General features: G+C 68.4%; 46 protein-coding genes and 4 pseudogenes (1 of these 50 running past the window's edge). 23 read left to right on the forward strand and 27 right to left on the reverse strand.

The window, feature by feature from the left end; all coding sequences use genetic code 11:
• The first annotated feature begins 271 nt into the window (after positions 1–271).
• Entirely contained in the window at positions 272–793 is a 522-nt protein-coding gene (locus ACFQ6X_RS16045; RefSeq protein WP_383181838.1) for a hypothetical protein, read from the forward strand.
• Positions 794–1,008: 215 nt separating this feature from the next.
• Here ACFQ6X_RS16045 and ACFQ6X_RS16050 read toward each other — a convergent pair whose 3' ends face one another.
• A complete protein-coding gene (locus ACFQ6X_RS16050) occupies positions 1,009–1,404 on the reverse strand; it encodes a VOC family protein (RefSeq protein ID WP_383181840.1) in 396 nt (131 codons plus the stop codon).
• Between the two features lie 421 nt (positions 1,405–1,825).
• On the opposite strand from ACFQ6X_RS16050, the pseudogene ACFQ6X_RS16055 reads away from it, so the two are divergent.
• Both ACFQ6X_RS16055 and ACFQ6X_RS16060 read left to right on the forward strand, forming a co-directional pair.
• Positions 1,826–2,496, forward strand: a pseudogene (locus ACFQ6X_RS16055) (IS5 family transposase); the annotation flags it as partial.
• 210 nt (positions 2,497–2,706) lie between these two features.
• A pseudogene (locus tag ACFQ6X_RS16060) lies at positions 2,707–2,968 on the forward strand (DNA helicase); the annotation flags it as partial.
• A 246-nt stretch (positions 2,969–3,214) separates the two neighbouring features.
• Here ACFQ6X_RS16060 and ACFQ6X_RS16065 read toward each other — a convergent pair.
• The 5 genes from ACFQ6X_RS16065 to ACFQ6X_RS16085 form a co-directional block, all read right to left on the reverse strand.
• Entirely contained in the window at positions 3,215–3,619 is a 405-nt protein-coding gene (locus tag ACFQ6X_RS16065; protein WP_383181842.1) for an FhaA domain-containing protein, read from the reverse strand.
• A 23-nt stretch (positions 3,620–3,642) separates the two neighbouring features.
• The gene (locus ACFQ6X_RS16070; protein WP_351169038.1) at positions 3,643–3,789 is read right to left on the reverse strand and encodes a hypothetical protein; all 147 of its coding nucleotides are present in this window, start codon (positions 3,787–3,789) and stop codon (positions 3,643–3,645) included.
• Positions 3,790–3,903: 114 nt separating this feature from the next.
• The gene (locus tag ACFQ6X_RS16075; protein WP_383181844.1) at positions 3,904–4,104 is read right to left on the reverse strand and encodes a hypothetical protein; all 201 of its coding nucleotides are present in this window, start codon (positions 4,102–4,104) and stop codon (positions 3,904–3,906) included.
• A gap of 54 nt (positions 4,105–4,158) precedes the next feature.
• Positions 4,159–5,040 carry an SDR family oxidoreductase gene (locus tag ACFQ6X_RS16080; RefSeq protein ID WP_383181846.1) on the reverse strand — a complete coding sequence of 294 codons (882 nt, stop codon included), beginning with the start codon at positions 5,038–5,040 and terminating at the stop codon, positions 4,159–4,161.
• A gap of 282 nt (positions 5,041–5,322) precedes the next feature.
• Positions 5,323–6,030, reverse strand: coding sequence for a carbon-nitrogen hydrolase family protein (locus ACFQ6X_RS16085; RefSeq protein ID WP_383181848.1), 708 nt, complete (start codon positions 6,028–6,030; stop codon positions 5,323–5,325).
• Positions 6,031–6,493: 463 nt separating this feature from the next.
• On the opposite strand from ACFQ6X_RS16085, the gene ACFQ6X_RS16090 reads away from it, so the two are divergent.
• Positions 6,494–7,138, forward strand: a complete 645-nt coding sequence (locus tag ACFQ6X_RS16090) for a dihydrofolate reductase family protein (RefSeq protein ID WP_383181850.1) — start codon at positions 6,494–6,496, stop codon at positions 7,136–7,138.
• A gap of 426 nt (positions 7,139–7,564) precedes the next feature.
• Here ACFQ6X_RS16090 and ACFQ6X_RS16095 read toward each other — a convergent pair whose 3' ends face one another.
• Positions 7,565–8,173: a TetR/AcrR family transcriptional regulator gene (locus ACFQ6X_RS16095; RefSeq protein ID WP_383181852.1), complete on the reverse strand. Its 609-nt coding sequence runs from the start codon at positions 8,171–8,173 to the stop codon at positions 7,565–7,567.
• 94 nt (positions 8,174–8,267) lie between these two features.
• On the opposite strand from ACFQ6X_RS16095, the gene ACFQ6X_RS16100 reads away from it, so the two are divergent.
• Entirely contained in the window at positions 8,268–9,014 is a 747-nt protein-coding gene (locus ACFQ6X_RS16100) for an SDR family oxidoreductase (RefSeq protein WP_383181854.1), read from the forward strand.
• 95 nt (positions 9,015–9,109) lie between these two features.
• Entirely contained in the window at positions 9,110–10,633 is a 1,524-nt protein-coding gene (locus tag ACFQ6X_RS16105) for a hypothetical protein (RefSeq protein ID WP_383181856.1), read from the forward strand.
• Positions 10,634–10,768: 135 nt separating this feature from the next.
• Here ACFQ6X_RS16105 and ACFQ6X_RS16110 read toward each other — a convergent pair whose 3' ends face one another.
• From ACFQ6X_RS16110 to ACFQ6X_RS16125, 4 genes are all read right to left on the reverse strand, one after another.
• The gene (locus ACFQ6X_RS16110) at positions 10,769–11,203 is read right to left on the reverse strand and encodes a hypothetical protein (protein ID WP_383181858.1); all 435 of its coding nucleotides are present in this window, start codon (positions 11,201–11,203) and stop codon (positions 10,769–10,771) included.
• A gap of 108 nt (positions 11,204–11,311) precedes the next feature.
• Positions 11,312–13,036: an acyl-CoA dehydrogenase gene (locus ACFQ6X_RS16115; RefSeq protein WP_383181860.1), complete on the reverse strand. Its 1,725-nt coding sequence runs from the start codon at positions 13,034–13,036 to the stop codon at positions 11,312–11,314.
• A 35-nt stretch (positions 13,037–13,071) separates the two neighbouring features.
• Entirely contained in the window at positions 13,072–13,623 is a 552-nt protein-coding gene (locus ACFQ6X_RS16120; RefSeq protein ID WP_383181862.1) for a PadR family transcriptional regulator, read from the reverse strand.
• Positions 13,624–13,751: 128 nt separating this feature from the next.
• Complete coding sequence (locus ACFQ6X_RS16125) at positions 13,752–14,201, reverse strand: MarR family winged helix-turn-helix transcriptional regulator (RefSeq protein WP_383181864.1); 450 nt, start codon at positions 14,199–14,201, stop codon at positions 13,752–13,754.
• A gap of 79 nt (positions 14,202–14,280) precedes the next feature.
• Between ACFQ6X_RS16125 and ACFQ6X_RS16130 the strand changes: the two genes are divergently transcribed.
• The 4 genes from ACFQ6X_RS16130 (at position 14,281) to ACFQ6X_RS16145 (ending at position 22,837) form a co-directional block, all read left to right on the forward strand.
• Positions 14,281–15,126, forward strand: coding sequence for an NmrA/HSCARG family protein (locus ACFQ6X_RS16130; RefSeq protein ID WP_383181866.1), 846 nt, complete (start codon positions 14,281–14,283; stop codon positions 15,124–15,126).
• Positions 15,127–15,367: 241 nt separating this feature from the next.
• On the forward strand, positions 15,368–16,588 hold the full coding sequence (locus ACFQ6X_RS16135; protein ID WP_383181868.1) for a metallophosphoesterase: 1,221 nt from the start codon (positions 15,368–15,370) through the stop codon (positions 16,586–16,588).
• An 802-nt stretch (positions 16,589–17,390) separates the two neighbouring features.
• Positions 17,391–21,821: a hypothetical protein gene (locus tag ACFQ6X_RS16140; RefSeq protein ID WP_383182089.1), complete on the forward strand. Its 4,431-nt coding sequence runs from the start codon at positions 17,391–17,393 to the stop codon at positions 21,819–21,821.
• A 167-nt stretch (positions 21,822–21,988) separates the two neighbouring features.
• Positions 21,989–22,837 carry a hypothetical protein gene (locus tag ACFQ6X_RS16145; RefSeq protein WP_383181870.1) on the forward strand — a complete coding sequence of 283 codons (849 nt, stop codon included), beginning with the start codon at positions 21,989–21,991 and terminating at the stop codon, positions 22,835–22,837.
• 387 nt (positions 22,838–23,224) lie between these two features.
• Here the strand turns inward: ACFQ6X_RS16145 and ACFQ6X_RS16150 are convergent, their stop codons facing one another.
• The gene (locus ACFQ6X_RS16150; RefSeq protein WP_383181872.1) at positions 23,225–23,680 is read right to left on the reverse strand and encodes a group II truncated hemoglobin; all 456 of its coding nucleotides are present in this window, start codon (positions 23,678–23,680) and stop codon (positions 23,225–23,227) included.
• 728 nt (positions 23,681–24,408) lie between these two features.
• On the opposite strand from ACFQ6X_RS16150, the gene ACFQ6X_RS16155 reads away from it, so the two are divergent.
• Positions 24,409–24,924, forward strand: a complete 516-nt coding sequence (locus ACFQ6X_RS16155) for a DinB family protein (protein ID WP_383181874.1) — start codon at positions 24,409–24,411, stop codon at positions 24,922–24,924.
• A 278-nt stretch (positions 24,925–25,202) separates the two neighbouring features.
• Here ACFQ6X_RS16155 and ACFQ6X_RS16160 read toward each other — a convergent pair whose 3' ends face one another.
• Entirely contained in the window at positions 25,203–25,835 is a 633-nt protein-coding gene (locus ACFQ6X_RS16160) for a hypothetical protein (RefSeq protein WP_383181876.1), read from the reverse strand.
• Positions 25,836–26,021: 186 nt separating this feature from the next.
• Between ACFQ6X_RS16160 and ACFQ6X_RS16165 the strand changes: the two genes are divergently transcribed.
• Entirely contained in the window at positions 26,022–26,624 is a 603-nt protein-coding gene (locus ACFQ6X_RS16165; protein ID WP_383181878.1) for a DUF485 domain-containing protein, read from the forward strand.
• A complete protein-coding gene (locus ACFQ6X_RS16170) occupies positions 26,621–28,240 on the forward strand; it encodes a cation acetate symporter (protein ID WP_383181880.1) in 1,620 nt (539 codons plus the stop codon). The genes ACFQ6X_RS16165 and ACFQ6X_RS16170 overlap by 4 nt, the downstream gene beginning before the upstream one ends.
• Before the next feature lie 148 nt (positions 28,241–28,388).
• Here ACFQ6X_RS16170 and ACFQ6X_RS16175 read toward each other — a convergent pair.
• Positions 28,389–28,635, reverse strand: a pseudogene (locus ACFQ6X_RS16175) (amino acid transporter); the annotation flags it as partial.
• Positions 28,636–28,916: 281 nt separating this feature from the next.
• Here ACFQ6X_RS16175 and ACFQ6X_RS16180 point away from each other — a divergent pair.
• Positions 28,917–30,161, forward strand: a complete 1,245-nt coding sequence (locus tag ACFQ6X_RS16180; RefSeq protein WP_383181882.1) for a PP2C family protein-serine/threonine phosphatase — start codon at positions 28,917–28,919, stop codon at positions 30,159–30,161.
• A gap of 119 nt (positions 30,162–30,280) precedes the next feature.
• Here ACFQ6X_RS16180 and ACFQ6X_RS16185 read toward each other — a convergent pair whose 3' ends face one another.
• Positions 30,281–31,891, reverse strand: a complete 1,611-nt coding sequence (locus ACFQ6X_RS16185) for an ATP-binding protein (RefSeq protein ID WP_383181884.1) — start codon at positions 31,889–31,891, stop codon at positions 30,281–30,283.
• Positions 31,892–31,996: 105 nt separating this feature from the next.
• On the opposite strand from ACFQ6X_RS16185, the gene ACFQ6X_RS16190 reads away from it, so the two are divergent.
• Positions 31,997–32,815: a response regulator gene (locus ACFQ6X_RS16190; RefSeq protein ID WP_383181886.1), complete on the forward strand. Its 819-nt coding sequence runs from the start codon at positions 31,997–31,999 to the stop codon at positions 32,813–32,815.
• Positions 32,816–32,876: 61 nt separating this feature from the next.
• Here the strand turns inward: ACFQ6X_RS16190 and ACFQ6X_RS16195 are convergent, their stop codons facing one another.
• The 3 genes and pseudogenes from ACFQ6X_RS16195 to ACFQ6X_RS16205 form a co-directional block, all read right to left on the reverse strand.
• Positions 32,877–33,773, reverse strand: a complete 897-nt coding sequence (locus ACFQ6X_RS16195) for an aminoglycoside phosphotransferase family protein (protein ID WP_383181888.1) — start codon at positions 33,771–33,773, stop codon at positions 32,877–32,879.
• Positions 33,774–33,962: 189 nt separating this feature from the next.
• A pseudogene (locus ACFQ6X_RS16200) lies at positions 33,963–34,105 on the reverse strand (IS5/IS1182 family transposase); the annotation flags it as partial.
• Between the two features lie 95 nt (positions 34,106–34,200).
• Positions 34,201–34,704, reverse strand: a complete 504-nt coding sequence (locus tag ACFQ6X_RS16205; RefSeq protein ID WP_383181890.1) for a hypothetical protein — start codon at positions 34,702–34,704, stop codon at positions 34,201–34,203.
• 371 nt (positions 34,705–35,075) lie between these two features.
• Here ACFQ6X_RS16205 and ACFQ6X_RS16210 point away from each other — a divergent pair, with 371 nt between their 5' ends.
• Both ACFQ6X_RS16210 and ACFQ6X_RS16215 read left to right on the forward strand, forming a co-directional pair.
• Positions 35,076–37,199: a tetratricopeptide repeat protein gene (locus ACFQ6X_RS16210; RefSeq protein ID WP_383181892.1), complete on the forward strand. Its 2,124-nt coding sequence runs from the start codon at positions 35,076–35,078 to the stop codon at positions 37,197–37,199.
• Positions 37,200–37,254: 55 nt separating this feature from the next.
• A complete protein-coding gene (locus ACFQ6X_RS16215; protein WP_383181894.1) occupies positions 37,255–38,559 on the forward strand; it encodes a hypothetical protein in 1,305 nt (434 codons plus the stop codon).
• A 189-nt stretch (positions 38,560–38,748) separates the two neighbouring features.
• On the opposite strand, the gene ACFQ6X_RS16220 is transcribed toward ACFQ6X_RS16215, so the two are convergent.
• On the reverse strand, positions 38,749–39,060 hold the full coding sequence (locus tag ACFQ6X_RS16220; protein WP_383181896.1) for a hypothetical protein: 312 nt from the start codon (positions 39,058–39,060) through the stop codon (positions 38,749–38,751).
• Between the two features lie 368 nt (positions 39,061–39,428).
• On the opposite strand from ACFQ6X_RS16220, the gene ACFQ6X_RS16225 reads away from it, so the two are divergent.
• Together ACFQ6X_RS16225 and ACFQ6X_RS16230 are read left to right on the forward strand one after the other, a co-directional pair.
• On the forward strand, positions 39,429–40,346 hold the full coding sequence (locus tag ACFQ6X_RS16225) for an NADP-dependent oxidoreductase (protein ID WP_383181898.1): 918 nt from the start codon (positions 39,429–39,431) through the stop codon (positions 40,344–40,346).
• Positions 40,347–40,553: 207 nt separating this feature from the next.
• The gene (locus ACFQ6X_RS16230; protein ID WP_383181900.1) at positions 40,554–41,186 is read left to right on the forward strand and encodes a DUF2461 family protein; all 633 of its coding nucleotides are present in this window, start codon (positions 40,554–40,556) and stop codon (positions 41,184–41,186) included.
• 193 nt (positions 41,187–41,379) lie between these two features.
• Here ACFQ6X_RS16230 and ACFQ6X_RS16235 read toward each other — a convergent pair whose 3' ends face one another.
• Positions 41,380–41,871, reverse strand: coding sequence for an SRPBCC family protein (locus ACFQ6X_RS16235; protein WP_383181902.1), 492 nt, complete (start codon positions 41,869–41,871; stop codon positions 41,380–41,382).
• A gap of 529 nt (positions 41,872–42,400) precedes the next feature.
• Here ACFQ6X_RS16235 and ACFQ6X_RS16240 point away from each other — a divergent pair.
• Positions 42,401–43,771 (forward strand): DEAD/DEAH box helicase, encoded by a 1,371-nt coding sequence (locus ACFQ6X_RS16240; protein ID WP_383181904.1) that lies wholly within the window; start codon positions 42,401–42,403, stop codon positions 43,769–43,771.
• 985 nt (positions 43,772–44,756) lie between these two features.
• On the opposite strand, the gene ACFQ6X_RS16245 is transcribed toward ACFQ6X_RS16240, so the two are convergent.
• Together ACFQ6X_RS16245 and ACFQ6X_RS16250 are read right to left on the reverse strand one after the other, a co-directional pair.
• Entirely contained in the window at positions 44,757–45,401 is a 645-nt protein-coding gene (locus ACFQ6X_RS16245; protein ID WP_383181906.1) for a TetR/AcrR family transcriptional regulator, read from the reverse strand.
• A gap of 355 nt (positions 45,402–45,756) precedes the next feature.
• On the reverse strand, positions 45,757–46,650 hold the full coding sequence (locus ACFQ6X_RS16250) for an alpha/beta hydrolase (RefSeq protein ID WP_383181908.1): 894 nt from the start codon (positions 46,648–46,650) through the stop codon (positions 45,757–45,759).
• 114 nt (positions 46,651–46,764) lie between these two features.
• Here ACFQ6X_RS16250 and ACFQ6X_RS16255 point away from each other — a divergent pair, with 114 nt between their 5' ends.
• On the forward strand, positions 46,765–47,199 hold the full coding sequence (locus tag ACFQ6X_RS16255) for a hypothetical protein (RefSeq protein ID WP_383181910.1): 435 nt from the start codon (positions 46,765–46,767) through the stop codon (positions 47,197–47,199).
• 685 nt (positions 47,200–47,884) lie between these two features.
• Here the strand turns inward: ACFQ6X_RS16255 and ACFQ6X_RS16260 are convergent.
• Positions 47,885–49,171 carry an exo-beta-N-acetylmuramidase NamZ domain-containing protein gene (locus tag ACFQ6X_RS16260; protein WP_383181912.1) on the reverse strand — a complete coding sequence of 429 codons (1,287 nt, stop codon included), beginning with the start codon at positions 49,169–49,171 and terminating at the stop codon, positions 47,885–47,887.
• Between the two features lie 58 nt (positions 49,172–49,229).
• Entirely contained in the window at positions 49,230–51,059 is a 1,830-nt protein-coding gene (locus ACFQ6X_RS16265) for a glycoside hydrolase family 3 protein (RefSeq protein ID WP_383181914.1), read from the reverse strand.
• A gap of 291 nt (positions 51,060–51,350) precedes the next feature.
• Between ACFQ6X_RS16265 and ACFQ6X_RS16270 the strand changes: the two genes are divergently transcribed.
• Positions 51,351–52,928, forward strand: coding sequence for a peptidoglycan-binding protein (locus ACFQ6X_RS16270; protein WP_383181916.1), 1,578 nt, complete (start codon positions 51,351–51,353; stop codon positions 52,926–52,928).
• Between the two features lie 243 nt (positions 52,929–53,171).
• Here ACFQ6X_RS16270 and ACFQ6X_RS16275 read toward each other — a convergent pair whose 3' ends face one another.
• Positions 53,172–53,522: a hypothetical protein gene (locus ACFQ6X_RS16275; protein ID WP_383181918.1), complete on the reverse strand. Its 351-nt coding sequence runs from the start codon at positions 53,520–53,522 to the stop codon at positions 53,172–53,174.
• Between the two features lie 84 nt (positions 53,523–53,606).
• The gene (locus tag ACFQ6X_RS16280; protein ID WP_383181920.1) at positions 53,607–54,638 is read right to left on the reverse strand and encodes a GlxA family transcriptional regulator; all 1,032 of its coding nucleotides are present in this window, start codon (positions 54,636–54,638) and stop codon (positions 53,607–53,609) included.
• Between the two features lie 153 nt (positions 54,639–54,791).
• On the opposite strand from ACFQ6X_RS16280, the gene ACFQ6X_RS16285 reads away from it, so the two are divergent.
• The gene (locus ACFQ6X_RS16285; protein ID WP_383181922.1) at positions 54,792–55,622 is read left to right on the forward strand and encodes a dienelactone hydrolase family protein; all 831 of its coding nucleotides are present in this window, start codon (positions 54,792–54,794) and stop codon (positions 55,620–55,622) included.
• Positions 55,623–55,759: 137 nt separating this feature from the next.
• On the opposite strand, the gene ACFQ6X_RS16290 is transcribed toward ACFQ6X_RS16285, so the two are convergent.
• Positions 55,760–57,671, reverse strand: partial view of a S8 family serine peptidase gene (locus tag ACFQ6X_RS16290; protein ID WP_383181924.1) — the 3' portion only. The gene runs 1,754 nt beyond the window's last position; the window shows 1,912 of its 3,666 coding nt (coding positions 1,755–3,666); its start codon lies off the right edge, out of view — the gene reads right to left on this strand; it ends in the stop codon at positions 55,760–55,762.

The raw sequence follows: 57,671 nt of genomic DNA on the forward strand, positions 1-57,671 counted from the left end.
CGATCTTCGACCTCGTCGACTACGGCGTCGTCGGCGACCTCTTCAACGTCGTCCCCCAGCTCACCGACGAGGTCAAGACCCGCAAGGGCTGACCCACCGGAAGCAGTACGGCCTGAGGGCCCGTGGTGATGGTCACCACGGGCCCTCGCCACGTGCGCGTAAGGAAGCCCGAGGGACCTGTCGTTCGCGGTCCGGGGCCTCGGTCCAGTACTGGCGACGCAGCCGCGGTCCGCCGAGCGTGACGTGGGCGCGTCTGCCTAGGCTGTCAGGCGTGCAGAACGAGCTCACCCACGAAGGCAGCACCTTCATCAACTTTCGAAACTACGAGTTCCAGGATTCGAGGTCGCCCGCCTTCAGGTGGGTCGATATCAAGTGTCTGCGGTTCCCAAGGGAGTCTGTCGGCGATACGGAACTGCTTGCCGCACTCATCGGGCATGACCAGTTTCGGGACGACTACGCCGGCGGTGGAGTACTGCTGGAGGGACTGCGGCACGGCCCGTACTGGGTGAGAGCGGTAAGCCCCGACGTGTACGAAGCCGTCGGCCGGGAGATGAGTGACCGGATTTTGTGGGAGTGGGCGAACCAGTTCGAAGACGTTCCCGCCGAGCTTGGGACGGATCTGCAGCGGGAGGTGTTCGACCGCCTGGCTGCGGCCGAGCAGATCTACTACCTGAGCGAGCTGGGCGATGAGGCTCACCACGACTGGGGTGGTGTGCACAGTGACTTCCACGAGTTTGTGCTCATCGACCGCTCGGGAGGTCAGATCACACTCCTCGTCGCGGCCGACGACTGATTCATCAGTCAGAGCGGTGAGACGGTCCCCTGCCGCGCCGTCGGCAGTTGACCTCCACCCCGCGAGCGGCCGAGCGACTCGGCGGGGTGGTGCTCGGCGGGGTGGTGGCGCCGCCCCGCGCACCAGGGTCGGCGGCGGCCAACCCCAACGGCACGGTAGTCCAAGCCCGTTTCCCGGTTCGGATCGCCGCCTTAGGCGTGGCGATGCGCTGGCGGTCAGGAGGTTCGGTTGTCTCCGCTGGGTGCATGGCTCAGGTCCACGACACAGAAGATGTTGCCGTCCGGATCAGCCAGGACGACGAAGTCGGGATCGGCCGGGTAGAGGCCCCAGTCGACCACGCCGGCGCCCAGAGCAGTCAGCCGCCGGACCTCCGCTCGTTGCTCCTCAGTCGTGTCCGTGAAGAGGTCCAGGTGGAGACGGGGGCGTGGCTCAGGCGGGGACGTGCTGAGTTGCAGACCGAGGGCACGACCCGAGCCGTCGGCGTGGTTGAGGGTCCTCCACGTCTCGCTCTTCGCCTCCTGTGATTCAACCAGGTTCAAAGCGGCGGACCAGAAGGCCACAGCGCGAGGCATGTCCGTGACACCGATGACAGGGATTCCGAGTCGCAGCATGAGAACGAGCCTAGTACTCCAGTCGTAGATCGCGATCATGAATGTGCGGTCCGCTCGTCGGTAACCTGCGTGTGTGGTTGAGACCTGGGATGAAGTGCAGTTGATCGCGGACGGCTTCGAGCGTGTGCTCGTCGAGCTGGAGTGGTACGACGGACCCCGCCTCGGGCTCACTGCCATCGACGGGGAGCCCACTACTTCGACGGCTACGGCCGATACGTCTCGGAGAGGCCATCGCCCGCGAGCTGGCGGCGGGGTGATCAGGCTCGTTCGGGCGGAATCTGGGCGGCGGCGGAGAACAGTCACAGCCGCAAGCGGCGGGGCTCCCAGAGGCGGGGTTTGCCGGTCAGGGCGAGCATCGGAATCCAGGCCAGCAGGTCAAGGGCGAGCTGGACGATCTCCAGCCAGATCTGGTTCCGTGGGGATCGTTGAGCGGTTGGTACCGGACGAGTTGTGGGAGTTGTTCCAGCGGGTGGTGCCGGAGGCGCCGTCGCGGCCTCAGGGCGGTGGTCGACGGCGACACGGAGACCGGAAGGTGCTAGCCGCAATCGTGTCCGTGGCCACGTCGTGTTGTACCTGGCAGTAGGTGCCGTCAGCTTCCTTTGGCCCTCGGGAGCAACCGCCCACCGTCGTTTCTCGGAGTGGTCAAAGGCCCGGGTGTGGGCAAAGCTGCACCGTCTGGTCCTCGACGAGCTGCGGCAAGTACGGCTCGAAGATCCATCTGATCACCGAACGAACCGGTCTGCTCATATCCGTCGGAATCTCCGGGGCAAACCTGCACGACAGCCAGGCCCTGATCCCGCTCGTGAAGGGCATCCCGCCGACCCGCTCGCGCCGCGGACGGATACGGCCCAAGCCGGGAAGCTCCATGCCGACAAGGGCTACGACTACTCCCACCTGCGGCGCTGGTTACGCGCGCGAGGGATTGCACACCGCATCGCACGCAAGGGAGTCGAGTCCTCGCAGCGGCTGGGCCGCCACCACTGGACAGTCGAACGCACCATGGCCTGGCTCGCCGGGTGCCGACGCCTCCACCGACGCTACGAACGCAGAGCCGATCACTTCCTCGCCTTCCACAGCATCGCCTGCACCCTCACTACCGCAGACTCGCCAAATGAGATGGCTTCTAACAGAGCCGCCGCCCGGCCAGGCACAGGGGCGAACAGGACACTCCAGGTCGCCGCACGGCTTTGCAGCGCCCCGGAACACCTTCTCCCCGTGCCGCCTCGCCACATGTACTGGCTGCGGATACCCGCGAGCTCGCCCCCTATCCCCGCACATTCACGGAGCCTCCGGGTGCTGAAGCTGAACCCCACCGACGAACAGACCGCCGCCGCCGACGCCTTCCACGCCGGTTACCACCTTGCCTCCAAGCAGGCGCCGGAACCGGCTAGACCAGCACACTCGCCTACGTCGCCCAACACACCCAACGACGCGGCCAATACCTCACCTAGAACAAGGCCATCGCCCAGGACGCAGCCACCCGCTTCCCCCCAACGGTCCTCTGCAAAGCCGCTCACGCCCTGGCCGTCGCGCCACCGGCCGCCACTACGCCCGCCGCCTGAACCGTGACCCGGGCGAGTCCGACCGCTTGCGAGCCCCGACCGCGATCCCCATGCTGGGGCTCACCTCCTGTGTCGTGCTCGCCACGCAAATCGAACCCCAGGTGTGGCTCCGTGGACTCTCGCTGATCGCAGTCGGTGTGGTGCTCTCGGCGGTTGCCACCACAAGACCGAACAAAGCGATCGGCACGGCGCCGAGGAGGCGGCCGGCGCGGGCGTTACCGAACCGAAGTAGACCGTCCACCGCACTATCAGTCGTCCGGAAAGGCGTCCGCGCGTACGTGAGGCATAGGGCTGCTGCTCACCCGGTAGGGATCGCCCGACGGGCGATAGGCGGGGCTGACGCGCAGGGTGAGCGGCCCCACCCACTCGTAACCCATGCGCTCGCCATGGCGAGCCAGGTCATCGGTGAGAGCCTCTCCCACGTTGCCACCGCTCCGCCGCACCAACTCCTCGTGCACCCGGGCGTCCAGTTCCACCTCGTAAGCGTTCGGCGCGACCACTCTGCTCTCGCTGCACACGATGGCCCGGGAATCGCACTCACGTCGCAACGCTTCGAGCAGTTCGACGGGCTCATGGCGGCGAGCCCGAGAGACCAGAGCACCTTCCCAGCGCTCCAGGGCTCGTTCCCAGCGTGTCAGTCCTCCCTTGGCCATCGGCCTGCCCTCCCGGTCCCCCCTCACCGGCGCCCGCGCAGCCGACCTAGGAGGCCGCGGGCCTGGGAGCGCTTGCGCGGGTCGGCGGCGACTCGTCGGGCCAACACGGTGGCCCGTCGTCCCTGCGGGCTGCGGGTGAACTGCTTGATGCGCATGACCAATCCGGACATGATGCCCTCTCTTTCGCATTGTGTACCGTTCGCTTACCCGGTGCCACCGCGGCGATGTCCGGGGTAGCGCCGCGAAATCGGATGTCCGAAAGGCAGGGTCCGGATCACAACCGGTCACAGCCGCCACCACTTGCACTTCGCGGCGATGCCGGCCGCTTCCGGTCGGGAGCGGCTGGGGAGCATGCGCGGTGCCACACGCCGATAGTGCTCGGCCAGATCGGCCTTGGTGACGCCGTCATGCGGAAACAGTTCCTTCTCAGCCCGCTTCACGTCGATCGTGCGTCGGCCGACCCGAAGCTCAACCGTGGGGCTCACGCCACCGCCTCCTTCTCGCCGGTGCTCTTGCTGCCTCCCCGCTCCCCCGCTGGATCATGGGAGCGGTGTGCCTCCGGTGGCGTTCATGATCTCCGCGGTGATGAAGCTCGCGTGCTCCGAAGCGAGGAACACATAGGCAGGGGCCATCTCCGCGGGCTGGGCCGGCCGGCCCATCGGCGCCTGCTTGCCGAACTCCTTGGTGTCCGGCAACGTGGCCGGGATCAGCGGTGTCCACACCGGTCCCGGAGCAACGGCGTTGACGCGGATACCCTTGTCGACCAGCATCTGCGCCAGCCCCTGGGTGAACGTGACGATGGCGCCTTTGGTCATCGCGTAGTCGAGCAGGTGAGGGCTCGGCTTGTAGGCCTGCACCGACGTGGTGTTGATGATGGAGCCGCCTGGCGGGATGTGCGGCACAGCCAACTTGCACAGCCAGAACATGCCGTACAGGTTCGTACGCACGACCCGGTCGAACTGCTCAGTCGAGATGTCCTCGATGCCCTGGGGCTGGGACATCTGGTAGGCCGCGTTGTTGACCAGAACATCAATCCGGCCGAACTCTGTCACGGCCCGCTCGACGAGGCGACGGCACTGCTCCTCTTCACGAATGTCGCATGGAACCGCGAGGCCTCGACGGCCCGACTTCTCGACGAGGTGGATGGTCTCTCGTGCGTCCTCCGCCTCCGAGGGCAGGTGGGTGAACAGGACGTCCGCCCCCTCACGGGCGTAGGCCAGAGCGACAGCCCGACCGATACCGGAGTCGCCGCCGGTCACGACCGCCGCTCGGTCCCTCAGCAGCCCGGTCCCTCGGTAGGACTCCTCACCGTGGTCGGGCGGAGGGTCCATCGGGCCGCTCCAGCCAGGCGGCTCCTGATCCTGCTGAGGGAACTCCGGCTGCGGATGCTTGGTCGTGGGGTCCTGAGGGCTGTCACTCATGGGTGCAAATCCTTCCTCCGGCTCACTCATTCCAGCTTGCTCCGCACTCCTCCGAGCCGCGAACGCCTGACGACCCTGCCGAGGCTGCGAGCGTGCACGCGGATCATCAGAGCACCGGGTATCCCGTGGACCGCCGTCCCACGCATGCAGGGCGATGGCAATCGCGATGCTGCTTTGGGCGAGCGACTCCGCCCGTGGAGGGGCACACGACTACCGACCGGCACGGGAGAGGCTTGCGGCGGGACCGCAACCGGTCCGGCGGCATGTGCCAGCCCTGGATTGCTATCCGACCTCTGCCGTGACCACCATCGGGATGTCCGCGTCGGCCTGCGCGAGGAGGTCGCCGCCTGCAGCCCACACCGCGGATCGGCCACAGCCGGTCCACGCACCGGCAGGGCCGACGTGGTTGGCCACGACGACGTGCAGACCGAAGTCCTTGGCAATCCCCGGATACACGGCCGCGAGCTCTTCCACTCCGCCGCCCGTGCCGTACAGCGAGCTGGCCAGGTGCACCTGGCACCCCTCGGCGGCACCACGGGAGACCAGCGCGGAGAAGTGGTTGTCGAAGCACGTGGCAAGGGCGAAACGCAGCCCTCCGAACTCGAATCGGCCGTCGTGCTGTCCTGCTACGAATACGTCCTGCTCGTGCTCGAACAGGTGCTGCTTGCGATACGTGGTGATCAGTTCGCCGTCGGGCCCGAAGACCAGCGTCTCGATGGCAGGCCGCTCCCCACCGGTGACTGCAGCGCAGTTGACGACCGTGGCGACTCCGCTCGCCCGGACCGCGTCCAGGCGCGGGTCGTCCGCCCGCACCCAGAGATCTCGGCGGGCACGCAGTGCTTCGAGTTCGTACCCCGTCAGCGCCAACTCAGGGAACACCACCAGTTCGGCACCCAGTGCACGCGCCTCGCCGGCGAGGGAGGCGATCAGCCTCACATTGGCCGAAATGTCAGCAGGAGCACAGGTGAACTGAGCTGTCGCGATCTTCATGGAACTGAGCATGCCAGCCCGCGGACGGACGATCGCCGGGGGCGCTGCCGGAGGCGTCACGACCGAAGAGTCAGGCAGCCGCGTCGACCTCCCACCTCAACCCCGAGGTCACCCGCGACGGGACCATGACCATCCGCGCGTGCCGATTGAACGCCACGAAGTTCCGCGGCCTGTAGTCCGGCTCGTGCCGGACACCGTTTGCAGCCACGCACGGACCAGTCTGAACACCACGGCCGAGCGAGCCGAACTCGCACAACTCCGCGACTGGCACCGCCCGCACGCGGGCCCGGCCGGCCGGGCGAGTTCGGTAGTGCTCGATGCCGCCCCGATTGGTCAGCTGAACCCATCACGGCAAGTCGACCTCGTGGACATTCCGCCGGTCCGGGCTGCGTCGCGGCGATGAGCCTCCAGGCATCCGCACATCTATACCTTTAGGGAGAAAACGACTCATCGGGAGGAAACCATGGGCCTCATCCACATCGAGATGTTCGCGACCCTCGACCTCGTCGGGCAGGCGCCCGGCGGCCCCGACGAGGACCCGGTGGGGTTTCCGTTCGGTGGCTGGCAGGCGCCTTTGCTGGACGAGGTCGCCGGGGCGCAGGTCGGCGCCGCGTACGAGGGCACGGACGCCCTCCTGCTCGGCCGGCGGACGTACGACATCTTCGCCGGCTACTGGCCTCACCAGGAGGGCGGCAAGGACAACGAGATCGCCACCCTCTTCAACAGCGTCCCGAAGTACGTGGCCTCTCGCGGCAGGCCCGACCTCTCGTGGGCCGGATCCACGCAGCTCGGCCCGGACCTCGCCGGCTCGGTGCACGAGATCCGTGACCGGCACGAGCACGTGAAGGTCGTCGGCAGCCTGAACCTGGTGCAGACCCTCCTGCGCGAGAAGCTCTTCGACCGTCTCGACCTCTGGCTGCATCCGATCGTGCTGGGGGTCGGGAAGAAGGTGTTCGACGAGGGCGCGGTGCCCACCAACGTCACGCTCCTCGCACCCCCTGCAGCCGGCCCGAAGGGCACCGTGTACCTCCGCTACGGACTCGCCGACGGCACTCCCGCAACGGGGGACATGAGCGCACCCAATCGCGGTGCCGGTAACGACGCTTGAGCACCCGGTCTCGCGCATTGCCGTCAGCGGCCAGTGCTCCCCATCTGCCGATGAAGGCCCGGACCAGGAGTGGTGGCGGGCGATCGACGACCATCGCTACTGCGGCCTGCGCGCCGCGTGCATGGAGCACAGATCCCGCCGGCGCCGGGGCGTTCTTGGACGGGTACATCTTGCGTTCGCGCTCCTGGATGCCCACAGGTCAGTGTCCTACCAGGCCCGCCGCGCCAAAATCCCCCCGGTCAGCGCTCCCGTTTCCCGACCTACCGGATCGAAACGGTGCTCGGATCAGCCGCGTGATCGGCAGAACAGGTCCTGGTTAACGACTGAGGCAGCCAAGTGGCCGCAAGGGCTCCGGGGTTGCCATACGCAGGCCGGGTGTCCGGCACCCGGCTGTGGAGGTGTTCCGCCTCCGATGTCTGGCGGCTCTCAGCAGAGTGGCCAGTTGCGTAGCGCGGCGTCAGCCATCGCCTGGAGTTCTCCACGGCTGACGCCGCTCGCTGCTTGCACTGCGATGCCGAAGGCCAGGGTGGTGACGTAGCGGGCCAGGAGCCCCGGATCTGCCTGCGGAGGGAGGTCGCCGTCGTCGACGGCTTGCTGGAACCGCTGCCGTAGGCGGGAGCAGCCGTTGTTCCGCCAGGCGGCGAGGAGGTCACGGACTGCCCGTCCGGAGTCGCCGACGGCCAGGGCGCTCTGGACTCCCATGCAGCCGTGAGGGCGGGCCGGGCCTGTGGTGGTCCGGATGGTGCCGGTCAGAATCGCGGTGGCGGTGGCCAGGGCGGTCGGCTCTTCCAGGGCGCGGTCCAGGTACGCGCTGGGGCCTTCGGTGTAGCGCTCCAGTGCTTTGCGGAAGAGCTCCTCCTTGTTGCCGAAGGCCGCGTACATGCTGGTGGTGGAGATGCCCATTGCCTCCGTGAGGGTGGCCAGGCTGGCGCCCTCGTAGCCGTGCTCCCAGAAGACCAGCATGGCGCGCTCAAGCGCCTCGTCGGTGTCGAATCCCCGCGGTCGGCCGACGGAGCGGCTCTGTTTGGTGCCCACCCCCACAGGCTACCGCCTTCCGTATCGAGCGATGCAGAAGTGCTATGTTCAATTTCTGCATCGATCGATGCAGAATGTTGGGGAGGCTATTGCCGTGGGACTGTTGGAAGGAAAGACCGCTCTCGTCACCGGGGGCAGCAGTGGTATCGGCCTGGCCAGCGCTGTGCGGCTGGCGGCCGAGGGGGCGCATGTGTTCATCACCGGCCGGCGCAAGACAGAACTCGACGCGGCCGTCGGAACGATCGGCTCGGCGACCGCTGTGATCGGCGACATCGCGGACCTGGCCGATCTGGACCGGGTCTACGAGGCGGTCCGGGACCGTGGACAGGGTCTGGACGTCCTGTTCGCGAACGCCTCCGTCGCCGCGTTCGCGCCGCTGGAGCAGATCACGGAGGAGCACTTCGACGCCCTCTTCGGGATCAACGTCCGGGGCACACTGTTCACCGTCCAGAAGGCACTGCCTCTGCTCAACGACGGCGCCTCGGTGATCCTGAACGGTTCCACCAACGTGGACGTCGGCGCGGAGACGTTCGGCGTGTACGCGGCGTCCAAGGCCGCCACCCGGTCCTTCGCCCGGACCTGGGCCAATGAACTCAAGGGCCGAGGCATCCGGGTCAACGCCGTCACGCCCGGCCCGACCGACACCCCCGGCCTGTCAGGACTCGCCCCCGACGCGGAGCAGGCTGCCGGCCTGCGGCAGCACTTGGCGGCGCAAGTCCCGCTGGGCCGGCTCGCGCGCCCGGAGGAGATTGCCGCAGCCGTGGCTTTCCTCGCCTCCGAGCAGAGCAGCTTCATCACCGGTTCGAGCCTGTACGTCGACGGCGGCCTGAACCAGATCTGAGCTCGAAGACGGTTGCGGCGCCCGGCCGGGCCGAGCTGGTTCCAGTTCAACGGCCGGGCGGCTCGCTTCGGGAGGAGAGGTGGCAGGATGACACGGTGTTCGACTCCCTGCGTGAACTATGGCTGCGCGGCATCGCCTTCAATCCGGCGGCTCCCTCCGACGTACTGGTACGCCTGCTGGATCGAGCGGCCGGTGAGACCGGCCCGTTGATGTGCGGCGGTCGTGACCTGCCCGACGCCGTCCTCGACGCCGCACTGCGCAACCCGGCCGAAGTCATCCGCCGCGCGCTCGCCCGCAACCAGTACGTCGACCCGGCGCGACTCGCCCCCTTGGCGACGGACCCGTCGGGACTGGTCCGCGCCTCCCTCGCCGGCGGCCCCCGCCACTACCTCCGATTCGTCCGACCGCTGCCGGACGACATCCTCGTGACCCTCTTGACCGCGCAGGACGGCGGCGAGGACGGCAAGGTCACCGAGAGGGAGATCGTCGGGGAGCTCGAATCGTCCCGGCAGATCCCGCTGTCCTTCTTCCGCCGCATGGCCGACCACGAGCACCCCGAACTCCGGATACGGGCCACCTGGAGGTGGGAGTCACTCCTCCTGGCGCAGCGGGCAGGGCTGCTCGACGATCCGGACCCCGCGGTCCGTGAAGCTGCGCAGGACAGGAACTGGGTGCTGGACCCGGAACGGGTGGAGGCCAGACTGCCGTCCTTCGGTTCGCGCAACAGATTCGCGTTCGACACCTGCGCCCTTTCCCCCGCGCTCGTCGAGCAGTGCTTCGCGGACGGCACGGTGCACCCCCTGGCCCGGAACCAGCACACCCCGGCCTACGCCGTCGCCCGGCTCGCCCGCCACCACGCGGCCGAGGTCCGCGTGCTGGCCGCCACCCGGCCCGACCTGGGGCCCGACCTGGCCGCCGAGTTGACGACGGACCCGGACGACGACGTACGGAGGCACGCACGCCTCCACCCCTTCTCCCGCACCTGGACCGAGTACGAGACGATCCACAGGATCATCGACCACGGCCCTGACTGCACCTGCCCGATCACCGAGCCGTTCACCGGGTCGAACCTTGAGCCGGCCGTCGGGCCGTCGCCCGACTGGTTCGCCGCCTGTGCGGTGTCCGAGGAACCCATACTCCGCCGGATTGCGGCGAGTTGGCCGGGCCTGTCGGCGGAACTCGTCAAAACGCTCGCGCAGGACGACGACGAGGAAGTGAGGATCCGGCTGGCCTGCCACCACCCGCTGGCTCCCCCGCACGTCCTCCTGGACGTCTTCGTCACCCGGCCGGACCACCGCCCGCACCTGCTCACCCTGCCCGCCTTCCCCCGTACCGGCCGGGCTCACCTCATCGGCCATGCGGATCCCGAGGTACGGGCCCTGGCCGCAGAAGACCCCGCCTTGCCCGACCCCCCGGTGGAGGACCTCGACGACGCGGTGCGCCAGGCAGCGGCCGCCAACCCGAGCCTGGCACCGGGCGCCCTGGAGGCCCTCCTCACCGACCCCCGCACCGCCGAGGGCGCTGCGGCCAATCCGGCCCTCCCCGTTCAGCGCATGCACGCACTCCTCGACCGCTGCCTGAACGGCACCGCCACCCCGTCGGGGGCCGTCCAGCGCTGACAGACGGCGTCCACGGCCGGTCGGGTCGTGAACATCCGCTGCGACTCCGCTGGTGGCCCCCATGCGTTCGCGGCCTGGCTCGCAGCGCGGGAGTGACTGTCGTACGCGGTCGGGATCCGGCTCCGCACGCGCCCCCTACCCGAACCAGCAGTAGACATCTTGCCCCTGACGTCGGGCGCTCCCGACGAGAGCGGCCAGATCGCCCAGGATCACTTCGGCGATCTCCGTGTCGATGACCTCGCCGTCCTCCGCCCGCTGCAAGGACCACGCGACTGCGGCATCCTTCAATGCTGACAGCTCGGCTTCGGCTAGTGCGGCGGACAGGCGAGGCGAGAACGCGAAGACGACGCACCCGTCATCGTCCTGGCCGGCGACGATACGCGGCTCACCAGCTTCGACGAGCTCCTCGAAGCTGCCGCCCGCAAGCAGGCACTCCCACTCGACCACAGCTTCCTCGGGATCGAAGTTGCCGAAGGAGAGCGACTCGAATGTGCGTCGCGGCCCGGTCTGCAGAGCCAGAGCCGCTGACGCGTCATCCGGGGCTGCGAAGAACTCGATGATGATGCTCACCCCGGCATCATGCCGGACCGCCCACGACCGTGATCGGCCGGACGAAGCGAAAGCGCTGGTCACTGCCCTCGACGAGCGGCTGTGACCAGCACTTTCGCAATACATGCCTTACGAGGCCTGCATCTCGTAGGCGCCGGACAGCGCCTCGACCTGGGACCAGACACGGGCGCAGCGCTCCGTATCGGCCACCGGACGCCGGATGGCGGCCAGGGCCCAGGCGGCCTGCGCGTCGGTGGTGGCGGCCTTGCCGTGCAGCTCGGTGGCGTAGGCGGAGAAGTCGCGGATCAGCACGTCGAAGATCTCGTCCAGCACATCGGCGTCCAAGCCGGTCAGCTCAGCCTGCTCCAGCACCAGTTGGCCGTAGACAACCAGGGCGAAGAGGTGGCCGATGACGAGCGAGAAGTCGAGGTCCTGCTGTTGGGCCCGGTCGGGAGCGTGCTGGGACAGCAGTTCGCACAGTGCGTCTGCCTGCTCCCGGAAGCGGGCCACGTTGGGCCGGTCGGCGTGCGCGTCATAGGCGGTGCGCCAGTCGTGGAAGCGGATGGCGCCCAGGCCGCGCGCCGGGCCCTGCTGGAAGAGGAAGGTGTCGTCCGCCGCGTCGAGACGGGTGGGCACGGGCGCGTACTCGGCGGGATCGAACAGGTAGTTGGGCATGAACTTCTGGATCAGGGCGAGGTTGACGTGGACCGTGCCCTCCAGCTTCGGCAGGCCGCGGATGTCCCGGGCCGCCTTGTCGAAGTACGTGTCCTTCTCGAACCCCTTGGCGGCGATCACGTCCCACATCAGGTCGATGACCTTCTCGCCCTCTGTGGTGACCTTCATCTTGGTCATCGGGTTGAAGAGAAGGTAGCGGCGGTCGTCGGGGCCGGCGGAGCGGAAGTAGTCGACAGCCCGGGCACTGAAGAGCTTCATGGCGACCAGACGGATGTACGCGTCCGTGAACTCCCGCCGCACGTGCGGGAAGGCCGTGACCGGCTTGCCGTACAGGATGCGGTTGTCGGCGTGGGTGACCGCCTCGTACATGGCGTGTTCGCAGATGCCGATGGAGGCGGCGCACAGGTTGAACTTGCCGATGTTGATGGTGTTGAGGGCGGCGTCGAAAGCGGCCTTCCCGGTGTGCATCACGTCCTCGGCACTCACCGGGTAGTCCTCGAGGCGGAACTCGCTGACGAACATCTGCGAGTTCACCACGTTCTTCACCAGGTGGTAGGCGGGGTGGCGACTGTCCGCGGCGAAGAAAACGTAGCCGTCGGGGCCCTCGATGTCGGAGCGGCGGCCGAAGACGGAGACGAGGCCGGCGACGTTGCCGTTGCCGATGTAGTACTTGGAACCGTTGGCGAGGAAGCCGCCGTTGCCGTCCGGGGTGAGGACGAGGTCCGTCTGGTAGATGTCGGCGCCGTGGCCCTTCTCGGACAGACCGAAGGCCATGACATGCCCTTCGGAGAGCAGCTGTGCCGCACGGGCGTGCGCCTGGGGGTTCGCGCTCTGCCACACCGGGCCGAGGCCGAGGATGGTGACCTGCCAGGTGTACCAGTAGTTCAGGCCGTAGAAGCCGAGGATCTCGTTGAGGGCGGCGTTGCGCGCGGTGTCCCAGCGCTTGTTGCCGTCGTCGGCCGCGCTGGCGGACGGGGTGAGGAAGGCGGCGAAAAGGCCCTCCTTGGCGGCGAACTCCAGGAAGTCCGCGTACCAGGTGCGGTCGATGTAGTCGCTGAGGAGCGCCTTCTTGCCACGGGCCTCGAACCAGTCGATCGTGGCCCTCAACAGGCGGCGGGTCTCAGGGTCGAAATGCGCAGGATCGTACGTGCGCGGGTTGAAGAGCAGTTCGCTGGGCATGGAAGGGTCCTTTCTGGGGCCTACTGGGTGCAAGGTCAGCCGATGATCCGGCGGAGGGTCGCGAGGACGTCGTCGAGCCAGGCGAGGTACATGCGCTCGTACTCGATACCGCCGCGCAGCACGACGTGCTGCAGCGACTGGCCCGCGTCCTGCGTCTCGAGGTCGGGGAAGTCACGGCGCTCCCCTGCCAGGTAGCGCTCCAGCATGGCGGCGTGGATCTCCCGGTGCCGCTCCACCTCGGCGAGCAGTCCGGCCCTGCCCTGCGGATCGTCGAAGGCGGCGCCCCGGATCTTCACGGCCAGCTCCTGCCGAACCGATTCGGACTCGACAGGCGTTCTCAGCCAGGCGGTGAGCACGGTCCGTCCAGGGCCGGCCACCGAGTACACCTTCTTGTCCGGTCGGCCTTGCTGAGCAACCTCCTCGACGGCGACCCAGCCGTCGGACTCCATGCGCTTGAGCACACGGTAGATCTGCTGGTGGCTGGCGCTCCAGAATCGACCGATGGTTCGGTCGAAGCGGTTCGCCAACTCGTAGCCGGAACCGGGCTGCTCCAGCAGGGACACCAGGATCGCGTGTTCAAGGGCCATGCGGTGAGTCTGCTACGCAACTAGTTGCATAACAACGGGTCGCGGCCACGTGCGACACACCTCACTCCGGGGCGACGGCGCCCAACCGTGACGGGTCGACCCGCCCGGCGGCTTCGTGTGGGCGGCGGTCATTCCTTGTTGCGCAGGTGGGCGATCTGTTGCCGGGAGAGTTCAACGGTGCGCTGCATGTGCCGGTACAGAAGGGCACGCTCGTCCTCGGTGTAGTCGGCGAACATCGCCCGCCATCCCTGGCTCAGCTCGGACCAGAGCTCCTGGAGATCCCTCATCGCCTCCGGGACGGGCTCCACCCAAACCCGGCGGCGGTCGCTCTTGTCGCGGCGCCGGACGACGTAACCGGCCTTCTCCAGACGGTCGACCAGCCGGGTCGCCGATCCGCTGGTCAGGCCCGTGAGTTCGGCGATCCGGCCGGTGGTGAACGGGCCGGGCTCGGCGGTCAGCAGGTTGAGGCACTGGACGTCGGTGGGGTGCAGCTTGAGATGGTCTGCGACCGCCTGGTTGAACATGACGTACGAGGCCAGGTAGCGGCGGGACTCCTGCTGGAGATCATCGATCAGCATGTGCACCCTCGCTAAATATCTGCGTAACGCAGTAACTGTGTCGTACGGTAACCGCATGACAAAGGAATCCTATCGGCCCGTGGTGGCCGTCGCCGGAGCGACCGGCGCCCAAGGCGGCGCGGCCGCCCGTTCGCTGCTCGATCAGGGCTTCCAGGTCCGCGCCCTCACCCGCACTTCCGGCTCTGCCGCCGCCCACGCTCTGAGGGGCCTCGGCGCCGAGGTGTACGCGGCGGACTTCGACGACAGCAAATCGCTGGAGGCGGCCCTGAAGGGCGCCGACAGGTTGTTCGCTATGTCCACGCCATTCGGCTCGGACCCGGAGACCGAGGTCAGGCAGGGCATCGACCTGCTGGAGGCCGCCCGTGGTGTCGGGCACATCGTGTTCACCTCGGCAGCTCACGCCGACCGCGGCACGGGCATTCCGCACTTCGAGAGCAAGTACCGCATCGAGCGGCACCTGCGAGGGCTGGGTGTGCCGTGGACGATTCTCGGTCCGGCCGCGTTCATGGACAACTACACGGTCGAGTGGTCGCTCGAGGGCCTGCGTGAAGGCCGGTTCGTGCTGCCGATGCCGGCCGACCGGCCGCTGACGCTGATTCCCGCGCGGGACATCGGCGCCTTCGCAGCCCATGTTCTGGCGCGACCGCAGGAGTTCGCGGGCCGGCGCATCGACATCGCTTCCGACAAGCTGACCTGTCCGGAAATCGCGGAAGCCCTGACCGGGGCGTGCGGCCGACCGATCGTCTTTGAGCGGCTGCCCATCGCCCACGTCGAGGCGTTCTCGGCCGATCTCGCCGCGATGTTCCGCTACTTCACAGACGTCGGCCTCGATGTGGACGTGGACGCACTGCGGCGCGACTTTCCGGAGATCGGCTGGCAGCGCTTCGGGACCTGGGCTGCCGAGCGCACCTGGCCGGTCAGCTGATTCCACGCGGTCAGCACACAGCCGGACTCGGGCCGCGACCATCACGCTCGGCCAGGGCGTGGATGGCGGAGGCGCCGTCCTTTCGCAGCTCGTGCCAAGGGTGGCATCTGGGGCGAAGTGTTGCCGTCCGCGAGGACCCTTTCGCCCCAAGGGGCTGCCCCCCCCATGAACGCCGGTCCGGCCTGCCCGAGGGCGACCGGATACAGTGCGCGGGACGGCAGCCTGGCTTGTGAGGGATAGCGTGACCGACTCCAGCGACACCCGACCCGCCGACAGTGACGCTCAAGCGCCGCGACAGAGCCGACTGCACCGCCTGATGCGGTACATCCCCCTGATCGCCCCCGTCCTGCTGTGGGCCGTGCCCTGCTGGGTGCTCCTGCACAGCGGCCAGCACTGGCCGCTGCCGGTCACGCTCACCGGCACCGCCCTGTTCGCCCTGGGTCTCGTCGGTATGCCGCTCGCGATGGTGCGCGGCCACGGCCGGCGCCAGCAGGACCGGGCGGCGATCGTCGGTGACACCCTGCTGGGCACCAGTTGGGTCCTGTTCGCCTGGTCCATACTGCTCGGCGTCCCCTTGCTGCTCGTCCTGACCGTGGCCGGCGTCGAGGAGAGTCAGGACCGAGCTCGCATCGTCACCTGGGCCGTCCTAGGTATAACCGCCGTACTACTCGCCTGGGGGTACGCCGAAGCCCGCCGCGTGCCGCGCGTGCGCCGACTCGACGTGCAACTCCCACGGCTGGGTGCCGGGTTGGACGGACTTCGCGTCGTCCTCATCACCGACACCCACTACGGTCCCCTCGATCGCACTCGCTGGTCGGCACAGGTATGCGAGAGGGTGAACACCCTGGAAGCCGACCTGGTCTGCCACACGGGTGACATCGCGGACGGCACGGCCGAACGCCGCCGCGCGCAGGCCACCCCACTCGGAACCGTTCGGGCCACCCGGGCCCGTGTGTACGTCACCGGTAACCACGAGTACTACAGCGAGGCCCAGGGCTGGGTCGACCTGATGGACGAGCTGGGCTGGGAGCCGCTGCGCAACCGCCATGTGCTGCTCGAACGCGGAGGCGACACCCTCGTGGTCGCCGGCGTGGATGACGTCACCGCCGAGTCCTCCGGCCTGGCAGGCCACGGCGCCCACCTCGCCGGAGCCCTGACCGGCGCCGATCCCGACCTACCCGTCCTGCTCTTGGCACACCAGCCCAAGTTCATCGACCGCGCGGCAGCCGACGGCGTCGACCTCCAGCTCTCCGGCCACACCCACGGCGGCCAGATCTGGCCCTTCCACCACCTGGTCCGCATCGACCAGCCCGCCCTCGCCGGCCTCAGCCACCACGGCCCCCGCACCCTCCTCTACACCAGCCGCGGCACCGGCTTCTGGGGCCCGCCGTTCCGCGTCTTCGCCCCCAGCGAGATCACCCTGCTCGTGCTCCGCTCCCCGCACCTGCCCACCTCGCCGTAGCACTCGACGGGCCGACACATCCGCTTGGAGCAGTGCACACGCCGAGGGATGCCGCGTCGACAGATGCACAGGCTCGTCCCGCTGCGAACATGATCTGGCCCATTCCCGGGCCTACGGCTCCAACGAGCGGTAGGCGGCCGCGTTTTGCGCAGGTCAGCTACGCGTGAAGCCTGTACCACCAGCAGACGAGGAGCCCTCCTTCGCCAGGTGACCAGTGGCCGCGCCACCTGCTCACGACCGTGAGGCGCGGCCATCACCTGCGCCGTACGAGAGGGTTCCCACCAGGCGCCGCACCGGAGCAGGGCTACGGACCGTTTGAGCAGCTTTCGATCATCTGCGCCGTCGGCGTCAGCTCCTGGTCTGGCGGGTCGGGACCGATCCAGAGTTGCCTGCCCATCTCGATCACCTGCCCAGCTCACGCCAACTCCGCGGCAACCGCGGGAGGATCGCGTCTCCGCACCAACGTCACGGAGAAGGTCTCACGCGTGCGGACGGGCAACGCCACCCGCGTGAACGTCATCTGACGCAGGTTCACCATCGGTCCCCCTGTCAGCCGGAGTGACCGACAGCGCAGCCGAGGGCCTCCCCCGCAGCAAGATCTCGATCATGCAACGACCATGGCCATGACACGCAGCCGGATGTGAAGATCCTTCTCGCGCAATGGATCAATCGATGGAGAGGTGATGAAGAGCATCCGCTTCAAGGAAAAGGTAGCTGCCTTCACTACCTCTTTCGCGATCGTACCGGAAGCAGGAAAGGGAACACCTAAGTGCGTATAAGGCAAAGAAGGCACGCGGTGGTGATGGCGGCAGCGACGGCGATTCTTGCGTCGTCGCTGTCCACCTCCGCACAGGCTCAGGGGCCGAAGGTCCCCGACAACGCCGTTCAAGGCGGCAAGAGCCTGCCGAAGGCAACGAGCAAGCCCCACGCGGTCGTTGAGAAGGACCGCGCCTCGGTCCTGGGCAAGAACCACTCTTCTTCCAGGGACGTGGCCCTGTCGACCTCCGGCGACGGTACGGGCTTCCATGTCCTGACAGGAAAGGAGAAGGACGGCTACAAGTTCGCCACCGTAGCCACCCTGCGCGAAGACGGATTCGATGCGGACACCTGGATAGGCAATACGTGTGTGACCGGATCCGGGAAGTACGCGGCTGTCGCCTACGCACCCCGGGCATTTACCAACAACCCCGAATTGATGGTGCGCGGAGCATTCACCGCCGTCATCGACCTGGGCAGCGGCAAGGTCACCAAGCTGCCGTTCACGGCGTCGCTGGCCTACTTCTCTCCGGGCTGCGGCACCACGGATGACGTGGTGTTCACCCAGCTGACCTACGACGGGGACAAGGAGCAGAAGACCCGTCTTGTCACCGTGGACGCGGCCACGGACGAACAGACCCGGTCGGCCGCCTTCCCCGGTCAGGTCACCTCAGCGGTCCCGACCCGGCACGGCATCGTGGCCGGCCACGGCAACAAGCTTGTCCGTCTCAACGGGCAGAAGGAAACCGTCCTCGCCGTAACGAAGCACGTGCCGTTCCAAATCGCGGCTGACAGCAGCGACGGCGTGACCTTCATCGACCGGGCAGCCGACACCAAGAAGTCCAAGGTGAAGTCCTGGGCCAAGCACCTGGACTCCAAGCAGGTCAAGGGCAGGAAGACCACCCCGAAAACGGTCGCCGAAGGAAAGCTCGCCGACTGGGACCTGTCTGCCACCCCTGGCGGCACGGTGTTCCTCACGGGTAAGGCTACGAGCACGGGGACTCTGCCGGGTCGGGTGAAGAACCCGGGGCATCTCGCCAAGGGGGCCCGCATGTCGAGCCTCGGCCACGCGGGCGTGTCCACGACGTGGGCGGACGGCAGGACCAGCCTGATCACACCCGAGGAGGCCGAGCAGGTCCGCGACGCGCGGATCACTCTGGACGTGGTCGCCACCGGCAAGCACACCGAGCTGGACGCCACACCCCAACTGTCCGCCGAGCGGGCCGAGGCCGGAAGCCGGCTCTCCCCCGCGCTGGGTGTCCCGACGGCGAAGAAGTCATCCGCGAAGCCGTCGGTGAGCGGCGACAGCGAGGGCATGTCCACGCAGTCGGCGCGCACCCAGGTGCTGGCGGCGTCGCCGACCGGTCCGAGCGAGGGCACCGATGAGCGCTACTGTGCGGTGGCCCGCAACGATGTGAAGAAGCAGGCGTTCCAGCCGACTCCGCGGCAGGTGGAATGGGCTGTGGACCAGGCCGTTGTCGGTGAACTGGGCGTCGGCAGGCCGGCGAACTGGAAGAACACCGGCATGGACTCCTACAGCCCCCAGGGGCTGTTCCCGCCGATCACGCTGGCCGGTGACCCCAACGGCACCCTCGACAACGAGGACCCGGATGTCACCGACCGCTGGCACATACCCTCGCAGGTGATGCTCGGCATCACCGCGCAGGAATCCAACATGTGGCAGGCGACCCGCTTCGCTGTTCCCGGCGTCACGGCCAACAGCCTCGTCGGCAACTACTACGGCACCCAGTACACCTCGGACGGAACCCAGGCCGACCCCTGGCGGATCAACTTCTCCGAGGCGGACTGCGGTTACGGCATCACACAGGCCACCGACGGCATGCGGCTCGCAGGCAAGACCAAGGAGGGCGAGACGGCACTGCCGCCGTCCACGCAGGAAGCTGTCGCTCTGGACTACGCCGCGAACATCGCCTACGGCGTGACGATCCTGTCCCGCAAGTGGAACGACCTCCACGGCCAGGGCATGATGATCAATGACGGTCACCCGCAGTGGCTGGAGAACTGGTTCCTCGCCCTGTGGGCGTACAACTCAGGCCTCTACGCGGCCGCCGACTCCGCCGGCCACAAGGGGGTGGGCTGGACCAACAACCCGGCCAACCCGCTGTGGAAGGCCAACCGGGTCCCGTTCCTGCAACACGCCGTCGATCCGCATCTGGACGACTACTCCCACGCCGCGCACCCGCAGGACTGGCCGTACGAGGAGAAGGTGCTGGGCTGGGCCGCACGCCCGATCTCCGCGATGTTCGGGCCAGGCGACTTCCGGGCCGGCTATCTGGCCGCCTGGTGGAACAGCGACGCACAGCGTTCCGCGGTGAAGCCGCCGCTGGACACTTTCTGCGACGCGTCCAACTCCTGCGACCCGTCGAAGGTGGTGGACGGCGACTCCAACGACCCCGGCATGGGGGCCTGCGCACTGGACTCCGGCGACAGCGACACCAATCCACACTGGCTGCACTGCTGGTGGGGCAAATCCGCCGAATGGAAGAACTGTGACACCGGCGCCGAATGCGGCCACCAGGTACACAGGTTCAACACGTCGTACCCGGAACAGGCGGACGCCAACTCCTATCCCCCGCGGTGCAGCACCGGTCTCCCGTCGAACGCCCTGATAGTGGACGACCTTCCCGACGGCACGACCCCAGCAGGATCGAATACGCGAGGGTGCGGGGCGGCGAAGTCGGACGGTACGTTCGCCCTGACGTACCAGCCCTCCGACATCATCGATTCCGAAACCGGGCAGACCATCACCACCTACCCCGGCAAGATCGACACCCACCAGATCGGCGCCGGCTACGGCAACCACTTCTGGTTCGCCCATACTCGATCGGCCGAGTCGTTTCCGCCGCCGGGTGACCGCATGAAGGCAACCGGCACCTGGAAGCTGGGGCAGCAGATCACCGCGTACAGCGGACAGGCCAAGGTCTACGCTCATATCCCCGATCACGGGGCCCAGACCTCCAAGGCCGAGTACCACATCAAGCACGCCGCCGGCGAGACGGTGAAAGCGATCGACCAGAGCGCCAACCAGTCCAACAAGTGGGTTGATCTCGGCGCGTACTTCTTCGGCGGTATGACTGCTGAGGTCAGTCTGGACAACTTCAACGGTGGTGACGGAACCAAGGACATCGCCTGGGACGCCATTGCGTTCGTGCCTGGCGACTACTCCGGCATTCCGTCAGACCTGACCTTCGGCGACCCGGATGTCAACGCCCCGGATCCGGCGCCGGTGGAGCCGCCCCAGAGCATCTCGGGCGACTACTTCAGTCTGGTTCCCTCGCTCTCCGGCGCGGCTCGGTCCGCATCCGGAGCGGAAGACCTGCTTCTCACATCGGGTCCGGCGAAGCAGTCCGCCACATCGTCGGCCCGCTCCGTCTCGACCACGGAAGCCTTGAGTTGCTCAATATCCACACAGTCCATGGACTACACGCGGACTGACGCGTGCATCGTGGACGACCTGTACTTCACGGGATCGACGAGCGGCACGCCGAAGGCGAGCTTCGACCTCCGGCACGAGTTCGACCTGGACCCCGACAGTGACACCTTCACTCAGACGGTGTCGGTCAGCCTCAAGTCCCTGGTCACCGAGGTGCCTGCACTGACCCTGGACATCGACTTCGGCTGCCGTGGCTACTGCGAGAAGGAGACTCCCGTATGGAGCGGTTCCAAGACCTTCGTCGCGGGCGATACGCACACGGCCACAGTCACTCAGAAGATCAAGTGGAACAACACCACCGATGACAGGGGAAGGATCAGCCCCTATCTGACGGTCAAGGGAACGGCGAACGGTCAGACCAGCAACCCGATGTCGGCTGAGAAATCAGAGCTCGACGTCCGGTGTGACCGCGATGTGAAGGCCACTCCGGGCTGTGTCTTCAGCTCGTACAAGCCGACGTACGTCATGAACGCCAAGAAGTTCCCGGCGGCTGCCGCGCACGCTTGGATGGTCCAGAGCAAGTTGCCCGGACACTACGGGCTGCGAGGCAACAATCCGTTGACCTTCCTGGCCGACGACGTTCTGGTGCCCGATCCGCCGACGAGCAACAAGAGCATCGTCGACCACAACCGTGGCGTGATCTGCCCGACGTCGTGGGAGCGCAGCCGTCTGGCGACGATGTCCCCCGAGCTCGGCGCGGACGACGTCCCCAGCTGCGACGAGTTCCCCTTCGCGGCAAGTTGGCAGAGCGCTGCGACACCGAAGAACTGGGGCGGGAAGAACCTGAGCCAGGTGACATCGGGTGAAGGCTGCCTGAACACGATCGCCCAGCGCGGCGCGGACGGCGTGTGGAGGCTTGTGCCTGACCCGCGCTCCCATGTGCCGACCTGGACCGAGCCGTGTGGGCGTTCCAGCATGTCGAACAATCAGAACACCCAGTCCATGAGCCTGTTCCCGACCTGGCGCAAGAACAACAGGGTCCTTGAAGGAGACGACTACTGGCTCGACGCCAATCGCTCCTGAGCGAACTGGTTGACGCCACGTCGATTCCCTGGCGTCACAGAGAATAGGGAACCGAACAGGGGTCCGGTCGCCACGACCGGGCCCCTGCGGCGTGGCGACGCCCGTTTGGGCGCGAGGAGGAGGACCACCCTGGCTCGCGGTCCAACGGGTTCACTAGGGTTCCAGCCATGACGAACGATGGCATCGAGTGGCTGGACGCCGAACTGGGTGGGGAAGGCTTTGCCCTCACCATGGTGAAGGGCATGGCTCCCGAGGTCCTTGCGGTGAATCTGGGCGCACAGTCCGGCACACTCATCGATCCGGACATCACCCCTGGAGCGCTGGAGTTCTTCCACGGGCCCGGATCGTCGAAACTGCCGGACTGGGCGATGGTGGGTGAGGCCGGTGACGGCTGGGCGTTCGCCCTGGAGGCGCCCGAGGTCGGACATCGGGACGACAGGTTGGCACCCGGAAGAGACCTCAGAGCCCGTCACACCGTGGTGGACATCCTGGACACCACCATGGATCCGCCGGCCGTGACCGTGAGCGTGGGCGGGAGGACCGACTGGATGTTCCGGGAGTACGGCACCAGGGACGCTGACCACCCCATCAGCCGACGATTGGTCGCGGAGGCCGGTTTCGTCGCGTTCCCCCACGGCGTCTACCGGGACGACGCGTCCGAAGACTCCGGGATGGCGACCGTTTACCGGATCATCGGTGAGCACTACGGGCTGTCCTTGCCCCGAGCTTCCGTAACCGGAGGGCGTTTGCCGCACGTGTTCACCGAGCCCAGGGTGCTTCTGCACTCAGAGGCACGGTGCCCCGCTTGTGGTGAAGAGCGGATGCTCCCCTACGGCGGTGGCTTTCGAGGGCCGGAGGGCTACCGGCTGGTCTGTATCTACTACCGGGTTCGCGATGTGCCGGGCTACCCGCCGCAGGGATGTCCGGGGGAGATCTCTGCGCCTGCGGTGTCCGGGGTCGTGCGCACGGAGCCCAACCCGAAGTATGGGAATCTCCGTTTCCCTGGCACCTCTTGAAGAAGGTCCGGGACTGACGCGGTGGCTCGTGAAGGCTTCGCCTCCAGCCCTCGCTTGTGAACCGCCGTGCATCGGCACGGCGGTCCGCATTCCCCAACCTGCTTCTCGATCGGACCTGTTGACACGTACCTGGGCAGGTTCAAGAGCATCGGCCGCCCGGGCAGTGCCCCGATCTACGTGAACGCGTCCGGGGCCAACCCGATCGAGGCGCACTTCGGGCCGCTGCCGCAGTTCACACTGGCCCAACCGCACCAGGCGAACCGCGTCGTCCGGACACGGGAGTTGCACCGCTTTCTGCGCTGGCGCAGCCAGAACGTCCGGCACCCGACTCCGCGTTGGCCGGGGTGACAACACCTTCGGCCAACGCGGAGAGCGGAGGGCAAAGAATCAGGCCAGTCCGTTCCAGCCCCACCGGGGCGTGGGGCCGGGGTCACCGACGTTGGTGCCGACCGGATCAGCTGACACCTCGCGGGCGATCTTGGTGCCCCAGTCGAAGTATTCGATGACACGGCACCGCAGCAGTTCGTCGTCCGGGAGTTCCTTCTCGACAGCACCTGTCATCAGCTCCATCCAGCGCAGGCGCTGCTCCTCGGTGATCGACAGACCGAGGTGGGCGCGCAGCAAAGCCTGGTGGCCGCCGAGTTCGTCAGTGAACCGGGTCGGGCCGCCGAAGACCTCGGCGAGCCACACGGCGACGTGCTCGGTATGGGTCCGGCTGAAGTTGGCGAAGACTGGCGCGAGCAAAGGATCCGCCAGGACACCGTCGTAGAAGGTGTTGCTCAGGCGCCGGAGCGCATCAAGACCGCCGATGGCCTCGACCAGAGGTTTCGTGCTGTCGGTCATTCCGCCTCTTCTGGGTGGATGTCACGGTGGACTGCTCGTGGTGCTTCATTCCACGACTCTCTTCGCATTCAACCCGTCGAGCCACTCGATTGCGAGCATTAAATCGGCGAACCTTACGGGCTCTCCCGCGATTGGTCGTAAGGCGTGTTGGCCTGGAGGTTCGGCTGGTGGTTGGTTCAGCAGGTCATCGGGCGGACGGGCACGAGTTCGGTGCTCGCCCGGCGCTGGGTGGTGCGCTTGGCAGCGCGGTCGGAGACCAGACCGGCTATCCGCTGCGTGGGTTTCGCCGAAGGCGTCACGTCGCCCGGTGCATCTCTGGAGCGGATGCCACTGGCGATGTTCGGCGTTGGCGTGTTCGACGCAGATCCGGCGTGAGGACTGGCGGCGTTTGCGCTCGCGCCAGCCGTAGTACTCGGTGACCGGCAGGTCGTCCAGGTATCGGCCCGGCCCTCGCCCCGCGTCGGCGCGAACCCTGAAGACGGTCATGACGTTCGGACTCGCAGCGGGCCTCCCAGCGCGCAGCGAGCTCCGTGACCAGCTCGCCCGAGAGCCACTTCGGGACACCGCAGAACGGGATGCGCATCACCGCACGGATCTGATGAGTCATCACGACCCGGACAACTCGCACGACCACCCCGATGTCCCCAACCGTGACGAAGATCATCAATCGCGGAAGAGCCCGTAAATCCAGGTGTCCCCTCCCGACCGCCCCGGTAGCGTGCGCCGGCATGACATCGGAACTGGAACGCCCCCCGCTCCAAGCGGACGAACGCACCGCGCTCATCGGCTGGCTGGACCTGCAGCGGCAGATCCTGCGCTGGAAGTGCGAGGGGCTGAACGACGAGGACGCGCACCGCCCGGTCATCCCGACCTCACCGGTCATGACGATGGCCGGGCTCATCTCCCACATGCGCTGGACCGAGCACATGTGGCTGGAGGTGCTGTTCCTCGGCGGCGACGAGAAGCAGAACCCCTCGTTCGACGAGTCGAGCGAGGACGCCGACTGGCACACCGACGGCCGCCCCCTCGCCGAGCTCCTCGCGGAGTACGAGGCCCAGTGCTCCCGCAGCAACGAGATCGTCGCCGCGGCCTCCCTGGACGACGTCGGCCGCCACCCCGGCTTCCGCTCCGGCAGCGCCAACCTCCGCTGGATACTGATCCACCTCGTCGAGGAGACGGGGCGGCACGCGGGGCACGCGGACATCGTCCGAGAGCTGCTCGACGGCACGAAGGGGTATTACTAGCGCGGCTCCGTGTAGCGGGCCCTTGCCTCAGGAGCCGGGCCGACACGCCTCACGACCAATCGCGGGAGAGCCCGTTTCGATCGAAGCACCAGGCACTGCTTCTTGGATCTCCTCACCTGAGCGTGGTGTTGGGACCAGGCCGGCCTCGGTGTTCCCGCCATCGGCCACCCCGCCGCGGTGTCCGATCTGGGAGTAACAGCTCGATTCGCGCCCACTGCGCGTCGGTCAACGGCACCTACGAACAACGACCGGCGGTGTTGGTTGGAACGGCGCCGCTGTCAGGCGGTCGGCCCGGTGCGCAGCCGCCGCGCGTCCCGTACGAGCGTGTACGAAGCGCTGAGGAAGATCACGGCTCCAGCCACGAGCCGGAGGGCCGACGCCCCAGAGCGGTACTCACGAACGGCAGGAACGAGCAGCATCACGCTGGTAGGGGCGCCCAAGGCCGAGATCAGAGCGCTGATGCAGTGAGTCACACAGACGTCATCAACGACGCCCCTCGGCCGTGAGGACGCGGAGGTCCCGCCGGAGTCCTGCGGGGAGAGGCCTCCGGTCGCGGTGGCGAGGAGCAGCATGAAGGCGAGAGCGAAGCCGAAGTCGATGAGGAGGACGCCGGGCAGCCGGTGGGTGGCGTAGGAGCCACCGGCCGCGACGCCGGTCAGGAGCGCAAGGCCGACCGACGTGAGCGCCAGGCCCGGCACGATCAGGCCGGCGAGGCCGCGGGGTGCCGGCCGGTGCTGGAGGCCGGCGGAGACCTGGGCGGAGGCGTTCCTGCCATCGGCAGCAGGACGGGCCGATCCCGTCCGGGGCAGCCGCGGGCGTCCACCCGACCACATCGTCGGATCGCCCTGCGCATTCGCCGGACCGGTCGCGCCGAGCGGCCTGCCCGGCGCCAGGGGCGGCCCGAGACTCACCCGTGACCTGCGGGAAGGTGCGCGACGGGGTTACCGCGGGTTCCGTGGCCACACGCACAGGATCGTCACCGAACCGACATACCAAGCGGTCGGAAACCCCCTTACGCAGGGGCTATACCCATGAGTAACGTACGCGGACCACCAGCGCCACCCGCCCGTTCCCCGGGGCGGCAAGGAGCAAGATCGATGTCGTACCACCAGCCTTTCCCCGGCCCACCGCCCGTACCCCCGCACCGGAATGCCGGGCGGCACCGCCAAGAGGCGGCGTCGCAGTCCTGGGAGGGTGGATCGCCGTCCTGGGACACCGATCCACAGGCAGCCTGGGACTCCGCCCCGCGAGCGTGGGACTCCTCGCCGCAGGGCTGGGACTCCGCGCAGCAGCCCTGGGACGCGTCCCCGCAACCGCAACCGCCCGCCGCCACCGACGATTGTGGTGATCTCCACCGGCTCGGATCGGCTTACCGCAGGCTCCGCCGCGCCGCCACCTTCACCGCGCTCGGCTACTTCGTCATCTTCCTTTTCCTGTCCGGCTACGCCCCCTCGATGATGACCAGCAACATCACAGGTGGTCTCACCACCGGTCTGGTCCTGGGGCTCCTCCAACTGCCCGTGGCGCTGGCTGCGATCGCGCTGTACGAGCGGATCGCGCGCAGACACGTCGACCCGCTCGCCGCGGCGATCCGCGAACGCGCCGAGCAGGCGGCCGCGGCAGCCGTGCCCCAGCCAGAACGCCAGAGCCGCTCCGGACGTCCCGTGTGGCAGCAGCCCACCGGAGGTGCGCGCGCATGACCAGCTTCAGCTCCGAGGCCCAGACCATGTCGCTGATGGCGTTCATCGCGGTCATCACTGTCACGCTGCTGCTCTGCGTGATAACCGGCCCCGACCGTGACGACCTGGGCGATTTCTACACCGGCTACCGCTCGCTCTCCCCCGTGCAGAGCGGCCTCGCGATCGCCGGCGACTACATTTCCGCCGGCACCGTGCTCGGCACCATCGGCATCATCGCGCTCGTCGGCTACGACGGCGTCACGCTCGTCCTGAGCACCGTGCTCTCACTGGTCCTGATGATGTTCCTGCTCGCCGAACCGCTGCGTAACGCCGGCCGGTTCACGATCGGCGACGTCTTCACCCGGCGTCTCCCCGGCCCCGCCGTGCGGATCACCACGGCCGCGGTCACCCTGACCGCACTGCTGCCGCTGGTGATCTTCCAGCTCGCGGGCGCCGGCGATCTCCTCTCCGTCGTCCTCGGCTTCGACGCCGACGGCTTCAAGACCGGGGCGATCGTGTTCCTGGGCCTGCTGATGATCGCGTACGCGGCGATCGGCGGCATGAAGGGCACGGCCTTCATCCAGATCGTCAAGACCGTCGTCCTGCTCGGCGCCTCCCTCGCGATCGCCGCGCTCATCCTCAACCGCTTCGACTTCAGCCTGCCCTCCCTGCTGGACGCCGCCAAGCGCGGCAGCGGGGCGGGAGACGCCTATCTCGCCTCCGGTCTGCAGTTCGGTGGCAACGAGCTCGACATGATCAGCACACAGTTGACAGTCGTGCTCGGCGCCGCGGTGCTGCCGCAGATCACCATGCGCATGTTCACCGCACGCAGCGCGGCAGCCGTGCGCCGTTCGATGTCCTGGGCCGTGTCGACCGTTGTCGTGACCTGTCTGCTGATCGCCATCATCGGCTTCGGCGCGGCGGCGATCGTCGGCCACCAGGGGATCGTCGCCGGCGACCCGCAGGGCAAGACAGCGTTCCTCATGGTCAGCCAGGCCGTCATGGGCACGGAGCAGACGACCGTCGAGACACTGCTCTTCACGGCTGTGGCGACAGCCATCTTCCTCACTCTGCTCGCCTCGGTCGCCGGGATCACCCTCGCCTGCGCCAACACCCTGGCGCACGACCTCATCACGCACGGGTTGCGCCGCAAGGCGCAACTGAAGGCCTCCACAGAGATGGCCATCGCCCGGACCGCCGCGGCGGTCGTCGGGCTCGTGGCAATCGCGATCGCCGCCGGTGCACGGCATCTGAACCTTCAGGCACTGCTCACCCTGTCGTTCTGCATCGGCGCGTCCGCGGTCGCACCGGCCCTCATCTACAGCCTCTTCTGGCGCCGCTACTCCCGTGCGGGACTGCTCTGCACCCTCATCGTGGGCAGTGCCTCCGCGTTCATCCTCATGACGGGCAGCAACCTGGTGTCCGGATCGCCCCAGGCGATCTTCCCGGACCAGGACTTCAACTGGTTCCCGTTCACCACCTCGGGCATCCTCTCGGCCCCGCTGGGCTTCCTCGCGGGCTGGCTCGGCACGGTGCTCTACGAACGTGACCCGGCCGACCAGCGCATGCGGTACGAAGCGGTCGAGGAGACGATCCTGGCCGGCACACCCGCGGCGAACAGCGCCTCCGCGTCCTGACGCGCACACCCTGGCGAAAGGGCGCCCTGCCTGAAGTTCCAGGCCGGGCGCCCTTTCGGCTGTCCCGAGGCGCCTGGGTCCTCTCGTTCGGATCTTGCCGGGCTCGCGCGCCCTGGTGCCGCGCCTCGCCGCGTTGTCGTAGGTCGGCACGGCTCCGCCCTGCGGGCTTGTCGACAGTGACCTCGGGGTAGCCCTTGACGTGGGACATGACCGCCACACCGCTCTCGAACCCGGAGAGCCCGAGCACCAGCTTCGGGAACACGATGAGGACCATGGCGATCATCAGGAACGGATGCTCCGCGGTCAGAGCCTGCGTCCGGTCAGTGACGACGTGTGGCTCGGCCATCACCTCCCACAGGCCGCGGCGCCACCACGACCACGTCCAGGCCGAGGTGTCCTGGTCGTCGGCGCGGTGCATCCGCAGGCGGGTGATGTCGTCGAGGACCAAGACCTTGGCCCCTTGGTCCTTCAGTACCCGTCCTACCTTCCAAGCCTGGGTCTGAGGCGGTCATTCGCAGGATCGTCGGGCCCAGGGGGTCCGGGTACGCCTCCGGGGGGCCGTGCAGCCACCGCGGCCACTCTCGGGTGGGTGCCACAACGCGCGAGGCGTGGTGATGCTGCATAGCGTGGGAGCTTCAGGGTCGCCGAGGCCGGGATGCGCGCGGGGTGAATGGATGTGAAGCCCGAGCTGGACTACAGGTCGCTGTTCGCGGCGACGCCGAGCCCTTATTTGGTGCTGGGGCCGGATTTGGTGATCGTTGGGGTCAACAACGCCTATCTGCTGGCGACCGGCCGTACCGGGCAGGACTTGCTCGGCCGGTACGTGTTCGATGCCTTCCCGGACAACCCGGCCGACCCGGGTGCGGACGGGGTCCGAAATCTGAAAGCCTCGTGGGGGCGGGTACTGGCCACTGGGGTGGCGGACGTATTGGCGGTGCAGAGGTACGACATCCCCGTGGTCGCGCGGCCGGGGGTGTTCGAGGAGCGCTGGTGGTCGACGGTCAACACTCCCGTTCTTGACCGGGACGGGCATGTTGCGTGGATCATCCACCGTGTGGAGGACGTGACCGCCTTCGTGCAGGCCCGCCTTGCCCGCAACCGGAATGCGAGTGAACCGCTGACCGAGCGGGAGGAGGGGATGGAGGCCGAGCTGTATCTCCGAGCCCGCGAGCTGCAGCGTCTGAACGAGGATCTGCGGGCAGCGCATGCGCGGGAGCGGAAGGTCGCTGTCACGTTGCAGGAGGCAATGCTGCGCTCCCCGGATCTGGCCCGACACCAGAATGTGGCGGTGCGGTACCGGCCGGCGGTCGGCTCCTTGAACGTGTGCGGCGACTGGTACGACACCGTTGACCTGGCCGACGGACAGTTCTCCGTCGCCGTGGGCGACGTCGTCGGGCACGGCCTGGAGGCCGCCACCGTGATGGGGATGCTCCGCAGCGCGCTGTCCGCGGCAAGCCGGGCGGCGACCGGGCCTGCCCAGGCTCTGGAGGTGCTGGGCATGTACGCCCGCTCCGTGGAGGGCGCGCTGGCGGCCACCGCGGTCACGGTGCTCGTCGACGCCCGGTCGAACCTTCTGGTCTACTCCAGCGCCGGCCACCCTCCGCCGGTGTTGGTGCACAGCGACGGCACGTGCGAGCTGCTGGAGAATGCCACCGATCCGCCCCTGGGCGCGCGACCCGAACATGTGCCGCGCCCGCAGGCCAGTACCTCCTATCGCCGTGGCGACATCCTGGTCTTGTACTCCGACGGGCTGATCGAACGTCGGGGGGAGGACATCGACACCAGCCTGGATCACCTCAAGGAAGCGCTGGGCGGGATGACCGACCTTGCTCCTGAACAGCTGGCGGACGCCTTGCTCGAGCGGCTCGGCGTGGCAGGGGGCGGCGACGACGACATCGCCGTGGTCATCGTCCGCCTGTAAACGCGGCGGCCGCCATCCCGGCCGAGGTTGACCGAATCCGAATCCGAATCCGGGCTGGTATTCACATCCGGCCGCTGCCAGTTCCTTCGACTGCCAGGACCAGGCGATGCACGTCAAGTTCAGCTCGGTGCGTCTGCGGTGCTCGCACCGTCGTGGGCACCGGGAAGGGTGAAGACGAAGCGTGTCCCGGGGGTGTGAGCGGTGTCGAGCGCGACGGTACCGCCGTGGTATTCGACGATCTTCCTGCAAAGGGCGAGGCCGATGCCGTTGCCCGGATATGTGTCCCGGGTGTGGAGGCGCTGGAAGATCAGGAAAATCCGCTCCGCGTACTCCGGACCGATGCCGATTCCGTTGTCGCTCACCGCGAATTCCCAGCGGCGTTCGACTCCCTCGGCGGAGTCCGCGCTCGCCGCGACTCCGTGGGCGCTGATGTGGACCTTCGGCACAACGTCCGGCGCGCGGAATTTGATGGCGTTGGAGACGAGGTTCTGCAGGAGGACTTCGAGCTGGGTCGGGTCGCCGTGTACGACGGGGAGAGGGTCGTGCGTGATGACGGCCCCGGTCTCCTCGATCACCAGGCCCAGGGAATTGGTGATGCGGCGCACCAGTGTCTCAAGGCTGACGTCGGCGTCCTGGGCGTGCAGGCGTCCGACCCGGGAGAAGGTGAGGAGGTCGTTGATGAGGGTCTGCATGCGGTTCGCGCCGTCGACGGCGAAGGCGATGTACTGCTTGGCCCGGTCGTCGAGCTGATCCGCGTAGCGGCGTTCCAGCAACTGACAGAAACTGGCGACCTTGCGCAGCGGTTCCTGCAGGTCGTGGGAGGCGACGTAGGCGAACTGTTCGAGTTCTTCGTTGGAGCGGCGCAGTTCCGTGGCTTGTTCGTCGAGTTCGGTGCGGGCGCGGTCGCTGAAGTCGAGCTCACCGGCCAGGCGCCGGCGCATTCCGTCCACGTCGGTCGCCAGGGCGCGCAGATCGGCGGGCCCGGAGGGAACGATGGAATGGTCGAACCGGCCGTCCGCGATCTTCCGTACGTCGGTGCGCAGCCGGTCCAGCGGTATCTGGACGCCTCGGCGCAGCCCCGCGAAGGCGAGTGCGAAAAGGGTGAGAACCATGCCTGCGATGGCGGTGAAGACCGTGTTGCGCAGGGTGCGTACCTCCTGCAGGTCTTCGCGGGCCCGATCTCTCTCGGCCTCGATCTGGATCTCCTGGTCGTGCAGGGCGGTGCGAAGTGAGTCGAATGCCGCCTTGCCTGACTCGGCGCGTTGATGGGCGGCGGCTACGGGATCAGCCGCTTCGCTGACTGGGCGGGCAGTCGTGGTCCGCCACCGATCGGCGCGCTCGAGTACCAGGGCGAGTCCGGCTGCGGCCCGCTTGTTGCCTGCTACCAAGGGCGACAGTTCCGCCGCCGCGGCGGTCTGTTGTGCGATGCCGTCCTGGTACGGCTTGAGGAATTCGCGCTCGCCCGTAATGCCGTATCCACGGATGCCCGATTCCTGATTGACCAGGGCGCTCTCCATACGGATCGAGGCGACCAGGGCCGGCGACCAGCGCTCGGTGAGCTGCTTGTTGACGTCCGTGGCGTGGGCGAGGACCCACACTCCACATCCGGCCAGGCCAAGGAGCGTCACCAGTGCTGCCGCGGAGCAGACACCCAGCCACCCTCGGGTGGTCCAGCCCGCTCCGGCCGACGGTGCCACCGTGGCCTGCTGCTGCACTGCGTCGATCCGCACGTCGGGTCCCTCCTCCTCGTCCCCAGCGGCACACCGGGGCGGCGTCACCCTACCCCCGGGACAACCATGGTTGTCCCGGGGTCCACCGCCGTCTACGGTGCTCCCATGGCAGCGGAAACGCAGATGACTCCTGAGCAGGAGGAACTGGCCGAACGGGCACGGCAGGTCGTCGCCGAAGCCGCCCGGCAGCTCGTCCTGCGCACGCCCGTGGCGGCAGCGGACGAGCTGGGCCCGGACGGGCTCCGGAGCGACACACTGGCATCGCTGCGGGCCCTGGCCTTCCTCGGCCGGGCCGTGGAGGAGTGTGCGGCACTGGCCGCGCGAGCCGCCGCCCTGGAGGGCGCCAATTACCCGCAACTGGGCAGAGCCTGGGGCGTCAGTCGTCAGGGCGCCCGCAAGCGCTGGCCCGGACTCGTCTTCACCGCCCGCCCCGCATCACGCCCCCTACCCCACCACCAGACCCGGAGCACCCTCATGAACGGCCTCGTCCCCCGCACCTACACCGTCCTTCTCGTCGAGGACGACATGGCCGACGCAATGCTCATCGAGGAGGCCCTGACCGAGAAGGGCATGGCGCGCGGGATTCAGAGGGCCGACGACGGCGTAGCGGCGTTGGAGTACCTCCGCGACCCGCGGACCGACCGGCCCGACCTCATCGTGCTCGATCTGAACATGCCCCGCATGAACGGCCGCGAGCTGCTGAACGTCCTCAAGAACGACCCGGTTCTGTCCAGCATCCCCTGCGTCGTGCTGACCACTTCCGCCGCTCCTGACGACATCGACGACGCCTACCGCCAGCACGCCAACGCGTACGTCACCAAGCCCGTCAATCTCGACGACTTCATCGAGACCGTCCAGAGCATCGACTCCTTCTTCTTCGACACCGCAGTGACTCCGCGCCACCCCATTGCCGATGCCGGTTGAGATCCGTGCTTCCGGATGTCCGGCATCCCCGCGGGAGGTCCTGAAGTCGGGCTCGCGTGCGTCAAACGCCCGTCAGAACACGATCAAGTGCCGCCCGGCCTACAGGTCCCCAGTTCGGCTTGCCGCCGGGAAGGCCCCGATCTCCGTTCTGCCCCATGAGCATCAGGAAGAGGCTCTTCATGGCGGCCAGCCCGCGGGCACGCCGGATCGCCGCCTCGTCCGCATACGCGTACGTGTCGAAGAACCGTGAGGCCGTGTCCGAGGGCAGCAGCACCCATGCGGCGGCGAGGTCCCACGCCGGATCGCCGGCGAACATGTCACCGAAGTCGACGATGCCCGAGAGCGTTCCGTCCGAGACAACGACGTTCGCGGGATGGAGATCGCCGTGCACCCACACCCGCGGGCCCTCCCACGCGTGGGCCGCGACGGCATCGTCCCAGACAGCCCGGACATCGGCAGCGATGTCGTCGGGGACGACGGCCTGGAAGAAGTTCTCGAAGCCGTCCGTGCAGTTCCTGGGATGGGCACCGCGATCCGAAGCAATCGGCGCCTCGGCGGGCGCCTCCACATGAAGCGCCCGGAGGAAGCCCGCCAGCGTGTCGGCCGCGTGGTCACCACGGCTGATGGAGCCGTGGTCCAGCGGCTCTCCGGGAACCCACGTCATCACGGTCCAGTGCTTGGGGAAGCGCTCGGAGGGTTCGCCGAACCGCACCGGCGTCGGCACCGGGAGCGGCAGGCGCGGGGCCAGCACAGGTAGCCACCGCCGCTCCCTGAGCTGGCACTCCGGGGTGCGGTCCATGCGCTGCATGCGCACGGCCAACTCGTCCCCGAGACGCCACATTTGGTTGCCCCAACCGCCCGCCACCTCGCGGATGGCCAGCCCTGCAAGGTCTGGATGTTGCTCCTCCAGCAGGTCGCGGACCAGGTCTGCGGTGATCTCGATCTCGGTGTCGGTCATGCGAAGTCACAGTACTAAGACGGCAGACGGAGCAGGATCTCGCTCGCCGGAACACCTTGCTCAGATCGCTCTGGCATCACCAATTCGGTTTCAGAGAACAGCGGATCAGAAGCTCGGGACAGACCGGGCCCAGTTCGGAGAAGCCTGTGTCCGTGCCCCTACTGCAGCCGAGCCGTCCACCTCGGCATGCCGTAGCGTCAAGTCGGTGCGCCAGTACGCCGTGACCAGCAGCATCCGGTCCTCCAGCGGGAGGCTCCACGCCGGCCTCTGCGGACCGTGTCAGCTCCTTCACGCCGCAGCTGTGTCACCAACGTGCCAAGACAGCGGGAGGAGTCAAGTGAACGGGTTGTTCAGGAGAGCTCCGACGCCGTAATCGCACAGACACCGCAAGATCCTTTCACTGCCCTCAGTGCCGGCCTGCGGGCAGTCAGGATGGACATCGCTGCGGTTCCACAGCCCTGAGCAGGCACTCGCGGTCGTCCACGCTGATCAGTCCGTCCGGAAGGGTCCCCTCCTTCAGCAACGCGCGCAGGCCGGAAGCGTGTGCGGCGAAGGCGGCCCTGCACCACTCGCGTTCTGGGTGATCGGAGTCCTTCCCGAACAGCAGCGCCTGGCGTTCGTCGTCGGCGTCGACGGGTAGAGACAGCTCCGCGGCGACGACCAGGAGTTCCACCAGGTCGGACCGCACCACGATGTCAGGGACCGCTGCCAGGCGGATCAGGAAGGGCAGGACGGCCGGCATCGCGGCGCTCACGTGGAAGACGCTGTTCATCAGGACGTTCTCCAGCACGGGCAGAGCAGCGGGGCCGGCTACCTCATCCAGGAGACCTCGGAGCAGGACGGGGACCCCGGCGGGGCACCCGGGAATCCGCGACCAGTCGACATCAGCACAGCCCAGTAGCGCGGGGTGGTCGCATACAGCTCGCTCCATTTGCGGATTCTCGCGGAGGAACCGGGCAACGGCAGCCTCTCTGACCGCCGCATCTATCGCACACATCTATCGGCCCCTGCCCCTACGACTTCGCCCCGAACTGCGTCCGTAAAACTCTTCCCGGGGGCGGGCGCCGAACGCAAGTACCGGTCCAGCAGTCACCACTTGCCGCCCTGGGGTGGTGGCGCCCCGGCCCAGCACTGGATTCCGGGACACCCCGTGGAGAGATTGCTGTGAACTGCAGGCAATTGCACGGGCAGCGATCGCGGCGGTCGGGGGTGCGGGATCCCTGTGCAGCCGTGTCCGGACGTTCCCTCGACAGGGGCGGCGTGGTGGTGAGAATGGAAGACCACGTCACGCAAGGGGGCAGCGTGTCTACGTATCTGCGACATGGTCGCGAGCGGTCTCAAGGCTGGCTGCGGTACCTGACAGCGGTGGGGGCTGGTGGGGCCGCTGTGGCGCTGTCGGCGATGTGGGCGTCCGGTCCGCTGGCCGCAGGTATCGGGGCTGCTGTTACGGCTGTCTACACCCTCGTCACCGATCGTGTGCGGCCGCAGCGTAGCGCGCCGCGGGAGGCTGGACTCCTACTCACTGCGTCGGGCCGGATTCCTCGATTCGATCAGGTGGACCGTCCTGGGCTGGCCGGTGTTCATCCCGCTGACAGGCACCCTGATCACCAACTGGCGCCGCCCTACGTCGAACGTGATGTCGATCCTGAGCTGCGGCAGGCTTTGCTGGAGGGCGGCTTCGTCCTCATCGTGGGTGAGTCGACCGCGGGCAAGACCCGGCTCGCGTATGAGGTTGCGCGCTTGTGCTTCCCTCGTCATGCCTTTGTCTGCCCCCTGGCCAGGCCGGCGCTCGCACATGCCCTCAAAGTCGCTCGGCGGCGTCGCCGGGCTGTTCTATGGCTGGACAATCTCGAGAACCATCTGGGTGCTGACGGGGTGACCGCGTCCGCGCTCACCAGGCTGCTTCAGGGCCGGCCCGGCCGGGTGGTGGTCCTGGCGACCATGCGGTCGCAGGAGTTCCGGCGCTACGACGCCCGGGAAGAGAGCCGGCTCACGGGGTCGGACCGGGACGCTTGGCGGGCGCAGCGCGAGGTGCTCCACATGGCCGTGAAAGTCCGGTTGGAACGCCGCTGGTCCACGGCGGAACAGGAGCGTGCTGACGCACACCGTGATCCGCGGATCCAACTGGCTCTGGGCAGTTGCGACCGGTTTGGTCTCGCGGAAGTCCTGGCGGCAGGGCCGGAGTTGTTGGCGGCATGGGAGAACGCCTGGGCGCCGGAGGCCAATCCGCGGGGCGCGGCGATCGTCGCCGCAGCGGTCGACTGTCGCCGGTCGGGATTGCGGCGGCCGGCGAGCAGGCAGTGGCTTCAGGACTTTCATCTGCCCTATCTCGCCGAGCGTGGTGGGCCGGACCTGCAGCCCGAGCCGTTTGCCGAGGCGATGCAATGGGCGTGCAAGCCCGCGTACGCCACCAGCGGACTCCTGATCGGTAACTACAGCCAGGGCTACACCGCCTTCGACTACCTGCTGAGCGCGCCACGGCTGCCTCCGGTGCCGGACCATCTGTGGGAGGCGCTCTTATCCCGTGTGGAGGCGGCGGACGCGTACGACATGGGGCTTCTCGCCCATCAGGCAAGTCAGCTGTCGCGGGCGACCGCAGCCCTGGAGCGGGCTCGGGCGGGAGGTGTGGCGGGAGCTGACTTCCTGCTGGCGATAGCGGTCGGCGACCGTGGACGACCGCGCGAGGCGGTCAGAAGCCTCGAGGGCATCGTGCGGCACAGGCGGGCCCAGCTGGGCCCGCGTCACCCCGACACGCTGGCTTCCTTGCACCAGTGGGCGTTCTTCACCGGGGAAGCCGGCGAGGGGCAGGCAGCCGCCGACGCGTTCGGGGAACTGGTCGCCGAGACGACCGCGGCTCTGGGCGCCGAGCACGCCGATACGCTCGCCGCACGGCACCAACGGGCCTACTTCACCGGGGAAGCCGGGGACACGCGGTCCGCTGTTCAGCAGCTCAGGGAGCTCTTGGAGGACAGGACACGGCTGGAGGGGCCCGGCCACCCGCAAGTTCTTGCTGGTCGGCGCAGTCTTATCTGGTTCTCCGGCCTGAACGGGGACCTGGTGGACGCCGAACTGCAGTTGCAGGAGTTGATGGAGGACGCCCTGCGAACGCTCGGCCCGGATGACCCTCACGTGCTTGCCATACGCAGTACCCAGGCGGACTTCGCCGCCCGGGCAGGCAGGGTCCGCGAAGCAACCTCAATCTTCACGCAGCTGATTGCCGAACGCAGCAGGGTCCTCGGCCACGACCACCCCCATGCCCTCCACACTCGCCTGCAACGAGCCCAAGGACTGATGAGCTCGGGCCGCAGCGAGCAGGCACACCAGGAACTGGCGCAGATCGTCGACGACGCGGCGCGTGTCCTGGAGCCGGGTCACCGCCATCTCGTCCTCGCGCACCGCATGGTCGACCAACTGCAGCTGCCCTGAGCCGCTTGATAGCCCGTTCGATCGCCGGCCGGGGGGTGGCAGGAGCCGTTGCAGCTTGCTCAGCCGGAGTGAACTGCATCCGTACCTCCCGATAGGCGGTCTGCTCCATCAGCAGACAAGCACTTCCATCGTCGCGCAGCTGTCCTCCTGCCTTCAGCTGCGCATCATCGTGTGTGACCGTTGGCTGTCGGGCGCCGATGCGTCGATAGCTGACGAGGGCCGTACCTCGACGGCTTGCCTGGATCAGCTTGAGGGGGATTGTTCGGTGCATGCGGATTCTGGGAGCAGGGGCAGCGACGGGGACTGGTCTTTCAGGTCCACGGATGCGTACGGGGGCTTCAACCCGTACGGATGGGGCGATGCCGACCAAGCGCGGTTCGCCGCGGTGTGGACCACGGACGGCGATTGTCTGGTCGATGACCTGATCGAGGCGTACGGGGCAATGTGGCCCTGGGTGTGTCCGCGACGTCTCCTTACGCGCCTGCCGATGCTGGCAGAGAGCCTGCACGGTCTTGCCCGCCAGAAGCTGATCGGGCAAGGACACACCTACCGGGACCAGGCGGACATCGTGTACGAACACGCTGCTATGTATGGTTCCTTCCATGCCGCGCGTGCCCGGAGGTCCTGGCCGGATGCGGCCCCGCAAACCTGTCCTCTGTGCGCAGCTGTTTTCACGGCCGGGCAGCTCAATCCATGGATCATCCGCCAGTTCGGGCCCTCACGCTGGTGCAAGGAGTGCTGTGTCCGGGCTCGCGACGGCCACATCGGCACGTTGACGCCGCGCGCGGCCCGCCAGGCGCTGACCTCTCTCTCGGCGAGCATGGGTGCCGCGCCACCGCAGGACTTCTCCAAACGACCCGTCCCTCTCGACCTTCCAGCCGAACAGCGGGACGCCATCGTCGGCGCCATGGCAGCATGCCCGCCGTCCGCGACCATCCGCAGCTTGCTGGGGGCCGGCAGCTGGATCGAAGTGCTGCGCACTACCGGCATCGTCCCTGACGCCTGGCGCCCGGCCCGAGGAACCTACTGCATCGCCGCGGACGGCCATCCATGCCGGTCGCTGGCCGAGCGCACCATCGATGACTGGCTGAGCCGCCACGGTGTCGAGCACCAGATCGAGCCCGCGTGGCCGCACCACCCCGAGCACAACGCGCATGGCCGACGCCGCGCCGACTGGCGGCTATCCGATGGCACATACGTCGAATACGCCGGCCTGAGCAGTGACGACTACCTCGCGAAGATCCAGGCCAAGCGTCAACTCGCTCACCACACCGGTATCAAGCTCATCGTCATCACTCCGCCGGATCTGGCGAACCTGACCGAGGTCCTCGGAGCATGGAGCAGTAACACCCGCACGTGACAGTGCGGGCCGGCTTGCGGTTGAGGATCCATACCGGTGCGTTGTCCGGACCGAGTCGGCCGCGCCTGGGAGCTCCCTCCGGTCTCGGGTGGCCGCTCGCTCCAGTTGAGCTCATCGGCGTACTGCGGACCGCTCCCCACCGGGTCGGCATCGCTCGTCAAACCGCCCCCTCCGGCTTGGCCTTGGCGCTCAGAACCCGTCAGTCCACCCGAAGGTGACGTTGTACGCGCGCTGGACGGCGTGCCGGCCCTGGTCCCCGTCGGCGTAGGCCCATGCAAGGGCTGCGGCGAACCAGAGCAGAAGGACTCCGCTGACGACGCCCAGAGCGGCCAGCTTGCCGTACCAGCTGAGGAGGACCAGGGCGACGGTCACGATGACCGCGCCGAGATGGGCTCCCCGTGAGTCGAGCGGCGCGGCCTTGCGTGCCGCCCTTCTTTCACATCGTTCTGCGGCGAAGCGCTCCTCGCGAACAGACTGCGGTTCGTTCTCGTCGAAGTCCATCTCGTCCCCTTGGCGCTGACGCTACATGGAGCCGGGCCGCGGCGTCAGAGGAGCACCACAGGGATCTGGAACAGGGACTTACCGAGACGCCCGGGTGTGGCTATGGGTGAACCAGAAATGGCAAATGGCCCACTGGAAGCGGGTGGAAGTGACCCAGATGCTTGGGCTTTTTCCCACCTAGGTTGGAAGCGTGACCGCAAGGCGCCTGCCAGCCGTCCTCCGACCGCCGCTGTGCGGTGGCGGAACAGGGGCGGACGGCGCTGGGATTGGTCATGGCGGGCGGGTCGGCCTCCTGCGGGGCCGATGCCCGCGCCCACCGGGCGCGATGCCCGCTTCCTGAACGTTCCCCCTGCTCAGAGGAATCCCTCATGCAAGCCATCACCGTCCAGGACCGCGACGCCGGTGTCAGCGGCCTGACCCTTTCCGAGCTGCCCCACCCGCACGCCTCCGAGAACGACGTGATCGTGGAGGTCCACGCCGCCGGATTCACGCCGGGGGAGCTGGACTGGCCCGGCACCTGGACCGACCGGGCCGGTCATGACCGGACACCCAGCGTGCCAGGCCACGAGCTGTCCGGCGTGGTCACCGAGCTCGGCTACGGCACCACCGGCCTGACGGTCGGGCAGCGCGTCTTCGGTCTGACCGACTGGACCCGCAACGGCTCGCTGGCCCAGTACACGGCCGTCGAGGCCCGCAACCTCGCCCCACTCCCGGCGGATGTCGACCACGTCACGGCCGCCGCACTGCCGATCTCCGGGCTCACCGCATGGCAGGCCCTGTTCGACCACGCCCACCTGATTACCGGCCAGAGCGTGCTGATCCACGGCGCTGCGGGCGGCGTCGGCTCCATCGCCGTGCAGCTGGCCCGCGGGGCCGGCGCCCGGGTGATCGGCACCGGCCGGGCCGGCGACCGCGACACCGCCCTGGGCCTGGGCGCGGACGCCTTCATCGACCTCCAGGCCGAGGAACTGGAGGACATCGGCCAGGTCGACGTGGTGTTCGACGTGATCGGCGGCGAGATCCTCGAACGCTCCACCGCGCTGGTCCGCCCCGGCGGCACCCTGGTCACCATCGCCGAGCCGGTCACCGTCCACCCCCGCGACGGGCGAGCCATCTTCTTCGTCGTCGAACCCGACCGGGCCCGCCTGGCCGACCTCGCCCAGCGCCTGCGCGACGGCCACCTCAAGCCGATCGTCGGCGCCGTCCGGCCGCTGGCCGAGGCAGCCTCCGCGTTCAAGCCGGACAAGCGCACTCCTGGCAAGACGATCATCAACGTCACCGACTGAGCGAGAAAGCCCCCGTGTCCCGTGGCAGGGGCGGAACGTGGTTCCTGGCAGGAGGATTGTGGAAGGGGCACCGGCCCGGGGGCGGGAGGTGACGGCCTTCGACCGCGGACAGTCCGGAAGGGATGTCTCCTGGGTGGAAGCGATCCGGGGGGCCACTTCACGGGCGAAAATCTTGTCCGGCTCGCTGCGTGAGCTAACCTGCCCCGCATGCGCGCACAGTTCACCGGCTGGCCGGAGCAGGCCATGGACGTGTTGTGGCAGCTCCAGGGCGAACCGACCCACGCGACCCGCGAGCTCTATCGCGCAGACCGCGAACGCCTGGTCCGGCAGCCGATGATCGCCCTGCTCAACGAGGTCGCGGACACCGACCCCCGGTACGAGGACTTCTCCGTCTGGCACTACCGCACCAACTCCTGGTGGTGGCAGCACCAGAGCGCGGTGATCCGGCTCGGCCGCAAGATCGAAATCGGTCTCCGGTTCGACCTGGACGGCCTGCGGATCCAGGGCGCCTGGTGGTACCCCGATCCCGGCCAGGTGGACATGTTCCGCAGAGCCGTGGCCTCCGAGGGGAGCGGCCGCGAACTGTCCGCCATCGTCGAGGACGTACGGAAGAAGGGCTACGACGTCTCCGGGGACGTGATGAAACGCCCCCCACGCGGCTACCCGACGAACCACTCCCGTACGAACCTGCTGCGCCACCGTTCGCTGATCGCCGCCCGCCCCCTCGGCTGCGAGGAGTGGCTGCACACCCCCGAGGCAGTCGGCCAGGTCCTCTCGGCAGCCGCCGATCTGGACGACCTGCTGATGTGGCTGGTCCGCCACGTGAAGCCCGCCGCCTGACGTCACGAGGGCGTGGCGCGGCACCGCAGGAACCTCGCCAAACCTGGCGGGAGTGCACCGCGAGCCGAGACAACCGCAGCTGGAGCAGCGTGAGGCACCACGAGAATTCGCAGGTCACAGCCTCGGTGGGTGCAGCGAAGCGCAGGGAAGATCAACACGCCACGCCGTCAGATGCCTGATTGGTTATGGCAGATCAGTCCGTCGCTTCGCGGACGTCCCTCCCCTGCTCGGCGAACGCCTTGAAGTCCTTCATGTGCTGTTGCGACTGCTTACGGAAGGCGCCGGGCATCAGAAGTCCTACCAGCTTCATCAGAATGCCGCTGAACCGGTATTCGTTCTCGCTCTCCCAGAGCGTCGTTTCCGGGCCGGCTGCGGTCAGCCGGTCGCGCACGGCGCTCCACATGCCCTCGCCGACGATCTCACGGTCGAAGTGAACGACACTCGCTTTCGGAATCTCACGCAGGTCTTCCGGTTCCCGGCGTGTGATGGTCTCGGTGCACTCGATCTTCCGTTGGCCCATCTGCATCACGACCCGCGACTTGGTCCCGAGCTGCCCGTGCTCCCCACTCAGCGGCTCGTGCAGCACCAGGCCCCGCAGCCACTTCGGCAGGTGTGCGGGGTCGGCGAGCAGCTGGACCACATTCTCCCGCGGCAGGGCGATCTCGATGGAGACGGTGTATTTCATGGGGCGCATCATTTCCTTCTAGGTGTGGGACAACATGCTTTTCACTGCTCCACGTACTCCTCGGCCGAGGACACCGCATTCTGTGTCCGGAATGCAAATGGCAGACACGTGATCCGGGAAGTTGCGCCGCATGTCCGACCGCTTTCACCTGGACCAATAGGTGTCGGTTTCGTATTCCTCCGGCTCACATTCGGTGCCGTCCCGTCCCTCTGGACTGAAGGGCATCCCCTGGGGAGGAAGAGTGCTGACCGAAGCGGCGAGATCGCTCACCCGGGCCTCAATGAGGCTATCCGGCTGAGCGGCCGCTGCCTGAGCGGGCAGAGAGCAAGCGGCATACGGACTCCTCCGCAACAAGATCCACAGGACACGGCCTGGTCGGGGTCGGTGACGACAGAGGGCGTGCTAACAGGACCGGAATGTGCCGGGGCGCTCGCTGGTAAACTGTGGGCACGCTTCGAAACCGTTGGGGCCCGTACCGAGGGGTACGGGCCCCGACGCGTTCCTGGCGCCAGACCGAGGAAGGTTTCCCATGAACGCGAAGACTCCGGCCCCGAAGGGCGAACTCACAACGCCGCGGACGGCTGCCCCTGGCCTGCCGCCGGTCGAGTCCTTCGACGCACTCGGGCTGCCGTCGGAGCTGACGGCGACGTTGACCGGCCTCGGCGTGACGGAGCCCTTCCCGATCCAGGCGGCGACTCTGCCCAATGCGCTGGCCGGCCGTGATGTTCTCGGCCGTGCGCGGACCGGCTCCGGCAAGACGCTTGCCTTCGGGCTTGCGCTGCTGGCGCGAACGGCGGGTATGCGAGCGGAGTCGAAGCGGCCGCTCGCACTGGTTCTGGTACCGACCCGGGAGCTCGCGCAACAGGTGAGCGAGGCGCTGGCGCCGTACGCTCAGGCGCTGAACGTGCGGCTGGCGACGGTGGTCGGAGGGCTGGCGATCAACAGGCAGGCGGCGCTGCTGCGGACCGGCGCCGAAGTGGTCGTCGCGACGCCGGGGCGGCTCGCCGACCTCGTATCGCGTCGGTCCTGTGAGCTGCAGCAGGTGCGGATCACCGTGCTGGACGAGGCTGACCAGATGTGCGACCTGGGGTTCCTGCCGCAGGTCTCGGAAATCCTGGACCAGGTCCGCCCCGACGGACAGCGGCTGCTGTTCTCGGCCACGCTCGACCGCAATGTCGACCAGTTGGTGCAGAACTATCTGCACGAGCCGGTAGTCGCCTCGCTCGACCGTGTGGCGGGTTCGGTCACCACGATGGAACACCATGTGCTGAACGTCCACCCCGCCGACAAGTACGCGACCGCGACCGAAATCGCTGCGCGGGACGGTCGGGTCCTGATGTTCCTGGACACCAAGGCCGGCGTGGACCAGTTCACCCGGCACCTGCGGGCCAGCGGCGTGCGGGCTGCCGCCCTGCACAGCGGGAAGTCGCAGCCGCAGCGCACACACACGCTCGCGCAGTTCAAGGACGGCGAGATCACCGTGCTGGTGGCCACCAATGTCGCGGCGCGAGGCATTCACATCGAGGCGCTCGACCTCGTCGTCAACGTCGACCCGCCGGCCGACGCGAAGGACTACCTGCACCGTGGCGGGCGTACGGCCCGCGCCGGGGAATCCGGGAAGGTGATCACGCTGGTCACCCCGAACCAGCGGCGAGACGTCAACCGGTTCATGACCGACGCCCGGATCCGGCCGACTGTCACCCAGGTACGCTCCGGCGAGGAGAAGCTGACCGCCATCACCGGGGCCAAGCGCCCGCCGATCGAAGGGAAGGGCAGCGGCAACGCACCCTTCCGTGGCATGGGCACTCGTCCGGGCCGTCCCAAGGAGTCCCGCAAGACGGCTGACGCCCGCAAGGCAGCGGAAGCACGCGCGGCGGCCCGGGTGCGCAAAGGCCGCTGACCCGGACGGACTTGCCGGGGCACGGGCCCGCAAACCAGCGGCAGACGGCACGGGCACTGCTCGCGGAGGAACCGCCGAGTCGTGGAAGCGCCCTTCGAGCAGGCGCATGGGTCCGTGCGCGAGTTCCACTTCGGGATGCCGGTCCTGGGCTTGAACCGGTCAATGGGGCGGTGTGGTCCGTCTATCGCGGCGAGCCCGGACGGACCGGAGGGCAAGGCGGTGTCGTGGGCGTAGCGGAGGCGTCGGACGTAAGGCAGTCCTTGAGGAGGTGCGCATCGATCAGGCCGTTCAAGTGGTCTTTGATCCACTGGTTCGGGCCCGGGCCCGGGCAAGTCACTTCGTCCGTGCGGGAAACGGAATGCGAGAGCGTCACACCTACCTCCAAAGGGGAGTTGACAGGGCAAGATATTAGCACGATCGTGCGTTCACTTTCCTGCTTCGGTGAAGGCGATCGCATCAACACCCCCTTCCGGGGCTCGCAGGGCCGCAACGCAACCGGGCCGGCAGTCGTTGAACGTCTGCAGCGGAGCGAGCTGACGGCCCACGCCAAGGTGACGGTCACCTGCCGCCTCGCCGGGAGAGGCCGCCGGCGACTCCACCACCCGGCTGGAGTCCCACGACATGAGCACCGAATCTCACCGTACGTACGGGAAGTTCGAGGGCACCATGGCGCACTCCATCGCCTTCGCGCCGGTGCGGCACTCGGGTGCAACTTCCTCGAGACCGGCCGGGATTCCGTCGCGACCGCCGTCGAGGCGTCCGCGTACGCGCAGAAGCCCCCGGCCGTGACCTGTCTGCACTTCACGGCGAACGGGGCAGGTCGACGCCTGGACTTCGACGCACCGCACCGCCTGGCCCGCGTCGGCCTGGAAGGGGCAGGACTGCCCCTTCCGGATCCACCTCGCGCCATGTGGCCCGGAATCCTGGGCCGCTCGGCGTCCGCTGCAACGGGGGGTGAGTCCGTTCCAGCTCAACTGCCGCTTTTCTATGGAGTGCTGGGGAGCAGCGACGTGTCGGTGGCCACGCCGCGCAGGCGATTCAGGATGGCCTTGGCCGCCTTGTCGTAGCAGGTGAAATCGTCATGCAGGACGGACTCGGCGTTGGCCATTTCCATGAGCGCGGCGAGCTCGAACACAAGCTGGGGCACGTCGGTTTCCTCCTCGACTTCGCCCGCCTGCTGCGCTTCGCGCACGGTCTGTTCGAGAAAGGTGAACCAGTTGGTGCGGGCCGCGGCGAGCGCGTCGTGGACCTTGCCCTCACGGGCGTCGTACTCCGCCGAGGCCGAGTAGAAGAAGCAGCCGCCCGGGAAGACCCTCTGCCGGGAGTAGTCGAGCCAGCTGGCGCACACCCGCCACAGGCGTTCGAGCCCCGGCGGCAGATCGCGGGCCGGCTGGACGACGTGCTCCAGGTAGACCTTGGTGGCCGCCCGGACGGCAGCGAGTTGCAGGTCCTCCTTGGAGCCGAACAGGGCGAATACACCGCTCTTGCTGAGGTTCAGCTCGGCCGCGAGCCGTCCCAGCGAGAGGCCCTCCAGGCCCTCGACGGAAGCGGTCTCCACGGCGCGCTCGAGGACCAGCTGACGCGTCTGGTTCCCGCGCGCGATCCGCCCGTCGGTGTGTGTCGCCGCCATGCCCTGCCTATCTCCTGGGCCGACCCCTCGTGGTGCCGCCGGACGTCCAGTCTACTGAGTAAGTAAACGACCGTGCGGTCAGTGAGTGAGGGGGTGGGCCAGTACCCGAGCATCCGGTGCGACTGCCGGGCGGTGAGTTTCTGTGGCGCCCGGCGGGAATTCCGGCCCGCCGCCGAAGTTGCAGTTGTTTGCAGCCCAGATGACGGTTCGCACATCGCAGCCACCCTCCACCGCGTCCAGAGGACCCCGGCGGCCGCGGGGCCATCGGCGCGCTGTCGGGTCACAGTGCGTGGGCCTGTATCGGGTCCAGCGCCCGTGCCGACTCCCCTGCAATTGCCAGAATTGGCATGGCTACTCACCGGGCCGCGACCGACTCGGTGCTCACCTCCCCGGACCGATCCGGCCCGTTCTCAACGAAGTCCAGGACGGCACGTACAACGACGGGATCACCCAGGATTCGGCGGTGTCCAAGCCGGCTCGTGGTGATCAGCCGCGCCTGACCACCGAACGCACCGGCGAGTCGGCGCCCCTGCTTCACGTCGATCCTCGTGTCGTCCTCGTCATGGACGACCAGGAGCGGAGCCTTGATGTCCGTCACCGTGTTCACCGCGGAGAAGGGCGTCCTGTCGGCCGGGGCGCCGGGGAAGAGGTTCTTCGTGATGCGGTCGTGCAGCCGGGCCTTCACCAGGGGGCGCAGTTCGAGGGCCGAGCAGAACTCCTCGACCAGATAGTCGAAGTCGCAGACTCCGCTGATGGCCACGACTCTCCTTGCCTTCACTCCGTGCTGCAACGCGAAGAACGAACCGAGGACGCCGAGCGAGTGCGCAACCACGGCCTCGAACTCACCGTACCGATTGTGGAGTTCGGTGAGGATGTCGCGGTATTCAAGAATCGTGGTGCTACGCCCGGTGGAGTCGCCGTGGCCGGGCGCGTCGAAGGTAATAACGCTGTATCCGCGCTCGAGGAGCCCTGGGGCGAAGTCGGCGAAACGCGAGCCGCGCGACTGCCAGCCGTGCACCAGCAGTACGGGCCTTTCGCCGTTGCCCCACCGGTAGGTCACTGCGGACTTGCCGTTGACCTCCAGCCGCTCGATGTCCGCCCCGCCGAACAGTTCGCGTTCCGCGCCTCGCATCCTGCTCCGGGCGAGCGGCATGTGGAACAGGGCGTAGGCGCCCCCGCCGGCGAATTCCCCTGGGACCCGGGAGACGGCGTTGAGCGCTCTGCTGGCAAGTGCCTCGATGGGGGTCATGCCCAGTACTCCTCGATCGGGTTCAGGAGTTTGATAAATTAGCACGACCGTCCGTGCTTTTATAGTCGGAAGGAGTCCACCAGTCCACCGCTCCGTTCAGACGAGGAGAACGCCATGTCAGCCACCGTCTGGTTCACGTCATGGAAGCCCGGCCCGGCAGGGGAGCTCGCGCCCGATGGCGGTGCGGACGGCGCGGCCGTCGTCAGCGTCACCGAGTTCACCCCTCACCGGCCGTGGAGCACCGCCGGCGTCATCATGGCCGGGACGGCCCTGCGGCGGGTGTGGCAGGAGGTCGATGGCGCGGTCGGCCTCTGGCTGTGGATGGACCCCGATCTGGTCCGTCCGCGCTCGGGTTCGATATCCGTATGGCGTGCGGAGCGGGATCTTCAGGGCTTCGTGGCGCGCCACGACCATGTGCGGATCGTGCGCTCCTACCGGAACCGGGGCAGCCTGCGCTCGACCACCTGGCGCACCGAGCGCTTCGACATGGGCGCCACCCAGGAAGCCGCTCGCTCCCTGCTTTCGGGCCGGTCCGCGTGGCCGGCCTGACACCCGGCCCGGCTGTCCAGAGCCGGCGGCCTGGACCTCAACTCGACGCAACGTGAAGGAGCGGTGGAAGTCGAGCAGAAAAGTGGCGGCTGCGGGCAGCGCTCCGGCTCGCATCCCGCTGGTGAGTTGACCGACTACCAACGGGATGCCGGAGAGCGACCGGAACACTGCATTGCTCGCCGACTGCATGCCCAACGCGCTGACACGTTCGCGGACCCTGGCCCACTGATCAACCGTGAGCAGACCGTCCGTGCCACCACCGACGCCAACCGACAGTCGGCAACACTCAATAGCTGAGCAGCCACCTGTCGCGCTCAGTCACACTCGCGACCTGAGGCTGCGCAGCTGACTAAGGGCTGTCCCGCAATCCCTGGTGGATCAGCGCGCGGCGTCAGATGCGGTGCATCGCAAGGCGGAGGGACGCTCGCATACTGGATGCATTCGGGCGTTCCGACAACGCGGCGAGGTGCCGTAGCTGTCGTCGTGCGCCCGCCAGGGATTGCCGGACAGCCCTTAGGCAGCGCTCACCATCTGAGCGCGCGTGAGAACGCGTTGAACCCGGACCCCGTGCGCCGTGGCGGCACCGCTTCGCCGAACAGAGTTAGACAGCGGATCTCCTTCCCGAGAGATCGCAATGACACCACGGCTGCAAGCTCAGAAGTTCCGGAGCAGCAGTTCAGCGAGCTCAGGAGTACAAGAGGTGTCGCGCGCGCCGGGTGCGGAACGCGGCGAGGTCGTCCTGCCACAGGGCCACGATGTCGTCGACGGGCGCGCCCGCCTCCACCGCGAGCCGCACCTCCCGGTTGCCGCTGAGTTTGTCGAGCCAGTAGGCACTGCCGCCGTCCTGGCTGCGCCAGCCGTACTGCGGGAAGAGACGGCGCTGCTCCAGGATCATCACCAGCGCGGTTCGGATCGGGTCGAACCGGTCCACGTCAGTGATCTGGAGTTCCACGCCGCCGCAGGTCTTGCCTGCCTGCTTGGAGAAGGTGGGGTTGAAGTACGCCTCCCGGAAGCGGGCCCCCGGCAGATCGAGCGCGTTGAGTGCCTCCTGCCAGCGGTGGTCGATGCCGGGCGCGCCGACCATCTGGAACGGCAAAGTGGTGCCGCGCCCCTCGGACAGGGCGGTGGCCTCGAAGTAGCAGGTCCCCACGTACGCCTCGGCCGTGGCGACCGTCGGCATGTTCGGTGACGGTGGCACCCACGGCAGGCCGGTCTCGGAATACCGCATCCGGCGCTTCCAGCCCGACATCCGCTCCACGTGCAGGTCGGCGCGTTTCCCGCCGGTCGCCTCGGGGACGAAGGTGTCGTTGAAGAGGCCGGCCAGTTCGCCGACGGTCATGCCGTACTGCTGCGCGATGGGTTTCAGCCCTACGAAGGTGGAGTGCTCCGGGTGCAGGACCGGGCCGTGCGCGTCCTGCGCGGACAGGACGTTCGGGCGGTCGAGTACCACGAAGCGCAGACCCAGTTCGGCCGCCGCCTCCAGGGCCAGGTACATCGTCCAGATGTAGGTGTAGAAGCGGGCCCCGATCTCCTGGATGTCGAACACCACGGTGTCCAGGTTCAGTTCGGAGAAGTGCCCCGCCATGGTGGTGGAGCTGTTGTAGGCGTTGTAGACGGGCAGTCCGGTCTTGGCGTCGATGTAGAAGTCCTCGCCCTCTCCGGCCTGCGAGATGCCGCGGAAGCCGTGCTCGGGGCCGAACACGGCGACCATGTCCACCTTCCCGTCGGCGGCCATCACGTCGACGATGTGGCCGAGGTCGGGGGTGACGCCGGTCGGGTTGGAGATGACGCCCACCCGCTGTCCGGCCAGCGAGGCGTAGCCGCTCGCGCGCAGCCGCTCGAAGCCGGTGCGCACACGGGCGTGTCTGCCCGCCTCGGCCTTGCCGTCGGGGGCGGCGGCCGAGGCCCGGGTGGCGAGGGCGGGGGTGGCGGCGAGCGCCGCCGACGCCGTCAGGAGGTCTCTGCGTCTCACGGTGGTGGGTCTCCCTCGTAGGGCCAGGTGGGGATCGGACGGGCGCAGCGCCCGTCCGTCAGTTCTTGTACGTCAGGCCGTGGCCGAACGGGAACAGCGGGGTCCCCGGGGCGTCGGCCCGCGGGATGCTCACCGGGAGGCTGCCACGGGGGGAGACCTCGCCGAAGAGGACGCGGGCGGCGGATTCCAGCGCGATCGCGTTGTTGGAGTACGCGGCCAGGTGGACGCCTGCCTGCGGGTAGGAGGCGATGTCGTAGGGAACTCCGACCGAGATCGTCACAACCGGCGTGCCGGTGGCGGTCAGGGCCTGGACGAGGGTGGCCTGGCCGGGGTTGGTGCGGGCCGAGTTGGTGAGCACCACCACGGTGTCCTGGCCGGCGGCGGCGGTGACGGCTGTGGCGATGTCCGCCGTCGTCGGGTTGGCGGCCGTCGCGAGGGCGGTCCCGGTCGCGCCCTGCGCGGTGACCGCACCGGCGAGGGTCTGGGTGACGGCCGCGGTCGAACCGGTGACCAGGACCCGGTTGCCGTCCGCGGTCAGCGGCAGCAGCCCTCCGTCGTTCTTGATCAGGGTGGTGGTGCGGTCGGTGATCGTCCGCGCTTCCTTGAGGTGGCGGGCGTTGCCGACCACGCTGTCGACCGCGGCCCGGTCGGTGTACGGGGCGTCGGCGATGCCCTGCTTCTGCTTGAGGGTGAGGATCCGGCGCACGGAGGTGTCGATGCGGTCCTCCGTCAGCTCCCCGGAGGCGACGGCGGCGAGCACCGAGCGGTAGGCCAAGTCGAGGTTCGGGGGCATGAGGAGCATGTCGACGCCCGCTTGGAGGGCACGGACGGGAACCTCGGCGTCGGGGTACGTCTTGCGGACCCCGGCCATGGCCAGCGAGTCGGTGACGACCACGCCGTCGTAGCCCATTTCCTCGCGCAACAGGCCTGTCATGATCGGCTTCGACAGGGTGGCGGGGGTGCCGGACGGATCGAGCGAGGGGAACTGGAGGTGTGCGGTCATGATCGAGCCGACGCCGGCGTCAATGGCCGCGCGGAACGGCGGCGCGTCCAGCCGCTCCCACTCCTCCTCGGTGTGGGTGATCACCGGCAGGTCGGTGTGACTGTCGACGTCGGTGTCGCCGTGCCCGGGGAAGTGCTTGGCCGTGGCGACCGTGCCGGCCTGCTGGTAGCCCCGTACCTGGGCGGCCGTCAGGTCGGCGGCGAGCTGCGGGTCGCTGCTGAAGGAACGTACGCCGATGACGGGGTTCATCGGGTTGACGTTCACGTCCGCGACGGGGGCGTAGTCCTGGTTGATGCCGACGGCGCGCAGCTCCGTACCGCTGATCCGCCCCGCCTTGTAGGCGTCCTTCGGCCTTCCGGAGGCCCCGAGCGCCATGCTGCCCGGGAACTGGGTGGCGGGCGGGCCGAACCGGACGACCCTGCCGTGCTCCTGGTCGGTGGAGATCAGTAGCGGCACCTGGGCGCCGCTCCCCAGCGCGGCTCGCTGGAGCCCGTCCGACAGGTCGGCGACCTGGCCCGGGTTCTGGAAACTGTCGGTCCAGGCGAAGTAGATGATCCCGCCGAGGTGGTACTTCTTCACCGCCTGCAGGCCGTTGTCCACCCCGAGCCACGTACGGTTGCGGGCCACGTCGTCGGCGTCGCTGTCCTCGGCAGTCTCGCCGTAGGCGTAGGTGACGAAGAGTTGGCCGACCTTCTCCTCCAGCGTCATGGCGTCCAGGCGGCCCTCGACCCAGCGGCCCTTGTCCCCGCCGTCCCGGCCCCCCTGGCTGTCGTTGGCGGATCCCGGACCGGCCGCGGCGCCCTGCGGCAGGCCCAGGAGCAAGCCGACGGCGGCGGTCGCCGCCACCATCGATCTGCACAGGGCACCACATCCACGGACGCTCATCCGACACTCCTTCGATCGACGCACCCGGCAGACGGGCAGAGTCGGGCGCACCCAGTGGATGGCCAGTACACCTCGAGGGTCAAGAGGGAAGGGGAGATGTTATTGGTGCCACCAATGGCAGGGGCCCATGAAGTCGAAGTCCGCACATCACAGCGGTCCATGGCCCTGTTGACGTGGGCATGCAATGTCGGTTGAAGTGGCTCCCCACACGCACCGGAACGTCGTGCCGCAGTCCTACCCGGATCGCCGGCCGACACCGTTCGATCCGACGCCGACGAGGGGACCCCACCGATGAACCGACGCCCGCGATCATGGAGACACACCACCTCGCTCGTACTCAGTACCGCCGTCGCCGTCCTGCTCACCGGTACGGGCGGGCCTTCCGCCGCCGCGACGCCCGCCGCGCACGACACCGTCGGCCAGTCCTTCGCCCGGGCCGGCGCCGAGTTCGACGTCCCCCGCGATCTGCTCGTGGCCGTCGGGTACGGCGAGAGCCGACTCGACCCCCACGACGGCAAGCCCAGTCACGCGAACGGGTACGGCGTGATGCACCTGGTCAGCAACCCCCGCTCGCACACCCTGGAGCGGGCCGCGGAGCTGACGGGCGCGGCACCGGACGCGCTGCGGCACAGCACCGCTGCCAACATCCGTGGCGCCGCCGCCGTCCTGCGCTCGTACGCCGACCGGCTGGGACTGGACGCGGAGGACCGCGACGACGCCGGCGCCTGGTACCCGGCGGTGGCCGAGTACAGCGGCAGCGCGGACGACCGCACGGCCCGGCTCTACGCGGACTCCGTCTACGACTTCCTCGCGAACGGCGTCCGCGCCACCGCGACCCCGGGCGAGACCGTCGCCGTACGCCCGCAGGCCGTACGTCCCGAGCGTGGCCGCTACACGGATGTGCCCGCCCTCGACGAGGGAGGCTCGGCCGACGTGGGGACCCTGAGCACCGACTACCCGCCCGCGCTGTGGGTGGCCGCGAACAGCGGGAACTACACCGTGGGCCGGTCCGCCGCGATCTCCGCCGTCGTCATCCACGTCACCCAGGGGTCGTACGCCGGGTCCATCAGCTGGTTCCAGAACCCGAGCTCGAACGTCAGCGCACACTATGTGATCCGTTCGTCCGACGGGCAGGTCACCCAGACCGTCCGCGACAAGGACACCGCCTACCACGCACGTTCGGGCAACGCCTACAGCGTCGGCATCGAGCACGAGGGGTACGTCGACAACCCTGCCTGGTTCACCGACGCCATGTACCGGTCGTCCGCCACCCTCACGCGTCACCTGGCCGACAAGTACGGCATCCCCAAGGACCGGGCGCACATCGTCGGGCACTCCGAGGTCCCGAACAACGACCACACCGACCCGGGGGCGAACTGGAACTGGACCTACTACATGCAACTCGTCGGGGGCAGCACAGACGTGCCGGTGAACCTCGACTTCCCGGCCTACGACACCCTCCGCAGCGGGTCCACCGGCCCCCAGGTTGCGGCGGCGCAGACACTGCTCAACGCGCAGGGTTTCGCCGCCGGTACCGCGGACGGCGTCTTCGGCACGAAGACCGGGACCGCCGTGAAGGCGTTCCAGAGTGCGCGAGGACTGTCGTCCGACGGAGTCATCGGCCGTCAGTCCTGGACCGCGCTGCTCTCGGCCGGGACCAAGCCCGCCCTGCAGGAGGGGTCCTCGGACGCGGACGTCAAGCGGCTCCAGCGGTCGCTGACAGCCGCACTGGGCCGGACCGTAGGGATCGACGGCAGCTTCGGCCCCAGCACTGCGCAGGCGGTCAGGGACTTCCAGAGCAGCCGGTCGTTGACGGTGGACGGCATCGTGGGCTCGGCGACCTGGACGGCTCTGCAGGCCGGTCGGTGAGGTGAACGCGCGAGCCGGGGGCCGGACGCCGGCCACCCGGCTCGCACAGGTTCGATCCGGATGGGCCGGCAGCGTTGTGGCCGGCCTGCACCTACAAGCAGCGGAACACCGTCGAACGCTGCATCAACCGCCTCAAGCAGTGGCGCGGCCTGGCTACCCCTATGAGAAGACCGCCACGGTCTACCGCGCCGGCCTCCTCATCGCGGGCATCTTCCTCTGGTCCGCTCGCTGAGCACACGCAGTTCACGGCCGGAGGCATTCTCCCTGCGGGTCGAAGCAGACAAGTCCGTGCTCGCGAGCCAGCGCAGCGGCGTACTCGGACACTTCCTCAGCCTTGCCGTAGGACATGAGCAGGTACACGATCGGGCCCGACGCCTCATCGATGACCGGGGGCGATGCCCATACGACACTGCGGTCGATATCGTCCGGGTATCGCGCGATGAGGGCTTCCACGTAGGCCGCGATGCGCGTCACCGGAGGCACGACAACCTCGTCCGACTCCAGGTAGCGCTCGTAGAGCTCGTCGTAGGTCGAGCCCGCTTGGTCGTCGTCGAGTGGGCGGTCGCCGGCCCACACCGCAAGGTCATAGCTCACCAGCGCATCGTCGCAGGCAGCAGTTCCGCTGGAGCCAGCGGGCTCTGAGACTGAACCGCCACCAAGTGATCCGAAAGAGAGCTCCTAGGCGCCGCCGTCCCGGGCGGACGCCTGGGCCGTGCGGCGGAAGGCGGCGCGGTACGCGCTCGGGCGGTGGCCGGTGTGGCGGGCGAAGAGGGCGGCGAAGGTACCAGGGTCCTGGTAGCCGACGGCCGCGGCGACGGCGGCGACGGTGCGGTCGGTGGTCTCCAGCAGATGGCGGGCGCGGCGGATCCGGGAAGCCTGCAGATGGGCCAGCGGGCTACGTCCGGCCTCTTCGGAGAAGCGGCGCAGCAGCGTGCGGGTGCTGACCCGGAAGGCGTCCGCGAGCGTGGCGAGGTCGTACCGCTCGGCGAGGTTCTGGTCGAGCCGCCGCATGACGCGCTGGGAGAACTCCCCGCCTGGCTGCGGGAGGAGTCGCGGGTCGACGTACGGGGTCTGGGAAGTCCGCGCGTCGTCGACCAGCGCCAACCGTGCGGTGCTGCGGGCCACCCCGGCGCCGTTGTGTCGGCGGATCAGGTCCAGCGCGAAGTCGTACATGGCGCTGAAGGCGGCCGTGGTCGTCACCCCCGTGTCTGTGACGACCAGGTGCTCGGGCCGCACGTCGGCGTCCGGGCAGCGCCTGGCCAGTTCGCCCGCGTGCAGCCAGGAGGTGGTGGCCCGGCGCCGGTCGAGGAGCCCGGCCCCGGCGAGCAGGAACGCGCCGACGCAGAGGGAGACGACGGCGGTGCCGGCGGCGGCCTGCGCGCGGATCGCCGCGATCTCGGGGGCGAGCCGGGCGAGCCGCGCGTCGAGGTCCGTGTCCGGGCGCAGTTCGAAGCCGGGGACCACGAGGACGTCGACCTCGCGCACCGGACGCACGTCCAGCCTCGCGCCGCCCGAGGCGGTGACCAGGCGGCGGGGCGAGATGACCGACACCCGGTAGCCGGGCGCGTCCGGTCCGGCGACGTGCCCGGCCATCGTCAACAGGTCGGGGACGCCGAACACTTCGGACGCGAAGCAGTCCGGGTACGCCAGGACCCCGACCCGCAGTGCATCCGGCCCGCCCGGACCCGCACGCTCCTTTGCCTGCCGCATCGCCCCGGCCATGGCTCCTCCCGTACCCCCTGGTTTCCCTGGCCCCGTGAGGCCGACCGCGTACCGCTCGCCTCCTCGCGTGTGGCGAGATTACCCCTGTCCTTGGCGATCCCGCTCCTCACCCGGAGGCCGGGACGGGGCAAGGCTGGCCCCATGAGCTTCGACGATCCGATCACCGACTTCACCCGCCGCAGCGTGGCCGTGGAGGGGGTGGAGAAGACGGTGTACGTAGCCGGGGTCGGGCCTGCGGTCGTGGTGCTGCCGGAGATGCCGGGCATCAGTCCCGACGTCTTGCGGCTCGCGCGCTGGGTGCGGGACGCGGGCTTCACCGTCCATGTGCCCTCCCTGTTCGGCACGGACGGCGCCTTCCCCACGGCCGAGGGCGGCCGGGAGGTCGTCCGCCGCGCTTGTGTCAGCGCCGAGTTCCGCGCCTTCGCCGGGGGCGGCACCAGCCCGGTGACGGTCTGGCTACGCGGCCTGGCGCGCCAGGTCCACACCGCGTGCGGTGGGCCAGGGGTGGGTGCGATCGGCCTGTGCTTCACCGGCAATTTCGCCCTCACCATGGCCCTGGAGCCGGCGGTGATCGCCCCGGTGGTCAACCACCCGTCGCTGCCGCTCGACGACCCCGGCGGACTCGAACTCGACGCGGCGGACGCGCGCGCGGTGCGCGACCGGCTCGACCGCGACGGACTCACCGTCCTCGCCTACCGCTTCGAGGGCGATCGCTGGTGCACGGGGCAGCGGTTCGCCGCCTACCGATCGCTACTGGGTGACGCCTTCGACGGGCGTGTCCTCCCGGACAGCGCCGCCAACCCGGCTCCGCCGCCCTTCTTCGCCGATCATGTCGGCACCCCGCACAGCGTCGTCACCGCCCATCTCGTCGACGAGGCCGGCCACCCCACCGTCCGGGCCCGCGACGAGATACTTGCCTTCCTCACCGACCGCCTGCACCCGCACGGGAACCGACCGCTGCCCGCCACCTGACCGGGGCCCTGGTCCGCCGGACACCGCGACCTCACCGCCCTCGCCGACACCGTCATCTGACTCGACCATGGAAAGAGAAGACCCGGAACGGCTTGTCGCCGAACCGGGTCTTCCTCATCTGCTGCCGGGGTTCGCGGCTACTTCACCCCCACCGCACGGATGATCTCCTGCTTGACCGCGCCACCGCGGTCGTCGGTCGCGCCCGCCCGGAAGGAGATGAACTGTGCGCCGTCCGGCACCCGCAGCTCACCTGCCCAGGCTGCTCCGTGCCGCGACTTCTTGAGAGCCACCTTCTGCCAGGTCTTGCCGTCGTCGTACGAGGCCTCCAGCGTGCCTCCGCCGATCGTGCCGGTGTCCGGCGCGCCCTTCACGTACTCCCCCGAGATCCCGACGGGCAGGCGGCTTCCACCGCGCACATCGCCCTTCAGGTCGGTGTCGACGTCGAAGCCGAGGTTGATCAGCGGGAGGAAGGTCCAGCTGCCGGCCGGGGTCTCCTTGGAGCGGAAGGTCCACTCGGAGTGGCCCTTGGTCGACAGCCGCCAGCGCGCCGGGTCCAGCGTGGTGTCGGTGACGACCTTGAACTCGGCCTCCTCGGCCGGGACGTTACGGGCGTAGGCGGCGGAGCTCATCTTGCGGTCGACGCGGGTGCCGTTGACGTACACCTCCGTGAACTGGGTCATCGTGTCGTCGTTCCACACGTTGCCGAAGCCTGTGTGGTCGGGACCCGAGTCGCCCCAGCCGGGGGTGTTGAACTGCAGGTTGTTGCCCGACCGCTCCTGTCCCCAGCCCAGGCCGGTGCCCAGCCACGGGTGCCAGACCGGCTTGAACAACTCGCGGTCCGTGCGGGTGTCACCGCGGTACGAGACGATCCCGCCGCGCTGCTCCAGGGAGTCCTCGAGGTCGACCGACTCGTGCCAGCCCTGGCCGCGAGTGGTGGAGACGTACTCGGTGCGCTCGGCCGGAAAGGAGATGTACTCCTTGAAGCCGAAGCCGATCGGGAAGGTGTCGGTGATCGAGTAGCGGAACTCGCCGCCGAGCTCCTGGCGGCCGGTCGGCATGTGGAACGTGGAGCGGACGGTGGCCAGTTCGTCGTCGTCCGGCCTGAAGACCAGGTCGGACGGGATCGCGCCCGGGTGTCCCTCGGACAGGTCGTAGGTGTACGGCGTGAAGCGGGTGCCGTTCAGGTCGACGGACTGCTTGTGCGCCGCGGCGGACGCGAGGCGCGCCCCGTCGGCCGCGTTGACGGTGGCGACGGCCAGGGGCCGGTCCTCGTACTGCGCCGTGCCGAACCAGGTGTTCAGCCGGCCGGGCGCGTCGTCGGTGACGAACAGGAAGGCCGCGCCCGCGTCCTGGGCGACCTGCGCGACCTCGACGGGCGTCAGCGCGCCGGCCCGGATCAGGACGGCCTTGCCCTTCACGTTCTTGCCCGTGTACTCCGCGGCCGTGCCCGTGCCGACGTCGACGAGCCCGAGCCGCGAGCGGCCCTCGAGCAGGGTCGTGCCCGGCTGGATGGTGGCGCCGGAGAGCCGGTCGCCGCCGACGCTCGCCTCCACGATCGGCTTGCCCAGGCGCCAGACCGTCCGGTACTCGAAGGTGCCGGTGGCGGGCTTGCGGGTGGGCGCCGCGAATAGCGAGTCGTACTTGATCGGGACCTGGACCGCGGCGCCGTAGGACGTACCGTTCGCCTCGCGGTCGAACTCCATCAGGATCTGGCGGCTCTCGGTCCGCCGGTCGACCTCTGCCCGGATCTCCTTGAGCTTGCGCCCGTCGAGGGTGATCTCACGGTCGCGGTCGAGGACGATCTCGGGGTCGGTCAGGAGGCCGAGGCCGAGCGAGTCCTTCCCCTTGGAGCCGCGTACGTCGAGGAAGGTGTCCACCGTGTACGTGCCGGGCTTCAGGCGAAGTTCGAGCGTGCCTGACTCGCCGACGGTCGCCGGGAAGGGGATGGAACCCTCCGCGAGGCGCTTCACGCCCAGGTCGGCGGCTGTCGGGGCGCCGTCCCGGTTCTTGACGTGGACGGTGAGGGTGTAGCGCTCCTCCTCCTTGACC

The organism is Streptomyces sp. NPDC056452, assembly GCF_042796085.1.
In the GTDB taxonomy this organism is placed as follows: domain Bacteria; phylum Actinomycetota; class Actinomycetes; order Streptomycetales; family Streptomycetaceae; genus Streptomyces.

What these genes read in the sequence shown, in the direction of transcription:
- ACFQ6X_RS16050 (WP_383181840.1), bottom strand. Translation starts at nt 1,404, where the DNA reads ATGCTGCGACTCGGAATCCCTGTCATCGGTGTCACGGACATGCCTCGC.
- ACFQ6X_RS16065 (WP_383181842.1), bottom strand. Translation starts at nt 3,619, where the DNA reads ATGGCCAAGGGAGGACTGACACGCTGGGAACGAGCCCTGGAGCGCTGG.
- ACFQ6X_RS16070 (WP_351169038.1), bottom strand. Translation starts at nt 3,789, where the DNA reads ATGTCCGGATTGGTCATGCGCATCAAGCAGTTCACCCGCAGCCCGCAG.
- ACFQ6X_RS16080 (WP_383181846.1), bottom strand. Translation starts at nt 5,040, where the DNA reads ATGAGTGACAGCCCTCAGGACCCCACGACCAAGCATCCGCAGCCGGAG.
- ACFQ6X_RS16085 (WP_383181848.1), bottom strand. Translation starts at nt 6,030, where the DNA reads ATGAAGATCGCGACAGCTCAGTTCACCTGTGCTCCTGCTGACATTTCG.
- ACFQ6X_RS16090 (WP_383181850.1), top strand. Translation starts at nt 6,494, where the DNA reads ATGGGCCTCATCCACATCGAGATGTTCGCGACCCTCGACCTCGTCGGG.
- ACFQ6X_RS16115 (WP_383181860.1), bottom strand. Translation starts at nt 13,036, where the DNA reads ATGCCCAGCGAACTGCTCTTCAACCCGCGCACGTACGATCCTGCGCAT.
- ACFQ6X_RS16120 (WP_383181862.1), bottom strand. Translation starts at nt 13,623, where the DNA reads ATGGCCCTTGAACACGCGATCCTGGTGTCCCTGCTGGAGCAGCCCGGT.
- ACFQ6X_RS16125 (WP_383181864.1), bottom strand. Translation starts at nt 14,201, where the DNA reads ATGCTGATCGATGATCTCCAGCAGGAGTCCCGCCGCTACCTGGCCTCG.
- ACFQ6X_RS16140 (WP_383182089.1), top strand. Translation starts at nt 17,391, where the DNA reads ATGGCGGCAGCGACGGCGATTCTTGCGTCGTCGCTGTCCACCTCCGCA.
- ACFQ6X_RS16145 (WP_383181870.1), top strand. Translation starts at nt 21,989, where the DNA reads ATGACGAACGATGGCATCGAGTGGCTGGACGCCGAACTGGGTGGGGAA.
- ACFQ6X_RS16150 (WP_383181872.1), bottom strand. Translation starts at nt 23,680, where the DNA reads ATGACCGACAGCACGAAACCTCTGGTCGAGGCCATCGGCGGTCTTGAT.
- ACFQ6X_RS16155 (WP_383181874.1), top strand. Translation starts at nt 24,409, where the DNA reads ATGACATCGGAACTGGAACGCCCCCCGCTCCAAGCGGACGAACGCACC.
- ACFQ6X_RS16165 (WP_383181878.1), top strand. Translation starts at nt 26,022, where the DNA reads ATGTCGTACCACCAGCCTTTCCCCGGCCCACCGCCCGTACCCCCGCAC.
- ACFQ6X_RS16170 (WP_383181880.1), top strand. Translation starts at nt 26,621, where the DNA reads ATGACCAGCTTCAGCTCCGAGGCCCAGACCATGTCGCTGATGGCGTTC.
- ACFQ6X_RS16190 (WP_383181886.1), top strand. Translation starts at nt 31,997, where the DNA reads ATGGCAGCGGAAACGCAGATGACTCCTGAGCAGGAGGAACTGGCCGAA.
- ACFQ6X_RS16195 (WP_383181888.1), bottom strand. Translation starts at nt 33,773, where the DNA reads ATGACCGACACCGAGATCGAGATCACCGCAGACCTGGTCCGCGACCTG.
- ACFQ6X_RS16205 (WP_383181890.1), bottom strand. Translation starts at nt 34,704, where the DNA reads ATGGAGCGAGCTGTATGCGACCACCCCGCGCTACTGGGCTGTGCTGAT.
- ACFQ6X_RS16220 (WP_383181896.1), bottom strand. Translation starts at nt 39,060, where the DNA reads ATGGACTTCGACGAGAACGAACCGCAGTCTGTTCGCGAGGAGCGCTTC.
- ACFQ6X_RS16225 (WP_383181898.1), top strand. Translation starts at nt 39,429, where the DNA reads ATGCAAGCCATCACCGTCCAGGACCGCGACGCCGGTGTCAGCGGCCTG.
- ACFQ6X_RS16230 (WP_383181900.1), top strand. Translation starts at nt 40,554, where the DNA reads ATGCGCGCACAGTTCACCGGCTGGCCGGAGCAGGCCATGGACGTGTTG.
- ACFQ6X_RS16235 (WP_383181902.1), bottom strand. Translation starts at nt 41,871, where the DNA reads ATGAAATACACCGTCTCCATCGAGATCGCCCTGCCGCGGGAGAATGTG.
- ACFQ6X_RS16240 (WP_383181904.1), top strand. Translation starts at nt 42,401, where the DNA reads ATGAACGCGAAGACTCCGGCCCCGAAGGGCGAACTCACAACGCCGCGG.
- ACFQ6X_RS16245 (WP_383181906.1), bottom strand. Translation starts at nt 45,401, where the DNA reads ATGGCGGCGACACACACCGACGGGCGGATCGCGCGCGGGAACCAGACG.
- ACFQ6X_RS16250 (WP_383181908.1), bottom strand. Translation starts at nt 46,650, where the DNA reads ATGACCCCCATCGAGGCACTTGCCAGCAGAGCGCTCAACGCCGTCTCC.
- ACFQ6X_RS16255 (WP_383181910.1), top strand. Translation starts at nt 46,765, where the DNA reads ATGTCAGCCACCGTCTGGTTCACGTCATGGAAGCCCGGCCCGGCAGGG.
- ACFQ6X_RS16265 (WP_383181914.1), bottom strand. Translation starts at nt 51,059, where the DNA reads ATGAGCGTCCGTGGATGTGGTGCCCTGTGCAGATCGATGGTGGCGGCG.
- ACFQ6X_RS16270 (WP_383181916.1), top strand. Translation starts at nt 51,351, where the DNA reads ATGAACCGACGCCCGCGATCATGGAGACACACCACCTCGCTCGTACTC.
- ACFQ6X_RS16280 (WP_383181920.1), bottom strand. Translation starts at nt 54,638, where the DNA reads ATGCGGCAGGCAAAGGAGCGTGCGGGTCCGGGCGGGCCGGATGCACTG.
- ACFQ6X_RS16285 (WP_383181922.1), top strand. Translation starts at nt 54,792, where the DNA reads ATGAGCTTCGACGATCCGATCACCGACTTCACCCGCCGCAGCGTGGCC.